The sequence below is a fragment of the Sporolactobacillus sp. BBK16-2 genome (assembly GCF_059878335.1).
The window spans coordinates 1,381,793-1,439,463 of record NZ_CM187611.1 but is presented as its reverse complement, the minus strand read 5'-3'; the positions used below and the strand labels follow the sequence as shown (position 1 = coordinate 1,439,463).

Genomic DNA, 57,671 nt, shown 5'->3' with positions numbered 1-57,671 from the left:
TCCGATATTACCCATGATATGTATCAGAAATTTATCATTGAACTTAAAACGAAACATAATCTCGCAAAAAGCACAATTAAAGGAGTTCACAGTTGTGGTCGGCTGATGTTTAAATTCGGGAAAAAATATCATTTTATTGAAGATAATCCAACACTCGATATTGATTTACCCGTGTTTGAGGTCACAGTGTCTGAAGTAATCGACATTGAAAACAGTTTTTTAGAATCTGACGAAGTAAGCATATTTTTGAATGCAGCAAAGGAATCTTGCCCCATTGAAGCGTACAATTTGTTTTTTCTTCTTATTTGGACAGGCATGCGAATTGGTGAAGCACTTGCATTAAAACGCAAAGATATTGATAAAAAAAACGGTCTTATTTCTATTACGCGAACACATGTAAATAGTTTAAATATAACAACACCACCAAAAACGAGGTCATCCATTCGTACCATAAGCATTGAACCTGAAGTGATTGAAGTAATTGAATTTCAAGAACATATGGTGGATAATTTAGGTAAACGATTTAAATTACTAGAAAATAATCAATTAATTTTCCCACGATTAACAAATCCGAGAATGGGTGAACGTTATCTTGAACATACATTCAGTCGTTATTTTGATTTGGCACTGACACGATCGGGAATTGATAAAAAGCTTACTCCGCATAAATTGCGACACACGCACATATCACTTCTTGCTGAAGCTGGCGTACCACTTGAAGATATAAAAGCACGGGTTGGTCATTATAGCGATAAAGTTACCGAGCAGATTTATTTACATGTGACTAAAAATAGACGCAAAGATATGTCCTCTAAATTTGGTGAATTGATGAGAAAACAGAAAAAAAATTAACCGCAGTGGTCAAAATGCGGTCAAATACCTGTTGAACATGCTAAATATCCTATTGTTAAGCCAAATATTTAACTTTTTATTAAATATCTTGGATTTTTCGGATCAATTTCAATTTTTTCTCGGATTTTACGTATATGTACGGCGACCGTGTTCTCTGCGTTATAGCTGGGTTCCTCCCAGACACGTTCATAAATTTCATGAATAGAGAAAACACGACCGGCGTGACGCATCAGTAAATCAACAATTCGGTACTCAATTGGCGTAAGGCGAACCGGTTCACCATTCACAGAAACGCGTTTCTCTGCCTGTTCGAGAACAAGCCCGTTCAAATCAATCACTTCATTTTTCTTCTCATATGTACCAAGTGTCACGTATCTTCGCAACTGTGATTTGACACGTGCAACGAGTTCAAGCGGATTGAAAGGTTTCGTCACGTAATCATCCGCGCCGACCTGCAGACCGAGTATTTTATCCATGTCCTCGCTTTTCGCGCTGATCATGATAATCGGGATGTTTTTCTGTTCACGAATCTTGAACGTGGTCTGAATTCCGTCCATACGCGGCATCATAACATCGAGTAAGATAAGATGCACCGTGTGACAACGCAGCACTTCGATCGCCTCAAGCCCATCCTCTGCTTTCAGCACATGAATCCCTTCATTTTTTAAGTAAATGCCGATAACATCACGAATTTCTTTATCATCGTCAACAACTAGCACATTATACGCTTCCATCATTTACTCTCCCCGCACGTCAGCTTACTGTACTTATTGTAAAGGGATGTTCTTAAAAAATACAATTGGAAAAAATGAAGGATTTCTTAAGATAGGTACACACAGAAAAAAAGTTCCATAGATATGCAGATGCCGCTATTGCTTATTGAACAGTATCGCAGGAGATGAACAGAATGAAACAATCCGAATTTATACACGAATTAGAGATTCAGCTTAAAGGTAACATCTCTGAGGAAGATTTGAGGGAAGTTCTGTCCGATTACGAAAGCTTTTTCATTTCAGGCAGAGAAGAAGGCAGAGCAGACGATGAGATTTCCGCAGAGCTTGGTTCTCCATCCTATCTTGCACAATTGCTCAGAGATGAGCAAAGTCAACAGGGACGAACAATTAATAAGAATATCGCCAATCCTGGCAAACGTCTATGTGCCTTTTTGATTGATGCAGTGATTGCAGTTCTCCCTGCCTTATTATTCTCTCTTTTGAGCAAAATAGCTGTCCCTGTTCTTTTCATGCTTATCTTTTCCTATGCAAGTCCTGCATGGGGTGTGTCCATATACGGTGGAACAGCTGCCTATTATCAAGAAACATCAACAACAGTTTTTGATGGACACAACGTAGTAACTGAGAATCGAACGATCGGAAAGCCTAGCGCACTAATGATTACATTTAACTACCTTTCAGTCGCTTTTTATCTTTTTTACGCACTGATCTGTACCTGGCTGCTGCATGGACAGACCTTGGGAAAGAAACTGATGCACATCCGTGTACGCACTGCAACCGCAGAACCAGCATCTAAATGGACCATTTTTTATCGCGAATTCCTAGGAAAAGTACTGATTAATTCCATTCCGCTTATCCCGCTTGCCTCATTGTTCACTCTATTATTCACGAAAGAACACAAGACGCTCCATGATATGCTGGCAGACACAATCGTCACGAACGAGTAAGGAGAGCAGTTATGGATACTCAGATGAAAAAAGGTATTCTAGAAATGTGCATTCTTTTTAAGCTGAAGGATGAACCACTTTATGGCTATGAATTGATGAAATCAGTGCGCCAGGTGTTCCCTGATGTTTATGAGGGCTCCGTCTACACCATTCTTCGGCGACTTAAGGCCACCGGATACACATGTGTCACGCAGAAAGAATCACCCTCCGGCCCGACGAGAAAATATTATGAGATTACCAATACGGGTCAAGGCTATCTTCGTCAAAGTATTGAAGAATGGAAGGTAGTTGTCCAAGGGGTATCACAATTAGGAATCAGACTATAATTTTTTGGATGAATAGTGACTGATCAATTTTTTTCGTATGAAATGACTGGATAGTGCGGCCAGCCCTAAATATACTAAATATCCAGAGATCCCTAGAGCAGCGCCGGAAGTGTTGAGGATCACATCATCAATATCCATTGCACGAGCCTGAAAAAAGAGGAGATCCGATAAGAATTGTAGTGCCTCAATCGATAGCGAATAAACGAACATAATGGGAAACGCGCGTTTAAACGTGATTCGTCTAAAATAGAGCAGAAAAAAACAGAGAGGAGTCAGAACGATAATATTTCCGATAATCTGATGTACCGCATAATAGGCAGAAGGAAAATTGGCAAACTGAGTTACGAGGGTACGAAAGGGGATCAAATTGACCATCATCGATAAATTACGCTCATAGTCAGCATCAAATAATCCGAACCATAGCTGATGTGCATCAATGCCCAGTAGCAGCCAAAACGCAATCCACGCGTATAGTTGAAAAGCCAAGAAAAACAGCGTTTGACTGATCCCGCGAATGATTATTTTCCTTGTAATGAGCAAAAAAATCAGCGTAAACATAATGAGATTAAACAAAGTGGCCAGATATTCAATGATCATATTAATGATCAAATCCCACAATCAAAAAGCCAATTAAATAGAACAAGAAAATTGCAACAGAAAAAAGACCGATCACCTTAATATTCTTCGTTTCAAAATAGTGTTTCATAAAAGATTCCTTTCCAGAATGATCATTGAAATGAGAGGCAAGTATATGTGGAGCGTAATGTTCTAAAAGCAGCCATTTAATCTTACCCATGTTCACTCCTTGGTCCAACCACTCAATTGATGTCCTTAGACTGATATAAGCCAATCCGATGCTTTTGCGACTCTCGACGTTTTTGTTGTTGAACGCTGTTTGAAACCGGATCTTTTGTCCATTTTCTGTAATCCTTCGCCTCTGTAATCGAATCCTTCTTTAATCGCATGAATTCTTTTTCATTGTAGACTTCGCGAATTTTCGCATCTTTATAATTTCTAAAGTCACTATCTTTAAAAGCAGTAAAAATCAGAAATCCATGTACATCAAGGGTATAACTATACGCATATTTGCTGTCCTGTTTAAAGTAAGCCTCATAATTATACCCGCCCATTTTCAGATCGGGAAATGCTCTGTATCTGGTGATGTCTGCTGTTGAAAGCCCCTGCTCTGCTAGATAATTCACGAAATAAGGATACGTTTTAGCAGCTGTCAATGGATAAACATAAAGCCAGTTAACATAGGGAAGCGCAGATAAAATCAGGACGATCATCCATTTCCAGCATTGCCTCCAAGATCGATAAAAGTAAATTGTTAGGCCGTTAATTAACAAAAAAAAGAGTGTAAAAATAATGGATGCAGCAAGCATGCTGTTAAAAAAGTCAATAAACGAATGTAGACCAATATAGTTGTTTAAGGCGAAGATATAAAAGGTAAGCATGAGAACCATAATGAGGATCCGTTTTAAATGTTTCACTAGGTACCTCCCGTTCTTTTTCTTTCATTGTAATCTATTTTTCACGATGAAAACCCGCACACTTGATGCGTGATCACGCATTTTTCCGTGCGTATCTGCACATTATCCGCATGTAACAAAAAAAGAACCTCCTCAAAGAAGGCTCTTTCTCGAAACTCTATGTTTCATCCGCTTATTTTATTTCTTTTGCGCGCGCCAATCTTCTGATGTAGGATCTGCGTACCAAAGTTTAAGCTGTTCAAGTTGTGCGCCGCTGATTTTGCCTTGTTCTTCCGCCAAATGAATCAGTGTTTCAAAATCAGTAAGTGTAGTTAATCGCACATTTTCTTTTTCAAAATTAATTGTCGCTTGCGGTAATTGATATGTAAAAATTGCGGCAACACCCAGTACTTCTGCTTCCACTGCTTCAACCGCGTGAACTGCAGTCAATACACTTCCGCCTGTTGAAATCAGATCGTCAATAACAACGACTTTCTGTCCCGGATTAATAATGCCTTCGATTTGTTTCTTACGGCCATGCGATTTAGCTGATGAACGAATATAAGCCATTGGCAGTCCCATCGCCTCAGCAATCAATGCCGCATGGGGGATACCCGCTGTCGCTGTTCCGGCGATGACTTCAGCATCCGGATAATCTTTTTTAATGAGCGCAACGAATGCGTTAATGACATCCTTGCGAACATCGGGATAGGCAAGTGTTAATCGATTATCGCAATAAACCGGAGATTTGATACCGGATGCCCATGTAAACGGATCGTCCGGACTCAAGACGACGGCGTTTATTTTTAAAAGATCTTGTGCAATTAGTTTGTTGTTTTCCATGTTTGATTCCTCCAGTCATCAAGTACCCGCTGATAAGCCTCTTCAGGATCAGCCGCGGCTGTAATGCTTCTGCCGACAACGATATAGTCGCTTCCAAGGTGACGTGCTTGTGCAGGAGACGCGACGCGCTTTTGATCTCCTGCATCATCATCGGTCAATCGAATTCCCGGCGTCACCGCAAGGAACTCGGACGATGTTTGATTTTTTATCTTTTGTGCTTCCCAAGCCGAGCAGACAACGCCGTCCATTCCGGAAGAATAAGCAAGCGAAGCATACTGAGTGATGACCTCATCAATCGGCCGTTTAATTAACAACTCATTTTCAAGCATTGTCTGATCAGTGCTCGTCAACTGTGTGACCGCAAGGCAGATCGGACGTTCGGATTGTGCACCTTCGCCAAGTCCTTCAGCAGCTGCGCGCATCATTTCCGCGCCACCTGCTGCATGGACATTAATCATATCTGCTCCAAGGCGAGCCAGCCCTTTCATTGCCCGATAAACCGTATGCGGGATGTCATGCAATTTCAAATCGAGAAAAACCGAATAGCCTTCTGATTTAAGTATACGAACGATATCCGCACCATTTTGAAGATAAAGTTCCATGCCTACCTTTACATAGCAGCCGGGACGATGGATTTTCTTGAGCATCTGCAGCATCTCATCATTTGATGCCACATCCAAGGCAACGATCACCTGTTTTTCTTCATTCATTTCTTCCAGCTCCTTCCAACGAGTTCATTTATATCCGAAACTCCCATTGCATTCAGTTTCTCGGTCAGCTCTTTAATAATTTTCGGGCAGACAAAAGGATCAACGAAATTAGCCGTCCCTACTGCAACTGCACTCGCTCCTGCCAGGAAGAATTCAATGACATCATCGGCGTTTTGAATACCGCCCATGCCGATGATTGGAATCGATACTTTTTTGCTGACTTCATAAATCATGCGTATGGCAACCGGTTTGATCGCCGGACCGCTTAGTCCGCCGGTTAGATTAGACAGAACCGGTTTTTGCGTTCTCAAATCGATGCGCATACCGAGCAGCGTATTGATCATCGACAGCCCGTCTGCTCCTGCCTCTTCAACTGCCTTCGCCATAGCGACAATATCGGTGACATTCGGCGAAAGTTTTACATAAACCGGCTTTTCCGAAACGGCTTTTACCTTTGCTGTCAATTCTGCAGCAACTTCGGGAACTGTGCCAAAAGCGATTCCGCCATGTTTTACATTCGGACATGAAATATTGAGCTCCAGTGCATTGACGACGGATTGCTTTGACATTTTTTCTGCAGTTAAGACATAATCATCCATCTCGCTGCCCGCAATATTGGCAATGACCGGAACCTTAATATCCTCAAATCGAGGTAATTCTTTTCGAATGATTTCGTTAACTCCCGGATTCTGCAAACCAATCGCATTCAGCATACCTCCCGGAGTTTCAGCAACACGCGGTGTCGGATTACCAAAGCGTGGCGCCAAAGTCGCCGCTTTAATCGTAACCGCGCCAAGTACCTCTAGATCATATAAGTTGCTGTATTCCGCGCCGAAAGCGAAGCATCCGGAGGCCGGCATAACCGGATTCTTTAAATCTAGCCCGGGCAATTGAACTTCTAGCATAATTCAACCTCCCTCGCTTTGAAAACAGGTCCATCGCAGCAAACACGTCGATAGCCTTTTGCATCATTCGGATCAGTTGTATGCGTAACACATGCCATGCATGCGCCGATGCCGCAACCCATACGCTGTTCCAATGAAACGAAAAGCGGTTTTTCAGTAATCGCTTGCTCAAGCGCTCTTAACATCGGAATCGGTCCGCATGCGTATGCAACATCAAAGTCAACTGAATCGAGCACATCGGTGACTCTGCCCTGCTTCCCGCTTGTCCCGTCTTCAGTCATCACAATCGTCTGTCCCATTTTATTAAATTCCGTTTGGTAAAAGACATCCTTTGCAGAGCGGAATCCAAGAACATGTGTGACTTGTACACCCCGTGCAATTAATGCCTGCGAAAGCCCATAAAGTGGAGGCACACCTACACCGCCGCCGATCATCAACGCTTTGCCGCCTGATGGCGTCGCGTCAACAGGGAAACCATGACCAAGCGGTCCAAGTACATCAACCTTTTCGCCAATCTTGGTCTCAGACAAGAGACCCGTTCCTAATCCACCGCTTCGATAAATCAACGTTATCGTATTTGTCGAAGAATCTGCCGAACTAATGCTGATCGGTCGTCGCAAAAGCGGCGCAATGGTCTGCGTACGACCTGCAACCCTTATGTGGACAAACTGTCCGGGCTCAGTAATTGCCTGAACCAGCTCACCTTCCAGCTTTAACTCGTAAACGCTGTCGGCGATTTCTTCATGCGCGAGCACCCGCATGTTTTCCTGCATCATTGAGCAACACCTGCTTTGTTGCCGCTCCCTTCCTTAACCGTCGAGTGATCATCCATCTGCGGCATGCATTCGGTTTGGAAAGCGAGTGATTCAAGAACGGTAAGGAGTGCCTCGGTCGTGTCAAGTGATGTGAGACAAACAACGCCGTTTTCAACCGATTCACGGCGAATACGGAATCCGTCTCGAGCGGGACGCTGACCTCTTGTCAATGTGTTGACAACGAATTGCGCACCGCCGTGGCGGATCACATCGAGAAGATTCGGTGATTCTCCTCCGATCTTGTTAACGGTTGTGACTGAAATATTACGTTCTGCAATCATTGCAGCTGTGCCTTCAGTAGCCAGTATATTGTAGCCGATATCATAGAACCGCTTAACTAGTGCAAGCGCCTCTTCCTTGTCTTTATCAGCAATGGTGAAGAGTACAGATCCATGTGCCGGAATCGTCATTCCGCTTGCCAGTAATCCCTTGTACAGTGCCTTCTCTACCGTGACATCCTGCCCCATGACTTCTCCGGTCGATTTCATTTCCGGTCCAAGTGTCACATCGACACGGCGTAGTTTGGCGAATGAGAATACCGGGACTTTGACATAGACGCCGCGCTCAGGTTCCGGATGAATACCGGTTTTATAACCAAGTTTTTCTAGTTTTTCGCCAAGAATGAGCTTTGTCGCAACTTTTGCCATCGGAACACCTGTGATTTTGCTCAAAAATGGAACAGTACGGCTTGCTCTTGGATTTACTTCAATCACATATACATGATTATTGTGAATGATAAATTGAATATTCATCATACCGACAACCTTGAGACCTCGAGCAATTTTGATTGCCGTGTTGACAACCTCTTGTTTTACTTCAGCATTTAAAGTCTGCGCCGGATAAACCGCAATGGAGTCTCCTGAATGTACGCCTGCACGTTCAATATGTTCCATGATACCTGGAATGTACACATTCTCCCCATCAGACAAGGCATCAAGTTCGATTTCCGTTCCAATCAGGTAACGGTCAACCAGCACAGGATGATCCGGATTAATCAGAACTGCATGATCCATATAGTGCTTGAGAGAAGCTTCATTATAAACAATCTCCATTGCGCGTCCGCCGAGTACATAGGAAGGACGAACAAGGACAGGATAGCCAAGTCGATTGGCAATCTTTACAGCTTCCTTCGTTGAGAAAGCTGTATCGCCTGCGGGATGATCAACATTGAGTTTAAGAAGCAGCTGTTCAAAGCGGTCACGATCTTCCGCTTGATCCATCGCATCCAGTGTTGTTCCAAGAATCTTGACACCATTTGCTGCAAGCCCTGATGCAAGATTAATTGCTGTTTGACCTCCGAACTGAACGACAACACCCTTTGGTTTCTCCAAGTCGATCACATGCATGACATCTTCAAGCGTCAATGGTTCAACATAGAGCTTATCCGAGATACTGAAATCCGTCGACACGGTTTCCGGGTTATTGTTAATCATGATTGCTTCGTAGCCCTGTTGCTTAATTGCCCATACAGCGTGCACGGTCGCGTAATCGAATTCAACACCTTGTCCAATTCTGATTGGACCAGAACCCAGTACGATGACGCTCTCACGTTCAGAGACCACAGATTCATTCTCATCCTCATAACTGCTGTAGTAGTAAGGCGTTTCCGAGGTGAATTCTCCTGCACAGGTATCAACCATTTTATAAACAGGCCGAATACCGATCTCTTTGCGCCACTCGGAGACAGCTTTTTCCGTTGTCTTCCAGCATTGCGCAATTTTCCAGTCACTAAAGCCATGCTTTTTCGCTCTAAGAAGAATAGTCTCGTTATTTGGTGATGCTGCAAGCTCTTCTTCAATCGCTACGATATTTGCGATTTTGTTCAAGAAGAAGCGGTCGATCTGCGTGCATGCCCAAATTTCTTCAATGTCAGCTCCGCGTCTCAATGTTTCAGCAATCAAGAATAATCGACGGTCATCTTTTTTCTTAATAATATTGAACAAATCGTCCATGCTCATATCTTCAGTTTCTTTAAGTTCTAAGTGCAAGGTACCATTCTCAAGTGAGCGAACTGCTTTTAAAATCGATTCCTCAAAATTACGGCCCATCGCCAAAACCTCACCGGTTGCTTTCATCTGCGTACCAAGCGTCCGTTTGGCATCATCGAATTTATCAAATGGCCAACGCGGGATTTTCGTTACAACATAATCCAGCGTCGGTTCGAAGCTGGCATATGTTGTACCCGTTACGGCGTTCTTAATTTCATCCAAATGATAACCGACAGCAATTTTTGCCGCTACTTTAGCAATCGGATACCCTGTTGCTTTCGAGGCAAGTGCCGATGATCGACTGACACGCGGATTAACTTCGATGATAAAATAACGATCACTATGCGGGTCCTGAGCAAGCTGCACATTGCAGCCGCCTTCAATCTTTAACGCACGCACAATCTTCAACGATACACTTCTAAGGTGCTGCAGATCACGATCACTTAATGTCTGACAAGGAGCAGTAACGATTGAGTCACCGGTGTGAATGCCAACCGGATCAATATTCTCCATGTGACAGACTGAGATTGCGCCGTCATTGGCATCACGCATCACTTCGAATTCAATTTCCTTGAAACCGGCAATACTCTTTTCAATCAATACTTGAGTTACTGGACTTAGCTTCAATCCATTTTCTGCTATCGTGTCCAGTTCTTCGTCCGTTGAGGCAATTCCTCCGCCTGTTCCGCCCAAAGTGAACGCTGGACGAATAATAACCGGCAAGCCCACTTTTTTAACAAAAGTACGCGCCTCTTCCAAACTGGTAACAATTTCGCTTGGAGGAACAGGCTCGCCAAGTTCAATCATCAAGTTACGGAATTTCTCACGGTCCTCGGCCTGTTCAATACTATCGAGGTTTGTTCCAAGAAATTGAACGTTCAACTCATCCAGTACACCTGATTGATGCAGCTGCACCGCAAGATTCAAGCCGGTTTGACCGCCTAATGTTGCAAGCAGGCCGTCCGGATGCTCTTTACGAATAATCTTGCTGACAAATTCAACGGTCAAAGGTTCAATATATACGCGATCTGCAATATCGGTATCCGTCATGATTGTTGCCGGATTGGAGTTGACAAGAACGACTTCATAGCCTTCTTCTCGCAAGGATTGGCAAGCCTGCGTGCCGGAATAATCAAATTCCGCTGCTTGACCAATGATAATCGGTCCTGAACCGATGACTAATACTTTCTTAATATCTGTGCGCTTAGGCAAGCTCTGCACCCTCTTTCTTGTTCGTTTCCATCATGCTGAGAAATTCATCAAAAAGATCCTGACTGTCATCCGGTCCCGGGGAAGCTTCCGGATGATACTGAACACTGAACGCCGGATACTTCGTGTGACGCAAACCTTCTATTGTTCCATCATTAATCGCTACATGAGTAATTTCCAGATCTGTACCGTTCAGTGATTCTTTTTCCACTGTGAAGCCATGATTTTGTGAAGTAATGACAAACTTTCCTGATCTTAGATTTTTCACTGGGTGATTAACGCCGCGGTGTCCAAAGCGCATTTTAACTGTATTAGCTCCCGAAGCAAGTGCGAATAGCTGATGACCAAGGCAAATGCCGAAAACAGGAACCTTCCCGAGAATTTTCCGAACTGCCTCTACCGCATCTGGCACTTCTTTAGGATCCCCAGGTCCGTTACTCAGCAAGACGCCGTCCGGGCGAAGTTTCAGAATATCGTCTGCCGTTGTTTGATAAGGAACGATGACAACATCAAAGTTTCTTTTAATACATTCACGAAGAATACCTTGTTTCGCACCAAAGTCGACCAGCACCACACGCGGTCCTGAACCCGGTGTGACATAAGCGGATTTCGTTGATACTCGGCTGATCTGATCGGTAGGAAGCGGCCATTGCTTGAGCTCTGCAGCAACCTTAGCCGGATCGGCATCAGCAGATACAATCTTTCCGCGCAATGTCCCGTATTCACGAATAATTTTGGTGAGCTTGCGTGTGTCAATTCCTTCGATCCCCGGAACATCGTATTCGTTCAGCCATTCACTGAGCGTTTTTTCTTTTTGCCAGTGAGAAGGTGTTTTTGCGACTTCCTTAACGATCAACCCTGAAATGCTGGGACGACCGGATTCATTATCTGAACGATTAATTCCATAGTTTCCAATTAGCGGATAAGTCATTGTGACAATTTGTCCACAATAAGACGGATCGGTAATCAATTCTTGGTAACCGGTCATTCCTGTATTAAAGACGACCTCACCCTTCATCTCGGAGCTGCTGCCGAATCCCTCACCGACAAATGCTGCTCCGTTTTCCAATATCAGCTGTCTTTTCAATTGATTGCCACTCCTTTATATCAAATGGGCACAATCCCATTTGTTTGCGAAAATTTAGTACATCACATTTTTTCAGCAACTGGTTCAACAAGCACCTTAGCTTCAGTACTGATTGCCCATTCCAATGCAGCCATCCGTGCAAAGACACCGTTTTTGATTTGTTTGAAGTACCGGGAACGTTCACTCTCAACCAGTTCATCGTCCAATTCCACGCCGCGATTAATTGGACCGGGGTGCATGATAATGCTTCCCTGTTTCATTCTCAGAGTGCGTTCCATAGTCAGTCCGTATCGTTCATGGTAGTCTTCTCTTGTCATTTTCATGGCTTGTTCATGACGTTCATGCTGAATGCGAAGCATGATTACGGCATCCGCCTCTTCAATCGCTTCATCGACTGTCACATACGTGCCCGGAAGTAATTCATTCTGCCATTCAGCCGGTCCGGAGAGCAGCACTCGGCATCCCATTCGATTCAATACTTCTGCATCCGATTTTGCAACTCTGCTGTAGCGCAAGTCGCCGATGATCGCAACGGTTAAACCTCGCAGCATCATAAATTCCTGTCGCAGAGTTAAAAGATCCAGCAAGGCTTGTGTGGGATGGTCTCCTGCCCCGTCTCCTGCATTAAGAATCGAGAGATCAATGTTACCAAGCGCCTTATAGTAGCCCAGCTCCTGGTGGCGAATAACGACTGCTTTTGCTCCAAGCGATTCCATCGTGCGTACCGTATCATAAAGGGTTTCACCTTTTAGTGCGCTTGATGTATTGCTGCTGAAATTAAGGACCTGATAGCCCAGCCTCTTTTCAGCTGTTTCAAAACTGAAGCGTGTGCGCGTGCTTGGTTCGTAAAACAGATTGGCAACCAAAGTATGATTCGGTGCAGCCCATCCCTCATCATTCATCTCATGTATTTGCTGCGCACGGTCCAAAATTGAATTGATCTCCGTTGTTGAAAGATCATTCAAACTAAGCAGATTAGCCATCTGAAAATCCCCCTCTAGTCTTTAATGTGCGCCTAATTGCGCTGCATAAACTTTTTGCAAACAAATTCTGATCCAATAAGCCCTTATAGGCATACAAAAAACCTCTTCATCAAAAATCTGACAAAGAGGTTTTGCAAAAAAAGCCGTATTGCGCTCAATCACTCTTTATCAGTCTCTCTGGACTGCCTTTAAAAGGTGTTCAACGTTCTGTTTCAAATTATTAACTTGTCGCTCGAATCGTTACTGTGTCCTTGCTGTCCACTTCGGTCAGCTGGACTGCAATTTCTTCTTCTTTAGAAGTAGGAACATTTTTTCCAATATAATCGGGACGAATCGGCAATTCACGATGACCGCGATCAATCAGTACCGCCAATTGAATGCGTTGAGGACGGCCAAGATCCATCAAAGCATCCATAGCCGCTCGTATGGTTCGACCCGTGTAAAGGACATCGTCGACCAAGATCACTGTCTTTGACTCAATCGACATCGGAAGAATGCTTCCAATCAGTTCCGGATCATTTGATTTCTTCTTTAAGTCGTCGCGATAGAGCGTAATGTCCAACTCACCGACGGCAACTTCCTTTTTTTCAATTTTTTTGATGCGTTCGCTTAGACGTTTGGCTAAATAAATACCCCTTGTCTTAATTCCGACAAGAACTACCGAATCCACACCTTCATTGCGTTCAATCACTTCGTGCGCAAGTCGAGTCAGTGCTCGTGCGATCGCCTTTTCGTCCAATATTTCTTTCTCTTCCAAAAGTTCATCACCCGCCGTCTGCGTGCGGTCATTCGCGAAATTGCTTTTAAATGTTTTCTTGCTGACGGCATAAAAAAAGTCTTGCCGTTTAGAGCAAGAGACCGCAGTGTTGCCAATAGTCATTGACAATCATCACCCTTCTTAGTCTCTCGGGACTAAAATTAAAAGGAAATCATTCAGTTCATTTAAGCTATTGCAAGTATGCCAAATGAGAGATGATTTGTCAATGCACAATGAGCATTTTGCTTTGTTTAATGAAAATATTTTTTTTACATATATCTGCCTGCTCGAAGATCTTCAAGTAGTTTCTTCATATCGCCAGGAAGCGGTGCTTGAAAAAGCATGAATTCATGTGTGACCGGATGGCTGAAACCAAGTTCTGCGGCATGAAGAGCTTGTCCTTCAATGGGCAGCGTTTTTCGTGGCCCATATTTAGGATCGCCGGCAAGTGGATGCCCAATGTAAGCCATGTGGACACGAATCTGGTGTGTGCGGCCCGTTTCAAGTCTGCATGCGACATACGTGTATTTTGCAAATCGCTCAAGTACTTTAAAATGGGTCACTGCATGCTTGCTGTTCTTATCTGTTACGGCCATTTTCTTTCGATCTTTATCAGCTCGGCCAATGGGCGCATCAATGGTTCCTTCATCATGCGGAAGGCTCCCATGAACAATTGCTAAATACATACGCTTTGTTGTCTTATCTTTTAACTGTGCAGCGAGCGACCGGTGTGCCTCATCCGTCTTCGCGACCATTAACAGCCCTGAGGTCTCCATATCAATGCGGTGTACAATTCCGGGACGCATCACGCCATTAATACCTGATAAATCATGACAGTGACTAAGCAGAGCGTTAACTAAAGTGCCGCTCATATGCCCCGGTGCCGGATGAACGACCATCCCTCTTGGTTTGTTAACAACAATTACCGAAGAATCCTCATAAACTATATCAAGTGGAATGTCTTCAGGCACAACATCAAGCGGTTCAGGTTCCGGCAAGTGTACAGAAACTTGGTCATCTGTCTTCATCCGATAACTCGTTTTGACTGCTTTGCCATTGACCACTATATGCCCATCCTTGATGAGCTGCTGAATTCTGCTCCTTGATTCGTTTGCAATCTCATCGCTCACCCAACTGTCAATCCTTTTGCCTTCATCCTTTCCTTCAACTGACCGCATGATATCAGGCATTAATGTTCCTTCTTCCCGTCGAGAAACAAGTAAATGATGAGCAGAACGACACCGATAAAAAGCGAGGAATCCGCAAGGTTAAAAACTGGAAAATTATAACGGACAATATAGACGTGAATAAAATCGACGACTTCACCGCGAAACAGCCGATCGATAAAATTTCCAAGCGTCCCGCCGATAATCAATCCCAGTGATGTACCTAAGATTGGCTGCTTTCTGCCCAATTTCTGCATGTAGTACACAACGACAGCCAAGACAACAATGGTGATAATGAAAAAGAAAACAAATTGTCCTTCCAAAATGCTCCATGCTGCTCCGTTATTACGAATTGACGTCAGGTAGAAAAAGCCGGGAACAATCGGCGTGCTTTGACCAATTGCCATATTATGTACGACAAGCCATTTTGAAAGCTGGTCGATGAGTAAAACAATGAATGCAAGTGCGTAATAAATCATGAATAAGTTCCTCCAAAACGCGTTGTTTTCTGCACCAATCGTGCAGAATTAAATTTTTCCTAGTTTACCCTAAATTTTAGCATAGATTGTTTAAAAGATATATGTACGCAGCAGAGACCCTTTGGTCTGCTGCTGCAATCTGAATTATCGCTCAGTCGGATTCAGATCCTCATCCTCATTCTTTGCCGACCAATCATCATAATGATGATTTTTCATAATTTGAATTTCATCGTCTCCGGAAAAACCATTAATATCTGTAGCCGCAAAAGCTTCCAGTTCTTCGACAAATCCAATACCTTCCTCGTCATCGCAATACGGCGCATCTTCAAAGACGCCTTCCTGATCATTGTATTGAGAGACGATGTCAAAGGCGTTCTGCTCATTATATCCGTCGCTCTCAAAATCAGTTGCTCCCTGTTTTTCTAAATCCATAATCACTGATTCTTCAACAGGACGCACTGATCTGTTGTGAACAACATCCGAATGGCTTGCCACCGTACGTGCTGTCGGTAAAGCGTTTAACCGTGCGCGGGGTATTTTCTCGCCGGTTTTCTCGTCGTATCCATATGTGCCATTGTGGATTTTCTCTAAAGCATGATTAATCTCTTCATATTCTTTTTGCTCCAGCTTGTGAAATGCCAGGTCCTTTTCCCGATCATAAAGCTGCGTCGCCGATTCAGCCGGGTGGTTGTCATAAGCAGACAGCTCTCCGGAAGCAATATCTGAAACTGAACCAAGTTCGGCAGCAGTCTCCATATCATGATTTAACTTCTGTTCCAGTTCCTGTTTTCGATCGAGCAATCTTTTTCTTATTTTTCTGTAACCCCACATCTATAAAAAATCCCCCTTTGCATCCGCGCACATTCCTTAGTGTGGGATAAAGGAGGATTTTTAGACCGCGTAATATTTACGTGGATTGGGAATGATTTTCTTAATGAACCATGAACACGATCATCAAAAGCCGAGCAGTGTTACTCAGTCAAGCGTTACGCCGGCATAATCATGGCGAACGGTTTCCGCACAATGGCTACATAAAGTCGGATGTTCTTTGTCTTCACCAACCGATGGCAAAATTGCCCAGCAGCGTTCACATTTTTCTCCTTCGGCAGCAGTCACAAGAACAGCAAGCCGCGTATAGTGATCCGCTGCTTCCGGAATCGTTTCATTTTCTACAACGGATACCTGTGAGACGATCAGAAGTTTGTCAAGGTCAGTAACATTTTTTAGGAACGCTGTTTCCGGTTTTACATAAAGCGTTACGGAAGCCTCCAGTGATTTTCCGATCAGCTTAGCATCGCGCGCTTTTTCCAGCGATTTGAGCACATCGTCGCGCACCGCCACCAGCGATGCCCATTTCTGTTCGAGTGCTTCTGCATCAGCAATTTTCTCCAGCTTCGGCATCTCGGTAAGCTGTACATAATGAGAAGCTTCATTCGCACCAGGAATGTGTTGCCAGATTTCTTCCGCAGTATGCGGAATGATCGGCGACAGTAATTTGGTAAGCGCTACAACCGTCTTATAAAGAACTGTTTGTGCTGAACGGCGAACTAACGAATCTTTAGGTTGAACGTAGAGCGCGTCTTTTGCGATATCCATATAAAATGCACTCAAATCAAGCGAACAATAATTCTGAAGAGCTTTGTACACATTCAAGAATTGATATTCCTCATAATTTTTCAGGCACGTTTCGGTAAAGTGATTCAGTTTTACAAGCATATATTGCTCAAGTTCCGGCATATCTTGTGTAGGAACTACTTTATCGACGGTAAAATCACTCAGGTTGCCAAGCATAAAACGAACGGTGTTGCGGATCTTGCGATAAACTTCTGCCACTTGACCAAGAATCTCATTTGATACTCTGGCATCGGCTTGATAATCAACCGAAGCTACCCAAAGACGAATAATATCCGCTCCATATTGCTGCATCACTTTCATTGGATCAATGACGTTTCCTACGGATTTGCTCATTTTCAGTCCTTTGCCATCAAGAGTGAACCCGTGGCTGAGCACTTGCTTGTAAGGTGCATGACCGGTAACAGCAACCGATGTAGCCAATGAAGAATTGAACCAGCCGCGATATTGATCGGATCCTTCAAGATACATGTCTGCAGGACGACGCAATCCTTCACGCGTTGTCAGGACACCTTGGTGCGATGAGCCGGAATCGAACCAAACATCCATGATGTCTGTCTCCTTCTTGAAGATGCCGTTCGGGCTGTGTTCCGATGTAAATCCTTCCGGCAGCAATTCCTTCGCATCCCATTGAAACCAAATGTTCGATCCATGTTCACGGAACAGATCGGCAATGTGCTGAGTGGTTTCATCAGTGATGATCGGTTCGCCGTCTTCGCCATAGAATACAGGGATCGGAACGCCCCAAGCGCGCTGTCGCGAGATACACCAGTCTTCACGGTCTTTGATCATATTCGTCATGCGTACATCGCCCCATGACGGAACCCAATGCACTTCGTGAATCGCTTTTAAAATATCGTCGCGAAAAGCCTTAATTGATGCAAACCATTGTTTTGTCGCTCTCCAGATGACCGGTTTTTTGGTTCGCCAATCATGTGGGTAGGAGTGAGTGAACGTGCCGACCTTGAGCAGTGCGCCGACTTCTTTTAACTTTTCAATGACAGGCTCATTTGCTTTCTCATAGAACATACCTTCAAATCCAGGTGCTTCTTCAGTCATGCAGCCGCGATCATCAACAGGACAAAGAATATCCAATCCATATTTTTTGCCGACATAAAAGTCATCAGCACCAAAACCTGGGGCAGTATGCACGCAGCCGGTACCTGCATCCAGGGTCACATGATCGCCGAGAATCATTAATGAAGGACGATCATAGAACGGATGGCGGCAAACGACATTTTCCAAATCCTTGCCGCTGACCGTGCGCAGCACTTGAGGATTTTCCCAGTCGAACGTCTTTGTCAGTGATTCAACTAAGTCAGCTGCAACGACATATTTATGATCCGCAACGTGAACGACACTGTACTCAAATTTTGGATTGACAGCAATAGCAAGGTTTGCCGGCATCGTCCATGGAGTTGTTGTCCAGATAATGACCTCTTCATCTGGATTCAGAACACCTTTTCCATCAGTTACATGAAAAGCAACATAAATGGAATAAGATTTGACATCCTTGTATTCAATTTCAGCTTCGGCAAGCGCGGATTCAGAGGAAGGAGACCAATAAACAGTTTTTTTATCTTTATAGATATAGCCCTTCTTTGCCATCTCACCAAAGACTTCGATCTGTTCTGCTTCATATTCTTTATGCAAGGTCAGATATGGATGATCCCAGTCTCCGCGAACACCCAGTCTTTTAAATTGCTTCTTTTGATGTTCTACCTGTCCAAGCGCATATTCTTTGCACTTTTCGCGAAGTTCAGCAACCGACATCTTTTTGCGGTCAATGCCCTTCTTGGCTAGCTGCTGTTCGATCGGCAATCCGTGCGTATCCCAGCCGGGAACGTAATAAGCTTTATAACCGGTCATTGACTTAAACCGAGTGATAATGTCTTTCAACACCTTATTTTCAGCATGTCCAATGTGGATATTGCCGTTTGCGTAAGGAGGCCCATCGTGCAGAATAAATGTTGGTTTCCCTTCGTTCACCTTTAAAGATTGTTCATAAATATGATCGTGATCCCACTGTTCCTGCATTTGTGGCTCTTTGGTCGGAAGACTGCCGCGCATTTTGAAATTTGTTTTCGGCATCAGTAGTGTCTTCTTGTATTCCATGTAGAACGCCTCCATCGTCTTTCTGTTTTTCTTTTTTACACCCTATATAAAAAGGCCCTTACATCCCAAAGGGACGGAAGGACCGCGGTACCACCCTAATAACAGACAAAGTCTGCCACTCATGATTATCTTAACGCGAATCAACGTCGGATCTTACTAACGCGGCAGTGCCGTGCGTTCAGAACCAAACTCAAGGGTGATTTTCTTCATTGCCGTCCGCGCTGGGCTCGCACCTTCTCCCGGCTCGCTTTGTGACCTTGCAATGAGTACTTTCCCTCTCATAGAAATAGCCAATAATATAATTGCCACGATATCTTAGGATTCTTGACCTCAACAATGTTTATGTAAGACAGTATATGCAATCAAATGCCTTGCGTCAAGCTTGTGACTGAATCATTCCGTCTTTTTGCGAATTTTCTTCGTTATCGTCGTCATTTCCCGCGGACATACTCTTCCAATCGTCGCTTTTAAGCAATTCAAGCTGTGCCTCAATCAGCATTTGGAAACGAGTCCGATATACATTCGCTTCTTTTTTCAATTCTTCAATATTCAAAGTGACTTTGCGCGATTTTTCCAGAGCTTCATTAATGATCCGATCTGCGTTTTTCTTTGCCTCCATCACAATCAGCTTAGCCTCTTTATTCGCGTTTTGCTTAACTTCCTCTGCCGTTTCCTGAGCTACAAGGATACTTTTGTTTAAAGTCGTTTCGATATTGGAGAAGTGGCTCAGTTTCTCATCCGAATTCTTAATTTTTTGCTCAAGATCCTTTTTTTCACGAATCAGAGCTTCATAATCCTTGATAATCTGATCAAGAAAATCGTTTACTTCATCTTCATCATATCCGCGAAATCCGCGTGAAAACGATTTATTATGAATATCCAAGGGTGTCAATGGCATCCTGGTCACCTCCAAGTCATTTTACAAACAATTCGTTTATTTAAGTTTACCATATTGTATACGAATTTTGTTCTTTTTTGTCAAGCCACCGCTTGATAATATTTTACTGCGGCCGAATCCCCGAAGTGACAAACAATCGCCTTCGCAAATTTCGAAGTCGCGTTTCTCTACGACTTCCCAATTAACTTTTGCAAGTCCTTTAGTAATGAGTTCCGAAGTCTTTGCTCTAGGCAAATGATAAATTTCAGACAAGACAGTGTCAAGTCGCCATGAAGACACTGTTCCATCAAAATTTTGCCATTCATCAACACTATGTAAAAGTGCTTGTCTTTTAATCGGTTCGCAGGAAACACTCATTTTTCCGACAGAAGTAAGATTGAGCATAAAATAGCTCTCCAACTCTTTTGCACAAATAAATTGAGCGTTCCCTTCTTTGACAAGCAAGTCACCGATTTTATCCCTCGAAACGCCCGTTCCAATTACCGAACCAAGCAATTGAGGATGGGTAATTAAGCCGAATTTTGATGGATAGCGAACTTCCAGATAGGCGAGTTGGAAGGGGTTGTCTTCTTCTTCAGCATACTGGGGAAGAATTAAAGCCCGAGCGCGCTCCGCATGATCATAGCCGCCGAAAAAAGAAAGACGAATGTCCTCCTGGTCTCCAATCACCGATTTCAAAATAATCTGTTGCCTTGGATCTAAAAAATCAGTTCGTTTAGGCACATATTGCTCTGCAACGCGATCTTTCAGATCTAAGAAATGATCAATCAGGCTGCGTTCTTCTGGTCTAAAATGCTCATATATGGACATGATGAACGCCTCATGCAAAAAGGTAGGCTAAGTAGTAAATGCCCCTAGTCGCAAGTCGTAAAACAAAAAATGCGATAATCGGTGAAAGATCGATGACGCCGCCAATCGGTGGAATTATTTTGCGAAAAGGCGACAAAAAGGGTTCGCAAACATTGGCAAACAGCCGACCAATGGATGAGTCCTGAACACTTGGAACCCATGACATTAAAATATATATAATTAATATCCAAGAATAAATATTAATGACTTGCGAGAGATAATAAGCTACTACCAATCCATTCACCTCAAATTTTAATTAGTCTTCTGGCCAATTACTGATCATACCTGATATATCCACTTGTTCTGGAGCGAAAAGAAAGGTGTTTTTTCCGATTTTTCGTATTTGAGCATTTAGTGCGAACGCAGTTCCTCCCATAAAGTCAAGAATTCTTTGACCATGTTCTTTACTTGTCCCTTGGAGGCTGCATATAATCGTTTGCTTATTTTTCAGATAGCCGACAATCTCTTCGACCTCTTCAAAACGCTTAGGCTCAACAAGAACGACCTTACTTTGCTGGTGAACATTTTGGATCGCAACAATTCTGCCGCTCTTTTCCATTCTGCGTTGTTGTTCTTGAACCGGTTTGTTTCCTTCCGATTCATGAGCTGCGGACATTTGGCTTTCTGAGCGTTCCACTGTCTCCTCAAGATCAAAGAATCGTTTAAATGTGCCTTTAAGACCCATGATTCCCTTCTCCTTTCATTCATTACCTACAAGTGACGTTCCGATTCTCACAAACGTTGCGCCTTCTTCAACAGCAATCTCATAGTCATGCGACATTCCCATAGAAAGCTCTGTGCAAGGAGCGTAGTCAATCTTGCGATCATGAATCCGGTCACGCAGAACACGCAGCCGATGAAAAACGTGACGTATCACATCAAGATCTTCCGTATTCGGCGCCATTGTCATAAGACCAATAACGCGGAGATGCTCATAGTTGGCTAACGCATCAATAAATGAATCAAGCTGATCTTCAGTAATACCATGCTTAGACTCCTCACCAGAGATATTCATTTCGACAAAACAATTTAATGTTCCTTCTTTTATTCTTTTATTTAATTCATTCGCTAATTTCAGACGGTCCAGAGCGTGAAAATAATCGATTTTTCCCACAACATCTTTTACTTTACGCGTCTGCAAGGTACCAATCAAATGCCAAGTTACCCGATCATCATGAATAAATTTCTGTTTTTCGAGCAGGCCTTCCTTTCTGTTTTCCGCAAGATTGAAGATCCCGTTGTCCACTGCCTCCTGAGCTCGTTCTGCCGAGACATATTTAGTGACAGCAATCACGGTAACGTCTTCTGCATTCCGTCCGGAACGCTCACAAGCGGCATGAATCGTCGATTTCACATGTTTAAAATTATCCGCAACGTTCACGATTAAATGTTCTCCTTTTTCTTCATTCCAATATAGCCCATCATTCGCCCTGTTTTTCCTTGGTCTCGACGAAAGGAATAAAATAAGTTAGGATGTGCATAAGTATTGTAACTGCTCATTTGAATCTGATCCGCAGGCACTCCGCTTGCAACAAGAATTGATCGATTTAGTGTTTTCAGATTAAGCAGATAGTGCCCTTCTCCCTTGTCAATTACAGAAGCTGACCACACAGAGCGATCCAGCTTTTGAACTCCATTCATCACGTTTTGATCGACCTCGTAATCTTCAACTCCGATTGAGGGACCAATGACAATGTGAATCTTGGATGGAGATAAGCCAAGTTCACGGCACATGCGTTCCGTCATGCAGGCTGCACCGCCGGCCACTGTTCCTCTCCAGCCTGCATGCATAATTCCAATTGCATCCGGTTGATACGTACGATAATAGATAGGTACACAGTCAGCAAAGCAAAGTGCAAGCAAAAGATTCGGCTCGGTCGTAAACAATCCGTCCACACCTTGAACAACTGAATCAATAGAAAATGCCCCTGCTCCTGCAGATTTCCCTGTAACCTTGGCAATTTTCGTACGGTGTACCTGCTCGGCGCAAACCCATTGTTCAAGTGGAAATCCAATTTTTTTCGCAACAAGTCCTCGATTTACGATGACATCTTCAGAATTATCGCCGACATGAAGACCTAAATTCATAGAAGAGAAGGCGCCTTGACTTATCCCCTCTGCCCTCAATGTGATCCCTGAATAAATTTCATGGGTTTCACTTGATTCTGTTCTCAGATTCAATAACGGACCGTCTCGAAATGAAAAAGGCTCATTCACCACATTTCTTCCTCTCATCGTCACTGTGACAGATCTTTTCTTTTTATTCTACCATAATCAACAAAAAAACTCTTCACTTCATGAATCCTCGCGTTTTATCGTCGAATCGTGATCATTGTAGAAACGAACAAGAATCACATCTGCTCCAATTCTGACAATGTTGCTCCAAGGCACAACAATATCTTCCTCTTTCCCAAAAAAGCCCATAATCTTTCCTGCCCCTGGAATGATCAGATTATCAATCTTTCCTGAAGATAAATTCACATCCAGATCACCGATATGTCCTAATCGTTTGCCGTTCTCGACATTAACAACTTCTTTTGTCTGAAAATCAGAAATTCTAGGCATACTCATTCCTCCCCTACTGTCCCTAATATATGGGCAAGCAGCGGTATTGAGAAGTCATTTTGACAGTTTCATTACCTAGGAAATAGTTGTTTCGGGTTTGGTCGTTTATTCATTATTAATTAACAAAAAAACACTTGCTTGAGCAAGTGTTAGGGTCCGATTTCTTGGTTCATTTCTTTAATTGCCATTTTTTCAAGTCTTGATACTTGCGCCTGTGAAATACCAATTTCTTCAGCAACCTCCATTTGCGTCTTGCCATAAAAAAAGCGCATCGCAACAATTCGCTTTTCCCGATCATGAAGTTTGTTCATTGCTTCTTTTAACGAGATGTTATCTACCCATTCCCTGTCTCTATGCTTATCATCACTGATTTGATCCATAATAAATATTGGATCACCGCCATCGCTATAGATCGGCTCAAATAAAGATACTGGATCCTGAATGGCATCCATTGCGAACACAACATCTTCTACAGGCAGATCAAGCATCTTTGCCAGTTCCGCCGTTGTCGGCTCTGTCGAGTGTTTTGCTATGTAACGCTCTTTTGCCTGTAGCGCTTTGTAGGCCATATCTCGTAGTGATCTTGAAACGCGAATAGGATTGTTATCTCTCAGATAGCGACGAATTTCACCAATGATCATGGGAACAGCGTATGTTGAAAAGCGGACATTCTGACCCAGATCAAAATTATCAATGGATTTCATTAATCCGATACAACCGACTTGAAATAAATCGTCCACGGATTCACCGCGATTATTGAAGCGTTGGATGACACTTAAGACAAGTCGGAGGTTCCCATTTACCAACTTTTCTCTAGCCTCATGTTTGCCTGATTGAAGCTCAGCGAAAAGCTTTCGCATCTCCACATTGGTCAATACCGGAAGTTTTGATGTGTCCACTCCGCAGATTTCCACTTTGTGCCGTGCCATAGAAGATGACCCCCCATTGTCGAAAACTTGCGATAGCTGGTCGAAAATTGCCGAACATCAAATATCATATTCAGCTACTTATTCAACCTCTGCTATATGGTCAAGTATCTCCGTAGGAACCCATTTTATGCACGGTAAAAAAAGTACAAATCAGAACCCTTGATGCTAAGCCATTTTGCTGAATTCTTTTTTTAACCGTTTGATTATTCGTTTCTCAAGCCGCGAAATATATGATTGCGAAATCCCCAATTCGTCGGCGACATCCTTCTGAGTTTTCTCTTTTCCTCCAGATAATCCGAAACGAAGCGTCATAATTTCCTTTTCACGATCGTTGAGCATCAACATCGCCTTTTTTAACAGAGTCCGTTCCACTTTACGTTCCATATTTTTCGTTGTGACATCATTTTCTGTACCAAGCACATCTGATAAAAGCAATTCATTGCCATCCCAGTCGACATTCAAAGGCTCATCAAGCGACACCTCGGAACGTGTTCGACTGTTTCTGCGCAAATACATGAGTATCTCATTTTCGATACAACGCGAAGCATATGTGGCGAGCTTAATCTTCTTTTCAGGATTGAAGGTATTTACAGCCTTTATTAGGCCGATTGTGCCAATGCTGATGAGATCTTCAATATTAATTCGCGTATTGTCAAATTTGCGTGCAATATAGACAACGAGTCGGAGATTCCGTTCGATAAGGGTTGCTCGCACTTGAGGATCTCCCGAGGGAAGTTTTTTCATTAATTCAGCTTCCTCTTCTTTTGACAATGGAGAAGGCAGCCCGTCGCTCCCGCCGATATAGTATATTTCATTAGGTTTAACACCTAGCTTTATTAGTACCCAATGCCAAAGTTTTAAAAAACTGATTTTCATCCTGAGTGACCTCCTTATTTTTGTACAAAGTCATGAAGCCGTATCAATCACATTTCCATGGAGCAGCATGTCCGGGTGCAAGATACTGTTGAAATCTCCGGATGAGCTTAGTGAATGGTCAACAAATGCAACGAGCGATTTCGTGCATTCCATTTTCTTTCCCTCAAACATAATGACGACTTGATCCGGCCGTACAGCTAGCGACAATTGATTTGATCCGTCGACAGCTCGATATGGAATCCATGCGATCCTATTTCGCCATTCTTCCGGTATGCTGTTTAATTCCGGTGGCACTAACTGCCGACTGTCCATTTGAAAAAGAACTTTTGGAATACGATCTCCGCAGGCACTTTTTTCAACAAACATCACTGGAGCGCGAGTCAACGGATCTACCAATTTATTGCCGCTGTCAATCATTGCTTTTGCATCAATACAGATATCGAAAAAGCGTAGTCTTACATCTGTAAGCGTTGTGCTGTTCCACTTTCTGACCACAGTCTGATCAATCCGCTTCTTTGAAAAAACCCATAGAATTGGGAACCCAATACATACAGTGATCCAACTGATCGGATCACCATAATTCGTTGTGTTTAAAAAGCGGTTGCTCGCATAAAATGAAGCGTCTTGAAAGAAATAGTGTACGGCGAACAATCCTCCACCGGTCGCAAAAGCCGAAAAATAAAAGGCAGCGAGATTCTGAAGAAAAATGGAAACTCGATGAAAGCCGAAGGCAACGAGAATGATTAAAGCAGAGTACAACAGTTTCCCAAGCGGTTGATCCACAATGAAGGCCGCAGGTGTAAAGAGTATCAGTACGACGGCCGAGGCAATGATGGCACCCGACCAAAGCCGCAGCCTGCTCGTCTGCCGTTTGAGCATGAGTGCGGTTAATTTCAGCAAACAAGCGTCAATGAATAAGTTAAGTGCCCAAACTGCATCCAGATAGACGACCAACGTCCCACCTTCTTCGCATGTTTAGGATTAGTATACGGGCAGTAGTATGGAAAGTCTGTCACACTGTGGGTGGAATTTTACTGTTATTTTGGCTGCTTTTGTCGCACCGTTGAACAATTAATTTTTGAACAAGATGAACGATTTACCGAAAAAAAATTATCACAAGAAACGCCTATGAAACGAATATAAAAATTATTTTGAGGAATATAAAAGTGGATACATCATTCTTATAACTTACACAAAAAAACTCGCAGTCAGGACATCAATCCTGAACAGCGAGTTTGTTTTCTATCATTTGGGAGAAAATAAACCGGAAACAACGATCAAATTCCAGTGTTACTCATTTTTTCTGCGGCGATTACGCAGAAAGGTCGGGATGTCAAGCGTCTCTTCATCGTCAACGATACTGCGTGAGCGATGTACCGGTTGCTGAACCGGGCTTGCCGTTTCATCCCGATGGTGCTCACGAAGTTTCGTTTGGTTCAAACCTTCCGTACTTTGCCTTCTGCGAAGGAAAAGATCTCCTTCAGTCTGTTGTTGAGCTTCTCCGGACTTTTCGCGTTCCTCAAAGCCGGTGGCGATTACTGTAACGACAATCTCATCATCAAGTTCTTCGCGAATAACTGAACCAAAAATCATGTTCACTTCTTCGTCTGCAGCCGTTGCAACAATATCCGCCGCTTCATTGACTTCATAAAGGCTTAAATTCGTGCCTCCGGTTATGTTCATCAGCACACCTTTGGCCCCATCAATTGATTTTTCAAGCAGTGGACTGGAAATTGCCTTTTTTGCTGCTTCGGCAGCTCGATTCTCGCCTGAAGCAACGCCGATTGCCATCAATGCCGAACCGCCTTCAGTCATAATTGTCTTTACATCGGCAAAATCAAGGTTAATCAGACCTGGAACCGAAATAAGATCCGAGATGCCTTGAACACCCTGACGAAGTACATTATCTGCTTCTCTAAAGGCATCAAGCATCGGTGTGTTCTTGTCTACAATTTCCAGAAGCCGATCATTAGGGATCACAATCAGTGTATCAACTTTTTCCTTTAGATTGCCGATACCGCTCTGGGCCTGCTTTGCACGCTTTCTGCCTTCAAATGTGAACGGACGGGTAACAACACCAACAGTGAGTGCCCCGACTTCTTTTGCAACTTCAGCAATGACAGGTGCAGCACCGGTACCTGTACCGCCACCCATGCCAGCAGTTACAAAAACCATATCCGCTCCCTGCAGCACTTCTTCCACTTGATCATGGCTTTCCTCAGCCGCTTTTTTGCCAACTTCAGGATTAGCACCTGCCCCTAGTCCTCGCGTCAGCTTTTCTCCAAGCTGAAGCTTAACGTCTGCCTTAGAAAGTTTAAGTGCTTGGGCATCCGTATTCGCGCAAATGAATTCAACGCCTTGAATCCCGCTTTCAATCATTCGGTTAACTGCGTTATTTCCACCGCCGCCAACCCCAATGACTTTTATTTTGGCTAGATGTTCCATCTCCGTATCGTGATCATACATTGTTCATTTCCTCCCATTTAATCATTCCGCTGCCCGATCAATCAAAGAACAGATTAAACCAATTTTTTACCTTGGTCGTGACGCCTTCATGCTCTTTTGGGGTCTGTTTTGATTTTTTCTGTTTGTGCTGTTTCTGTACAGCTTCATAACGCTCATGCTCAGGGGCAATAGCAGCTGCAATCTCTTTCCCCTGTATTTTGACGTTGTGGTAGGCAAATTGGATCAAACCGATGCAAGCTGTATATTTAGGCTCGCGCACGCCAATGTAATCAGGCGAGGCAATACGCACACTGGAATTTAAATGATGTGCTGCTAAATCTGCTACACCAGGCATCGCAGTGACTCCGCCGGTAAACACATAGCCACCGGGAAGATCGTAAATACCGATGCGCCGCAGTTCCTCGCGTATAATTTCAAATAGTTCTTCCATACGCGCTTGAATAATTTCAGCCAAATCTTCTTGATTCAGTGATTGCTTTTTGTCGCTTCCAATTTGCGATACGGTAAACGTATCTTCATCAGAAGCCGCACCTAAATAAGCTACGCCATGCTTTATTTTTGCATTTTCTGCTTCATCCATAGGGATTTTTTGGATAATGGATATATCCTTTGTAATATGATTTCCGCCGATAGGAAGTTCAAAAGTCGAAACCAATGTGCCTTGGTCAAATACTGCCACACTTGTGGAGCCGCCACCGATATCAATAAGCGCGACACCTAAATTTTTCTCGTCATTCGACAACGCGACAGAGCCCAATGCGAGCGGTTGGAGGCAAACATCCGAAATAGTTAATCCCGCACGTTCGACACATCGAAGAAGATTATGAAGCAAAGTCTTTGAGCCTGTGATCAGTGTTCCTTCCATTTCGAGACGAACACCGATCATTCCTCTCGGATCATGAATTTCATCAACGCCGTCAACAATGAACTGCTCAGGGATAACATCAATAATCTCTCGCTCCGGAGGTATTGACATCACTTGGGCAGCATCGATTACTCTTGCGATATCCTCATTCCCTATCTCATGAGATTCGCCGGAAACTGCAACAACACCATGACAGCTTCTGAGCTGGATATGATTTCCGGAAATGCCGACAATCACACTTTTAATGCCGATACCAACCATACGTTCAGCCTGTTCAACAGCATTGCCAATCGAGCGGACCGTCGCATCAATGTCGACGATCGCCCCTTTTTTTATCCCGTACGAAGACGCTTCACCAACACCAATAACATTTAAACGTTCCCCTGCCATCTCGCCGATCACGGTCTTTATACTGGACGTGCCGATATCCAGACTGACAAAAACATCCTCACTGTTCATTCTGTGGCACCCCCTTTTTCTTGAATATCTTTGATGATTTCTCTATTCAGGGATGATTGGATCGAGCAAGTAACATACGAATATCTGCAATTCATTTTTGGAGACATTATTTTCAACCCAATACTTTTTTCTGTTCCGGTTAAATAGAGTCAAACCTTAGTACTGTTTGTATTCTACAAAATGGAGCAATTCCCTTTTAAAATTTCAAAGCGTATTTAAATTGATCGTATTTCACAAATATATCGGCATTTATTCAGACAAAGTGAATAGATATATAGACCTATTCATTTGAAAGAGCCGAAAAAAGTTAATACTATTAAATACTTAACTATTTAATAGTCTACACCAACTTGAAGTACTAGAAAAGATTAATTTGCTTGTTTTGCGAAATGACTGAGGAGATTTTTCATGCTTTTATTTTTTGTTTGCATCCTGAGTCGTACCCTGATCTGAATCATCTGGAATAAAGTAGGTACCAACACTTAAATGGATGGTTCCGAGCTTCCCTTTTGGCAAATTAGCAGCGATCTCAGGATATAATTTAATGTTCTGCGCAAAGGTTTGTGTGCTGGCGATGACTTTGTTTCCGTCATTCATATATAAAACAAGATCGTCTCCGCTTCCTGATTTTCCTATGTAATGAATATCAGAAATATTATGTGCCATCTGTTTGGAAACCTTAGAAAGCCCTTCAGCGACTTTTTTAAGGGGACCAGATTTTGAAAATCCAAACAGAACAGGTGCATCGACAGGCAGTTTACCGCTTTGAAGTTTACTCAGCATCGCGCCATTTTGAAGAATGGGATAAAAGCTGCCGTCCTTTTGCAAATAGGCCTTGCGCGTGTACTCGGTAACTATGATCTTAACTTGATTTGGAAATTTCTTCTCGATCACAGCTGTTCTTACTGTTGGTAATTTTTCAATGCTTTGAGCAACAGCCTTCTTACGGATATCCCATATATGTGTTTTATTCGTGATGCCGCTCGCTTTTATGACTTTATCGCTGCTCACTATTTGCTCGCCTTCAACAGCAATTGAGTGTACTCGGCTTAGAGGAGATTGAAAATAAACGACAATAAGTATCAAGAAAAAAAATAGAGAAGCGTAAAAAGCAAAACGCCGATTCGCTTTCCGTTTTCGTTCCTTCTTTAATTGGGGCAGTCGATCCTCAAGCGCGACAACCTTCTTCTTGTCCATAGCATTCTCTCCTCCGCATACCTTGAACTGAAAATACAACCGGTATCCTGCGGGCATTTAATTTCTCACTTATCCGGCACCTTCTATTGTATTTTCTTTTGAAAAAAACAGCAAACCCTGTTTACTGAAAAACAGGGTTGCGATTAGACCATTGATGTGTGTAGACAGTCAGTTTATGTGGCTGCTGACATTTAACAAAATACCGATCGACACAAGCATTAGCGTCAGTGATGACCCACCGTAACTGAGGAACGGTAAGGTAATCCCTGTTACAGGAATCAGCCCGGTTACAACCGCGATGTTAATCATAATTTGAATTGCAATCATGCCGGTAATTCCTACAGCGAGCAGCGTTCCGAAAAGATCCGGTGCCTTTATGGCGATCAAAATGCCGCGCCAGAGCAAGAGACAAAAGAGCAGAAGTACAAAAGCTGCTCCAATAAACCCAAGTTCTTCGCAAACAATAGAAAAAATAAAATCGGTCTGCGGCTCCGGAAGATATTGATATTTTTGCCTGCTTTGTCCCAATCCGAATCCAAGCAGACCGCCTGGTCCAATCGCAAGCAAGGACTGCGTGATTTGAAAGCCGCCATTCTTAGGATCTTGCCACGGATTAAAAAATGCTGACAAGCGTTTCAAGCGATACGGAGCAGAAAGGATTAAACCTGCCAAACCAAGTATACCTACTGAGCCCATAAGAACAAAATGCTTGATGCGCGCCCCTGCAACAAAGATCATGAGCACGCAGGTAAGCACCAGCACCATCCCAGTTCCAAGATCAGGTTGTAGCATAATCAGCCCAAACGCTAAGATTACCGGCATGAGTGCCGGAATGAGTCCCTTGCGAAAGTTCGGCAGACGTGACTGATGCTCCGAAAGATAGTTCGAAAGAAATAAAATCAGTGCGACCTTGATAAATTCTGACGGCTGTATTGAAAATGCACCGACGCCGAGCCAGCTGCTCGCCCCGCCGCGAACGAGACCTACACCCGGAATTAAAACAATCACAAGCAGAAAATAGCAGCCAATCAAGCCTATTTTCGCCCATGCTCTCCAAAAGTGATAATCAATCTGCATGACAGCAAACATCAAGGCTGCCCCGATCGAAGCAAATAGCAACTGCCGTTTCAAAAAATACAGTGAATCGCCGAATTCGTTAGCCGCCTTTACAGCACTTGCACTATAAACCATCATCAACCCTATAGTGAGCAAAGCAAAAGTTATGATCAGCAGCACGAGATCAGGTGATTGACGATACTTGCGCATGAGCATCACTCCGTTCAGATCAGGGACACGGATTGCCGAAGCTCATCATCACCGGCCTGTCCCCTTATCTAAACTTATTCACTTCTGCGATAAAAATGTCACCGCGCTGCTCAAAAGATTTATATTGATCCCAGCTTGCACATGCTGGAGAAAGCAAAATAACATCGCCTGGTTTGGATAAAGCAAAGGCTTCCGGAACAGCAGCCTCGACATTCTCAACTTCCCTGATCACGGGAATTGACGCTTTTTCACAAGCATCAAGCAATTTCTTCTGCGTTTGACCGAAAAGAAGCACTGCTTTAATCGGTGCCTTCTTTAATTCAGGAATCAGCGCATCAAATGTGTTCCCGCGATCGAGTCCGCCTGCAAGAAGAACAATTTCTTTCCCTGGAAAAGCATGCAGTGCCTTGGTTGTTGCAATAATATTCGTTGCTTTAGAATCGTTGTAGACGGTTCGCCCCTGCACGACATCCACATATTCCAGACGATGACGAGCGCCTTTAAAAGAACGCAGCACGTCAGCCATATGCTGCTTCGGAACCCCATATACACCGGCAACAGCCACTGCCGCAAGTGCATTCATTAAATTGTGCTCGCCCGGCAGACCCATTTCATCCACCTTCATGATTGGCTCATTTTTAAAATAAATAACTGATTCAGAGACATAAGCCCCATCTTCCACCTTTGTTTTCAATGAAAAAGGAACTTTTCGTGCCTTTGATTTTTCAGCGATATAAGCGACGACGCGCTCACTGTCGGCATTATAAACGAGCGCATCCTCCGCAGTCTGATTGGTAGTAATACGCGCCTTTGCTTCAGCATAATTTTTAACCGTTCCATGATAATCCAAATGATGATCAAATATGTTCAGGACAACAGCTGTATGTGGGTGAAACTTTCTTGTTCCTAAAAGTTGAAAACTTGAAAGTTCCGCTACAATCACGTCTTCTTCGGTTGCTTTTTGAACAACTGAAGTCAGTGCCGTACCGATGTTTCCAGCGACAATGGGTTCATATTTCGACCCCTTCATCATCTCACCGATCAGCATCGTCGTTGTCGTTTTCCCGTTTGAACCTGTTATTCCAATAAACTGTGCATCGGATAATAGTCCTGCAATTTCCACTTCAGTCACAATGGGTATATTCAGTTCAATGGCTCTTTGAACCATAGGATTTGTATAGGGAATGCCTGGGTTTTTGATCATTAAGTCAATGCCGTCAAGAAGTTCGAGAGGATGTCCGCCTCCAACAACGTGGATTCCAGCAGATTTCAAGTCGCGTGCATGATCGTTTGCACTTAAATCACTGCGGTCATTAACCGTAATATCAGCGCCCATGCTTTTGGTCAGTTTTGCAGCTGCATAACCGCTCTTGCCCAAACCTAAGACAAGAATTTTTTTGTTCGTAAATTCATTCGATGTTTTCAACTGACAACCCCCACCTTCAGATAGATACCAATTACAGCGAGCATGAGCCCAACGACCCAAAATACGGTTACGACTTTCCACTCCGACCAACCTGACAGTTCAAAGTGATGATGAATCGGACTCATTTTAAATACTCTGTGTCCCGTCGTCTTAAAGGCAATTACTTGAATAATGACAGATAATGTTTCAATAGCAAAGACACCGCCAATAATGGCAAGCAAAATCTCCGTATTTGTTAAAATGGCCATGCCTGCAAGTGCACCGCCGATCGCAAGCGAGCCTGTATCACCCATGAACACGCGTGCCGGATGTGCATTAAAGATCAAGAAGCCTAGAAGTGCACCAAGCATAACTGTCGCAAATACAGCCACACCTAGGTTCATTGCAAACCAAGCGATCACCGCATAAGCACCAAAGGCTATAACGGACAGTCCGGAAAGGAGTCCGTCCATACCGTCAGTTAAGTTTGTTGCGTTAGGGACACCTATTAATAGAAAGATAACAAAAACCGGATAAAACCAGTGCAGATTGATCATATAGTTGGTCCCTGGGAAGGACAAATAAGTTGAGTAGTCATATCGCGTAACAATGAACCAAAAAATAAGCGAGATGACAATTTGCGCCGCCATTTTCTGCTTCGATGTCAGGCCCATGTTGCGTTTCATTGAGATTTTAATAAAATCATCAAGCAGCCCCACAAGGCCGAACCCCAATGTTACAAACAGCAACATGTAAGTATCTTGTGAGTTAACATGGTACTTTAAACCCATTACAAGAATACCTGCGAGTAATCCAATTAAAAAAATGACGCCGCCCATTGTCGGTGTCCCGCTTTTCTTTTGATGGCTCTTCGGCCCTTCTTCTCGGATATACTGCCCGAAATGAAATCTCCTTAAAAGCGGAATGAAAAAAGGTGCAAAAACAAGTGTCACTAGAAAAGATATAGCCAATCCAAATAATAAGGTCAATGTCATGAATCCTTTCGCTCCTTTTAATGCGCGCTGCCCATTACCTAAACACAAGAAATTGTTCTATGATGATGTTAATATTTCGCCTAGTCTTGCCCATCGGCAAGTTTTCTTTATCAGGTCATCAAATTAAATGATTCGATTTTTAAGCGTGCAAACCTGCTGATAACTCTTCAAGCTTAAGAAGCCTTGATGCCTTGAACAGCATCACCGTTTTGTCATCAAGCAACGATTCAAGGTAAGTTTGCGCCGCTGCTTTTGTTTCAAATGATTGCACATCTATTGCCTGATCTCCGCCAATTTCACGCAAACCGTCCGCAATCCAAGCTCCTTTTTCACCGATCGTCACAACATGGGTCAATGGAGCTGTCAAAAACTTAGCAATACTTTTGTGCTGATTTTCCTCATTTTTTCCAAGCTCATACATATCGCCAAGCACCGCCACTCTGCGTCTGAAACCGGGCAGTTTCTTCAGTGTTTCAAGAGAAGCTTTCATTGAGGACGGGCTGGCATTATAACAATCTTCAATTAGAGTCGACCCATTCAGCCCATCAACTTTTTGAAAACGTAGTTTTGTCAAATGTAGATGTTCTAATCCATTGCGGATGGTCTCAATATCTGCTCCCAAAATTCTGGCAGCAGCAAAGCTGAGAACTGCATTTTTCACATTATGTCTGCCAAGCACCGGGATTTTAAAGCAATCCTTCTGCCTATTCAGTGAAAAACGGCTTCCATTCACAGATTCAGAAATGTCCGTAATACACCAATTATTTTGAACGTCAAAACCGCAACGCACAATCTGATAAGCATATGTCTGAATGTTTGCAAGAAGCGGTTCGTCGCCGTCCAATATCAGAGTGCCTCGTTTTTTTAACCCATTGACAATTTCGAGTTTTGCTTTCGCAATTCCTTCTCTGCTTCCTAAATACTCAATATGTGATTCACCGATGTTGGTGATGATTGCAATATCCGGTTTTGCCATTTGACTTAGAAAGGTCAATTCACCAAAATGGTTCATTCCCATTTCAAGCACGAGAACTTGCGTATCTTCGGACATCGATAATATGGTCAGCGGAACACCGATATGATTATTTAAATTCCCCTGCGTTTTCACTGTTCTGAACATCTGAGAAAGAATGCTGTAGATCATATCTTTTGTTGTCGTTTTCCCATTCGATCCAGTGACAGCAATGATTTTCGGCCGAACTTGATTCAAATAACTTTTTGCCATACTTTGCAAAGAAGTTAATGTATCGCGAACAAAAAAAACAGGGAAATTTGCCGGCAATGCATCAGGCAGCGGTTCTCTCTCCATCCAAAGTGCAGCAACTGCCCCATTCGCTATTGCCTGACTTAAAAATTGGTGACCATTGAAGTTTGCACCTACCAAAGGAACAAAAAGGCCGCTTTCATTTGATTTGCGGCTGTCGGTCATGATGTTCAGTCGATCAATGTGTCCGGCATCACCGATTGACTGAATCGCCTGGCCTCTGACAATATCTACTCCAATACTCATCGATTACTCTCTCCTAATGTCATGCGAACACTTGATGTTCGATTATTTAATAGTATTACGTTCAAGAATTGCTGAGCGCGCTTCTTCACGATCGTCAAAATGATGTTTTGTCGTACCGATAATCTGATAATCTTCATGACCTTTACCTGCAATGAGTACGATGTCGCCGCTTTCGGCATGTTGCATCGCAAACTGTATTGCTTTGCGTCTGTCAATAATCTTCTTATAAGAACGTCCTTTCACACCGTTTTCCATTTCATCAAGTATAGCATCAGGGTCCTCAGTGCGCGGATTGTCTGACGTCAAAATGGCTAGATCGCTCTTGTCTACAGCAATTTTAGCCATGATCGGACGCTTTCCTCGCTCACGGTCTCCCCCACACCCAACAATGGCGATTACACGTTTTTTTGCGAATTCCCTGATTGTATCAAGAGCATTTTCCAGACTGTCCGGTGTGTGTGAATAGTCCACAATTACAGTGAATTTCTGACCGGCATCAACAGGTTCGAAGCGTCCGGAGACACCTTTTATTTGTTCGACTGTGTGAATCATTTCCATTATGTCGAGTCCGCTAACGGAACAAGCGGCCAGAGCCGCCAGGACGTTGTACACACTGAATTTACCGATTAATTTCATCGATACCGGATAAGACTTTCCTGCGGTCTCCAAAATAAAATCCGTGCCTGATGGTTTTATCTGAATCGATGTCGCACGGAAATCGGCGGCCTTATTAATACCATATGAAATGACATGGACAGCCGTCATATGTCTGTATACATCAGATACCGGATCGTCTACATTCAAGACCGCGGCTTTTTTTTGACCGCCGTAGCTGTTGCCAAGTTGTGAAAAGAGCAGGCTTTTTGCATACATGTAGTCCTTCATTGTTCCATGAAGGTCCAAATGGTCTTCTGTTAAATTGGTAAAAATACCGATGTTAAAATCACAACCGTGAACCCTTCCATCATAGAGTGCGTTCGATGACGTTTCCATGACAGCGGAGACAGCCCCTTGAGCTTTCATTTTAGCTAAATTTTTATGGACAAGGTGAACCTCAGGCGTTGTATTCTGTACCGGAATAAATTCATTTTTATAACGCATCCCCATCGTACCGATCAGACCGGTATTCATTCCCGCTGCCTCTTGAATTGATTGCACGAGATACGTGATCGTTGTCTTTCCATTTGTTCCTGTAACACCGATCATGTGCAGATGGTGACTCGGATGTCCGTAATAGTGATCAGCAACCATTGCCAAAGCTCTATGTGTATCACTCACATAAATTACAGGAATCGAAACATCAATACGATCCTGAGCAATGATGGCAGCTGCACCGCTTTTTTCTGCCTGGGCTGCAAAATGATGTCCATCGACATGATGACCCTTGATGCAAAAAAACAAGGATCCAGGCTTAACAAGCCGTGAATCGATAATGAGATCATTAATTTCTGGATTTCCCATTCCTTCTTGCTGAAAAAAAGCAAGCGCCGTCAGGCAATCCGCAAGTTTCATTGATTGACACGTCCCTCAACTTTATCTGAATCACATACATAACCCGCTGGTCTCTTCAAACATCAGATACCTGAGCGAGGCAAGGGGCAATCAAATATTTCCTGATCATCCCTCAGGACTTATGTATGCCCAAGAACCAGCTTAAAAACACAGCGGCTCCCTTGCGTCCATTGCTTATTTTAATCGTCTGCTTTCTTTTTGTCACCTAAGTATATCATTATTGTTGAACCTTGTTTGACCTTAACCCCAGCTTTCGGAGACTGCATGGTAACAACATCGCCGCTTCCTTCAGTCTTCAGCTTCAGATCAATTAAAGTGTTTCGTAAGTCATTTTTATCCATTCCTTTTAAATCCGGAATAGTAATCATCGGCTGGTCCGGCCAGCGAGCCTCTTTCTCTAATCCACCCGTTTGTTTTTTGACACCCATTGCGCTCAAACTGTCGCTGATAATACGTCCGGCAATCGGTGCGGAAACTGTACCGCCGAACTGGACTGTACCTTTAGGATTGTCAACCGCGACGTAAACGACGATTTTCGGATTATTGGCCGGTGCAAATCCCATAAACGATACAATGTAGTTATTACTCATATAGCGCCCCGTCTTTGGATCGACCTTCTGTGCCGTTCCGGTTTTCCCACCAATCCGATAGCCCTGAACATAGGCATTGCGTCCTGTACCTTGCGCCACGACACTTTCTAGAGTACTCCGAACTTCTTTTGATGTTGCTTCTGAAATAACACGCCTTTTCATCACAGGTTCGATCCGATTGATCGTTTTGCCCGTATCCGTATCAATCCATGCCTTTGCCAGTTGCGGTTGATAGAGATAACCGCCATTGACCGCTGCAGAAACTGCAGTGATTTGCTGAATCGGGGTTACCGATACACCTTGACCAAATGCCGTTGTAGCTGCTTCCAGCGGACCGATTTTATTTTTATTAAATAAGATACCTTTCGCTTCACCTTGAAGATCAATGCCCGTCTTCTCCCCGAAACCAAATTTATCAATATAGGAAAATAATTTATCCTTGCCGATCCGTTCCCCAAGTGCTACAAAACCAGGGTTGCATGAATTCTGCACGACTTGCAGAAATGTTTCAGATCCATGGCCTCCTCTTTTCCAGCAATGAAGCTTCGATCCGGCAACTTCGATCGCTCCTGAATCATAGAAATGATCCTTATTCAAATCAACCGCCTTTTCTTGAAGAGCAGCTGCAAGTGTGATGACCTTAAAGGTTGATCCTGGTTCATAGGTCTTCCAGATCGGCAAATTATGATTATACACTTCTGGTGAAACTTTTTTATAATTTTCAGGGTTAAAATCAGGTTTCGTTGACATGCCAAGAATTGCACCCGTGTTCGGGTCCATTGCAATCGCCATGGCGCTGTCAGGATTATAGGTAGCTACCGCATTATTTAATTCACGTTCAATAATTGACTGCACCCGAGAATCAATGGTCAGCTTCAGGCTTGAGCCACTGGTTGGCGGAACATATTTATCTTTCAGATCCGACATTCGATTGCCGTTCACATCAGAAAAGAAGTCAACATGGCCGTTTTTCCCTTTCAGTCCATCATTATAATATGACTCAAGTCCCGTCAACCCTTGATTATCAATACCTGCAAACCCAAGCACGTGAGACAAATAATTGCCTTTTGGATAATCACGCTTAAAATCTTCAGCGACAAATACACCGGGAAGGCCCAACGCTTTAACTTGTGCTGCCTTCTCATTCGAAATTTTTCTTCCTTCAGGTGTTATGCGCACGATTGATTCCACTTTCGAAATTTTTTCGTAAGCTTTTTTTTCGCTCATATTCAGAACAGATGCCAGTTTTTCCGCTGTCAACTTTTTATTTTTCACTTGTCGCGGTACGACAAGAACAGACGGGCTGCTCACATTTGTCGCCAGAACTTTTCCTCGGCTATCCAAAATACGGCCTCGTTCGGCCTCATAAGGAATCTCTCTGCTCCAAGATTTCAGTGCATAATTCATCAGCCATTTATTATGAAAAACTTGCAGATATGCCAGTCTGCCAATAAAAATCGCAAAGATTATGAGCCCTGCGGACAGGAAAAACAACAACCGCCTTCTAACGGTAACTTTCGACACACGCACGTTTAGCCCCTCCCATCGTTCCTTGTCCTACCCATATGAAGGGACAAGGCATAATAGAACGAGCTATTCGCGTATTATGGATTTTTTGTGTCAGGCGATGAATTACCTGTATTTGAATTTGTTTTTTCGGTTTTTTCTGCCTGCATGGTGATGATTAAATCACTGCCTGATTTAATCACTGCACCAGCCGCGATGCTTTGTCCTGTAACAAATCCTTCACCTTTAGCACTGAGTTTTAGATTCTCCATATCTGCCAGTTTCATCGTATCGGCAAGCGTCCAACCGGTAAGATCGGGCATTGTTTTTTGACCTTCTCCGGATAAAATGACCTTATTACCAGAGTAAAGCCGTTCCCCCGCATAAGGCAGCTGTTTTTGAATCGTTCCAGAACCTATCGAGATCGGAACAATTCCTTGACCTTTTAATTTTTCAACGGTTTCATTCATATCAGTACCTGTATAATCTCCAAACTTTTGTGATGGCAGCTGTAATTTTTCCTTAGATTCGCTTGCTTTTTTGTCAACTTGAAGATATTGGAGTGCACTTGTCATGACCGGACGCACGATATCGACCACAGGTTCCGCGCCAAGATCGGTAGCTTTGAGATGCGGCTGTTTGACTGCCACATACACAATTAATTTAGGATCTTTTTGCGGAGCCATCCCCAAAAATGAGTACACATAATTGTTTTTACCAACCATATATTGACCGTTTAGGGATATCTGTGCGGTTCCCGTTTTTCCAATCACATCATAACCTGGGAGGTCATAGGCAAGACCTGTTGCACTGTATCCGTTTACCACTTTTTTTTCAGTAACTACTTTACGCATGAGCGCACGCGTCTGTTCAGCAGCAGATGCAGAAATGGGATTGCCTGCCACAACAGGCTGATGCTTCAGAATCGTTTTTTTTGTTGCCGGGTTAACAATTTTATCAACGATATAAGGGCGCATCATCTTTCCATCATTTCCGATGGCCGTAGCCGCCTGAACAATTTGCATTGCCGTAAAGGCGGAGGCCTGACCGAATGAAGCTTCTAATTTATCAATCTTCCATTGCCAGTTGACAACACTTGAACGCTCTCCCGGAAGATCTATTCCCGTCTTATCCATTAACCCGAACTTTTTTAAATAATTTTTGAATCTGTCTACTCCTAGATACTTATCCGTGAGTACCGACATGCCAACATTTGAAGACAGTTCAAAGCCTTGGTCAAACGTAATCGTTCCCCAGCCCTGCCGTCTCCAATCATGAATTGTACCTCCGCTGGTTTTATAATCCCCGGATTGATAGGTGTCAGATCCCTTGTAAACACCTGCATCTATAGCAGACGCAACGGTAAATACTTTCATCACCGAACCTGGTTCATAGGGTTCAGAAATACTGGTATTGCTGAAATTCTTGATATCACGTTTATTGGGATTAAATGTCGGATATGAGGATATGGCAAGTATTTTCCCAGTTTTTGGATCGGCAGCGATCCCGATCATACTTTCCGGCGAATAGTCTTCATTCACTCTGGACATCGCTTGATCAAGCACCGTTTGAATTCGTGTGTTCAGCGTCAAATAGACATCTTTTCCCGGAGATGCCTTTTTAATCTTTTGTTTTTCATCCGGAATGGGTACTCCGGACAAACTGCGATAGTAGCGCACCGATCCGTCTTTTTCAGTGAGATACTTATCTAAAGACTGCTCGACACCAAATACTCCCTTTTGCTGATTGTTTTCTTGGTTTGTTTGTGTAAAACCTAAGGTATAAGCGGCACTCGACTGTTCAGGATAATAGCGTTTCGATTCGGTAAGATACCCGATTCCCGGTAAGTTTAGGCGATCAATCTGCTTCTTTTTAGCATAGCTCAGCATTTTGCCCTTCGAACCGAACTCCACTTGGTAAACGTTCCGATTGAGTTCCTTAAGGATATCAGACTCCTTCATTTCCAAAATAGGTGCTAAAGCGGCTGCAGTCTTTTTTTTGTCTTTCACATGATTATCACTTTTAGGACTAATGATTGCATAAAGTGTATAAGCGGGAACATCTTCCGCAAGAATCCGTCCGTTGTCAGAGTAGATCGTACCGCGCTTCTCATCGACAGTTTTATATTGAGACCATTGCTTTTCTCCAACTTTTAATAATTGATGATTATCAATTTCTTTACCTTGAGCAATAAACACGAAACGGCCGATAATGACAAAAAAAGCCAGCATAAAAAGACCGCCGACTATACCCGCCCAAAAACTTATTAATCTTCGTTTGCGTTGAAACATGGGAACAAACCACCTTAAGGAAGTACCTTTATATTTTGAATATCTAGTTTTAGGCCCAATTCCTTTTCTGCAAAACGGACAATTCGTTCAGGAGAACTTAAACGATCAGTCTCCGCCTTTAATTGCTGTGTCACTTTCGATTGGTCGTTTATCTTCGATTGTAGCGATGCAACATCCTGCGAGGCCATATAAAGCTTTGCTTGATTAGCAACAATACAGAGTGCCAGCAAAAAGGTGACCACACCTGCCATAATCCAAAGACCCTTCTCGCCTTTAGTTATCCGTCGCGTAATAACAATTTGTTCTTGCTGAGTTGTGTGCTCCACATACTCTTCTCTCTGTACCTTAAATGCTTGCTGACTCTGATTCATTGCTTCTCATCCTCCTTAATTTCCCTGACTTTTTCTGCAATCCTGAGTTTTGCTGATCGGGATCGATTATTTGCCGTTACTTCTTCTTCTGAAGGAACAACCGGTTTCCTACCTATTTTCTTTAGCACCGGTAAAAATGCTTCCGGTACGACTGGAAGCCCTGGAGGAAGTTCCGGCGGCTCGCTGTATTTTTTGAAAAACTGCTTGCACAGCTTATCTTCAAGTGATTGAAAAGTGATCACTGCGATCCGTCCGCCAATCGCCAACACACGAAGCGATTGCATTAATGCTTCGTCAAAGCTTCCAAGCTCGTCATTCACAGCAACACGAAGGGCTTGAAAAACTCGTTTTGCAGGATGCCCGCCTTTTCTTCTTGCAGGTGCCGGTATGGCATCCTTGATGATTTCTACCAGTTCATCCGTCGTTTCAATCGGCTTATTTTCGCGGTACTTCTCGATTTTTCTAGCGATCTGCCTTGAAAAACGCTCCTCACCATACATAAAAAAGATTCGTGCCAGACGATCAGTCGGCCATTCATTCACAATGGCGGCAGCTGTAAGTTGCTGCTGCTGGTCCATTCTCATGTCGAGCGGACCATTATGCTGATAGCTGAATCCTCGATCTGCATGATCGAATTGTGGAGAGGATACGCCTAGATCAAATAGTATTCCGTTTACCTGGAACACGCCGCGTTGCAGCAGTTCTTGTTCTAGATGCCTGAAATTTGATTTTATAAACGTTATTTTTCCAGAATATGCTTTCAATCGTTCTGATGCAGCGCTCAGCGCTTCATCATCTTGATCAAATGCATAGAGATGGCCTTTTTCCAACTGTGCAGCAATGACCTCGCTATGTCCGCCACCGCCGAGCGTACAGTCCACATAAATGCCATCAGGACTTAGATCAAGTCCTTTTATCGCTTCTTTCTTTAAAACCGTAACATGTTCAAACACTGACACCGACTCCTGTCACACAGAACAATTCATTTGGCACCGGGTTTACAGGTCCAAATCAAGCAAGCTCTCTGAGATGTCATTAAATGATTCTTCAGATTGTGCAAAATAACGTGTCCACATTTCCTGATCCCAAATTTCAAGTCGAGTGGAAACGCCGATGACCACACAATCCTTCATCAATTTCGCATAGTCTCGAAGACCGTTACTAATTGATACCCGCCCCTGCTTGTCCAATGCACATTCACTGGCTCCCGAAAAAAAGAACCGAGTAAATGCTCGAGCATCCTTTTTCGTAAAAGGAAGCGCCTTTAGTTTTTCTTCTATTCTGTGCCATTCGCTCATGGGATAAACAAAAAGGCATTGATCAAGGCCGCGAGTAATAACAAATGTGTCGCCAAGTTCATCGCGAAACTTCGAGGGAATGATGAGACGCCCTTTTATGTCTATGCTGTGATTAAATTCTCCCATAAACATCAGAGACGCCTCCTCTTTTGTTTTACTTTACCACAATCCCCCACTTTCCACCACATCATTTTCTAAATTCGCTCTTTTTAGTCCCCATCCCTTCTTAAATTTAGAAAAAATAATAACAGCACTCAATTTCACATCTATGGCTTAAAAAAAAGCGCCCAAATTGGGCGCTTTTCATACTTTTAATGTTCATTCATTCAATGCAGGTATTTCTTTTCTTGCTTCATCAACGGCTTTCAGCACATGAAGCAGTGACTCATAATTGCGTTTTACATTAGAATAATCTTTTTGCAGTTTTTGATAGGCTTCATCCAATAACTGATTCTCGATTTTCAAGTTTCTCAGCTGCTCATTCACCTGTTCCGAGTTATCCAAGGCGGCAGATTGCGTCTTTAATTGATTAAGGAAACAAATCACTTGATCAATATCCGTTTCAGCAGCCCTTTTACCTAGTGTTCGTGTATTCGGAACAGTTGCATGCTGTTCCGTTCCTGAATCGTCTGTTAAAATCAGTGTTTTTTTCTTTTCTTTCCTATTCTTTTTTCGTATTTCTTTTGCTTCTTTCAATGCCTGCTCATAAATTTTTCTGATTGCGGAATTCCATCGAAATCCACATGCCGCCGATGTGCGCGAGAGCAATCGGCCTGCCTCCGCAAAACCGGCCAGTTGCGTGCTCCCTTCTTTAATGTGCCGAAGAACAATTTCCGCGAGTTTCCCGTCTTCTGCATGTGTCCACGCATCTTGTCTTATGGATGGCATCTTCTTCCCTCTTTTCTCTCAAATCTGATTGGAACACAGTCCTTGTTTTAAACTTTATGCCGATGATAGGATCGATAGAATAAAACGCAAGGATTTCTCAACCATTTTGAGAGAAAAAATGCAAAAAAAAGAGAAGCTGCAAGCTCCTCTAAAAAAATGTTCAATTATTTCTCAACGACTTCTTCACCTTTGTATGAGCCACATGATGGGCACACCCGGTGAGCTAATTTATATTCACCACAGTTATCACATTTTACCATGCCTGGAACGGCAAGTTTGAAATGTGTACGCCGCTTATTTTTGCGAGTAGTTGACGTTCTTCTTTTCGGTACTGCCACGTTTGACACCTCCTCGGACAATAATTAATCGTCAAAAAACTTTTTCAGTTTTTCTAACCTTGGATCAATCTGCTGCTTCGACGTTTCCTCATTTACAAGTGTCCAGCCTTTTCCTGAGAGACGACTTGAATCACGAGCTTTTTCACTGACGACGCGCATTGGTTTCTCAACCAAAATCGCTTCAACAAGATAAGGGATCAAGTCAATTTGCTCATTCTCTACTTGATGAACGAATTCTCCCTCATCCTCATTTTCAGTTCCCGCCGACAGCAAAAATGTCTCTGCGGTATTGATCTGAAAGGGATAATCGACATCTTCCAAAGTAACGGCACATGGCAACACCATCTTGCCCGCCATCCGTAAATGAAAAGTCAGCGATCGTTTAGAAAATTCCACGACACCCTTAACATCAACAGGTAATATGCTTCGTATTTCAGGATCCGCGCGAAACAATTCCAGAGGTAATACAACTTCTTCGTGAAAACTCAGTCCCTCTTCCCTAAATTGCATCAGTTCAGGCACTGACCATGATAAAGACATACTGAACCACCTCTAGACAACAAATGTTATTATAAGCCCCGCATAACGGAATGTCAATCCGCTGCGCGGCCATTAAGTAAAGATTATCACATCAAGTGAATCGTTGGCAATTTCTCTTTCTAACGAAGAATATGATAAAATAAGGCCATTCATGATTTCAAAAGAAAAAGGAGTAGTCGTCATGATTATTGCCGGAATTATCGCTGAATATAACCCTTTTCATAACGGACATTTCTATCAGCTTGAAACATTGCAAAAGACAGTGCACCCTGATGTAGTCGTTGTCGTTATGAGTGGCGATTTTCTCCAACGCGGTGAACCGGCTATCGTATCAAAATGGACAAGAGCGCGGATGGCACTCGAAGCAGGTATTGACTTAGTAGTTGAGCTTCCCTATGTTTTTGCAGTTGGTAAAGCAGATGTATTTGCTCGTGGCGCTGTCACTATTCTTGATCGTCTTGGGGTCAACAGACTCTTCTTCAGCAGTGAATGCGGAAGAATCGAGCCCTTTTTCAACAGCCTCTCATTAATTAGCAATCATAAAACGGCTTATGAAGCACAATTAGCCGAATCAATGGCAAAAGGGATCAGCTATCCGAATGCTCACGCAGCTGCTTACCGTTTCATTGCTCAAGGTTATGGAAAAGAACTCGTTGATTTATCGCTACCAAATAACAGTCTCGGCTTTCAATATATCAAAGCACTCCAACAGCGCAACAGCACTATGAAACCAATAACGATCAAGCGCAAACAGGCAGAGCATAATGATCAAACCTTTGACGACGACGCAGTGATTGCTAGTGCCTCAAGCATCCGCCTGCACCTCATGACTGGGGGGCATGCCGATTCGATCTACACTAAACTGCCCGTGCACGTGGCGGAAGCCTTAATTGATGCCAAAAAGAAAAACGGCTATGCAAATTGGGAGCGCTTTTACCCTTTTTTAAAATACAAGCTTCTTTCCTTCAGCGGGAATCGACTGAAACTGATCTATGAAATGGAAGAGGGGATCGAGCATCGACTGCTTGAATGTATCCGGACAGCATCGACTTTCCATGAATTCATTTCGGCAGTAAAAACAAAACGGTATACATGGGCGAGACTGCAGCGCCTTGCCGTACATATTCTGACGGATACTTTGAAAGAAGAGGCCAAACCTCTTGCTCTTAACAGTGATCCGGATTCAACTCGTTTGCTGGGGATGAATGGCAGAGGCCAGGCCTATTTAGCTGATATTCGAAAAAGAGCATCCATTGATATTATTTCGAAAGTAAGAAATCATCGCTCGCTCATGCTTAACATCGACCTTAAAACCGCCCAAATCTATGATTATTTAATAAATATAGATCATAAACAAATGAAGTATACAGAAACGAGTCATCCACCCATTCGATATGATGAAATAAATAGACGATTTTTGAATGAGTAACTTTTCTCATTCAAAAATCGTCCTTTAGTTAGTGCACCTTCATCGTTTTAAATAGTTCACTGCGTCCTCAAATGATTTAACAGGTACAATTTTCATATTTGTGCCAATTTCCTTGGCCGTCTTTTTTGCTGTTTGATATTCATGATCAGCAACAGGAGCAAAAAAGATGTCCGCACCTGATTTGCTGGCACCAACCACCTTATCGGAAATTCCTCCGATCGGTCCAACATCTCCATTCATTTCAATTGTTCCTGTACCAGCAATGTCCCTGCCCTTTGCTAAGTTCTGCTTATCCAGCTGATCATAAATTTCAAGTGTCATCATGAGCCCTGCCGACGGTCCGCCTATATTCTTAATTGAAAACTTCACTTTTGGTTCAACATCCACCTTAACATGGTTGTCCTGATAAATGCCGATGCCCCACCCTCTTCCTGAACTTGTATAAGCTTTAGGAAAACGAGCAGCTTGAACAGTCACTTGTTTCACTTTGTTCTTTCGAACAAGTGTCAAAACAAATCGGTCCCCAATTTTTTTTTGTTTAATCAAACGATTCATATCTTCAGTAGTTGCGATCTTATGATTGTCCATCCCAATAATTAAATCACCTGTGTTCAATATTTTGCTGTTGGGCATTGATTTCATTACACCAAGTATTAAAACGCCCTCTTCCAAAAGCGTCGGTTTCTTGCCCGCAGCTTTATAAGCGACATACGCAGCCGATTGCTGCGCACTGCTCATATAGTTTTCCTGACGGAGGTTGTAATCCTGCTCATCTTCATTAGGCATTTTCACCTGATTTTCTTTTACCAAGGTTGTATATTTATTGCCGTCAAATTTCGCCCAGAGATACTGATAGACATTTGCCTGACCTAGATATATGTACACAAGTCTATAGTTTCCATCAATTTTTTTTGCACCTTTAACCTTGATCATTCCTGACATCGATTCAGCTTTGCCAGGACGCTGCACGTAATAGGGTGTTCGGTAAAAGTTCAATCCAATTAATAAGATCGCAATGATAATCACCAACCATTGAGTGACTTTTTTTCGCAAGTTTATCGCCCCCTACAATTGAAAAACACAACACTTCTGATTATATGTCATTGATGCTTATTTATTTCGAATTCCTGTTGGTCTATCTGTCGTCGCAGTACCGTATAGTAAAAGTAATGGACAAGTACTTCCAATTGGCTGAAAAATTGTAGGTGAGATATATTAATGAAACATTCAAAGAGCTTAACTTATCTGCTGGCTTCCGGCTCACTCGCAGTTGCATATCTCATGGTACGTTATCCTGATATTGCCGTCAAAGGCTCAATTACAGGAATGCAGATTTGGTGGGATAAAGTGTTCCCCGCTCTCTTTCCATTCTTTGTTCTTACAGAACTTATGATTGGCTTTGGGATTGTCACGTTTGCCGGTATCCTTATGGAACCATTGATGCGTCCGCTTTTCCGGCTGCCTGGCGTAGGAGGCTTCGTCTTTATGATGGGGATTGTCTCTGGCTTTCCCGCCGGTGCACGTATTACAGCAGATCTCTATAGAGAAAAAAAGATTACGAAAGCAGAAGCTGAGCGGTTAGCCGGATTCACGAACTTCAGCAATCCGCTCTTTCTCTTTAGCGTAACCGCAGTTGGATTTTTTCATCAGGCATCATTAGGCATTGTTTTTGCACTTGCTCACTACATCGGCAATATATGTGTCGGATTGACATTTCGATTTCTTGGTAAAAAAACGAATAAAGCGAGGTCCACCCCTTCGCGCTTCCTATTCATTCATGCTCTGAACAGTATGCATCAAGAGCGTATTTCACGTGATCAACCGTTTGGAAAAAAATTAGGCGACGCAGTCATCTCTTCAGTTTCCACGCTGCTGGCGATCGGTGGTTTTATCACTTTGTTTTCCATGCTTTACCAATTACTTGCTCAAATTGGCTTTGTAGATTTCTTAGGCTTTGGACTGAGTGCATGTTTCAAATTCATCGGCTTTTCACCTGAGCTTGGTTCCGCCGTGATTCCAGGGCTGTTCGAGCTGACGATCGGAGATAACAAGGTCGGTGAATTAGTTATTGTCCCTCTTATTGAACGTGTTATTGTAGTGAGTGGCCTGCTCGGGTTTTGTGGCCTTTCTATACAAGCACAAGCGGTCAGTGTTCTCTCACAGGCAGGACTAAGTTCACGACTCTTTTTAATCGGCCGGCTGCTTCAAATGATGTTCTCATCGATAGCAGCTTTTTTTCTCTTTCATATCTTTCAAATGGGCAACCGATCAGCCGCACAGACCGCATTTGCTATGGGTGAACCTTTCGAGACACTGACACATCAAACCGCTGAATTTGGGCCAATGATCACATTTTCCATTCTGATCGTTTTTATTTTCATTCTACTAAGACGCTTCAACACACATACTCATCCATTAAACAGATGATTTTTTCCCGAATTTCTTAACCAGGGCATCTTCAACAGAAACAGGCACAAGTTCATGCACTGAACCGCCATACATGGCGGCTTCTTTAACCATACTCGAACTCAAGAAAGAGTAATGATTGCTTGTCATCATAAAGCATGTCTCAATTTTTGGATTGAGACTTTTGTTAATTGCGGCAATCTGTAACTCATATTCAAAATCAGAAATTGCTCTCAATCCTCTTAGTACAATACTTACCTTTTTCCTTTGTACATAATCAACGAGCAGCCCTTCGAATGAATCAACGGTCACTGAATCGAGATGAGCGGTAGCCTTTTTCAACAGATCAACACGTTCTTCAACAGTAAAGAGTGGATTCTTAGACGAATTATTCAGAACTGCAATGATAATCTTATCAAACACTGATAATCCCCGCTGAAGAATATCTAAATGACCGTAAGTTACAGGATCAAAACTGCCCGGATATACTGCAATACGTTCACTCAACTGAATCACTTCCCTGTTCAGGTTGGAAATAATAAATAGATACTGCTGTCTGTCCTTGATAGGTTCGGTATTTCTCTCGAATCAGCCTGCCATCGAGAACGTCAGGAAGTTTCACGTTTTCCTCATGCTCAACAACAATTATGGCACGATCTGACAGCATGTTTTTCTGCAGCAATGTTTCCATATCTTTTTGAATATGCTGTCTCGCATAAGGCGGATCAAGAAAAACAAGATCAAAGTGTTGTCCATTTTCGCTCAATTTATCAAGTGCTCGTGTTGCTTCAAGCTGCAAGATCTGTGTACACTCTTCATAGCCACACAGACGTGTATTATCTCGAATGATTTGGCAGGCTGCACTTGCGCGATCAACAAATACGGCTTTATCAATGCCTCGGCTGAGCGACTCAATGCCCAGTCCACCGCTCCCTCCGTACAGATCAAGAACCGATCCTCCATCAAAAAAAGGACCAATCATATTAAAAATGGTTTCTTTAACCTTATCCGTTGTAGGTCTTGTCATTCTTCCATTGACAGCTTTTAATTTTCGTCCCCTATTTTCTCCTGAGATGACTCTCAATAAACGTCCCTCCTTACATGAAGAGGTACTCCATAGTCATAGATGATGTTAACCTTTACGTCGATGGATCATATTGATAAATATCCTTGTAAGGGCATGCCTCATTTATATTCTAAAGAGTCGAAATAGCCGACTAGGCTCTGAATCATTGTGAATACTACATCTAGCAATAAAAGTTATGAAAGATGTATAGCATTCAAGCAACTCGTACATAATAGTTGCTGGCAACATCGTTTGAGATGTTGGCCCAACCGCGGATACTTACGTTTCCCCATAAGTTTTCCGCCGGTTTCTCCTCTCCCATTGTCTTGCATCCTCTGATGCGTAAAGACAGCCCGCAGTTTGTCTGCGGGTTTTTTTTTACACAAATAAAGAAGTTGTTATTTAGGGAGTTCGTGTCAGCAGTCCAGTAAAATGTGTCCTGCAGGCCGCAGGACGATGGATCATCCGTGGTCAGATTTTCTAAACATATCTAAAGTTATAGTGTCACCTGATTAATTAAACACTTCATCTTTTTCTTCAAATTTTGATTTGCCTTTTTCATAAGTTGTTCGAACATGCTGCAATTGAGAAACATCCACTGTTTTAATAAACTTCATTTTCTGCAGCTGGCTGATCGTTGCTGCACTCTGTTCATGATCACAATAAAGAATCGCATATTTCATTCGTTTTGATATATAGTGCACATATCCATAGCGTCTGAGTACTCTCAAATATTTTGTATTATAAAGCCAAACAATAATACTGTCTCTTTTTTGTATGTCCACCGGAACACACCACCCCTTTTGTTTCCGTTCTATTTTTCTCTAGGCTGCCTTAAGCTGCATAAACGTGCAACATCTCAATCTCTATCTACACTGACTCATATCATCGCAGATATCAGATAGGTCTATGGAAAACGTCATGTTTATACTTAGAAGTCTGCAAACATCCTGCGGACAAACACATAGCAACTATTTAATTATGTAAAAGGATCTTCCGCGAGGCATGATAACGTTCAGTACACATGCGGAAGTCACTAAATGATGCATATTCACCAATCGACAAGTTTTCTTTACACAAATTTTCAAGAAAATAATTTAAAGGTATTTAGTGTAAGAGCAACCACGCCTCTGTCTTTGCACTTTGTGCTTGCCAATCAACGAGTTTTCTTTACCGTGTGTGGCAGCCGCATTTTCCTCCAGATCCGCAACCTGTGCCACATGAGCGATCAAAGAACGGATCGCCGGTGGGTACTTTTATCGATGATGAAACTGAACGCGCGAGGATTGTACTTAACTCACCCAACAGTTCGTTCAATTGGTTTTCCTTTTTCTTATAATCGGCAATAAGCGGATGGACATCCAAATCTCGTTTGCACTCCATCATTTCTTTTATAACCGACTTATAATCAGGGTGATATCTTCCAAAACGCTGAACTTCATCGTACTTGTCTCTGACCATTAAGAAATTTTTAATTAATTGCTGCGATTGTTCGTCGCATTCTAAATTGTTCTTACTTTCCTGATACAATGCGTAGCAATCCGAATGGAGCACCATTGAAGCAAGTTCTTCAGCGTGGTCCAGCAGAGAAGCATTTTCTAACGTTCCAATCACTTTGCCACCCCCAGTTCTATTAAAATATACAACAAATAGAGCTAAAGCGCCATTATTCTAGATTTTATTTCGTTCTCTTAATCCTTAGATTTCTGTGCACTCATGGCCTGAGCCATTGAAACAAGCATTGACATCATACTTGCCCGCTGATTAAACCGATCCAGACGCTGACTGAATGTACGACCATAGAATTGATTTGCCGCCGGTTTGAGCTGGCTCAACTCCCAAGGAGCCCGGCTTAATTTCCGATACCATTCCGGATGCATTCGCACAAATAATTTTTCTTCAGGCCGGCTATCCAAGTATTCTTGAATTTCAGTTCTCATCTCAAATCAATCCTTTCAAAAGAAAAATGGATTTTGACCGGGCGAATTTTCAGATGATTGAGTTGACGTTTGTCCTGCAGAATCCTGACCACTTCCATTATTCTGCTTTTCCTGTTCATTCGTTTGTTGAAATTGACCGATAAACGACTGAATTCCAGTCAAAGCGCCGCTGATTGTGTCAAGGCGTTCCTGCCATTGTTTCGTGTCAATAGTGTCAACCACTTTTAGCATTTTATTAAGCGAAAAGGATGAACTCTTTTTTTTCTCCGGAGCTTCCTCAGTTTCTTCCCTGTTCATGCCGTATTTTTCCCACACATCGTTTTTTTCACCGAAGATTACCCAGTCATCAAAAACGTTGCTCCACTTTATACCGTTTTCGTGAACATATTCAACGATTTCCGGATGACTGCGTAAAAAGCTTTTAAATTTTTTAATTGCCGCATTTGTTCTTTCTTCTGCCAAAGGGCACACCTCCCCAAAGGTTTTCCTAAGATTATCTTAAGCAACAGTGGATCTAGGTGTGCATCATGATTAAAAAAACAGGTTTCATTCAGGGAATAAGTGGCCTGACGAAATCCTGTGTGTAATAATTTTTATAAGAGCCAACGCCGAGTTCCGTAAAATCGTTATTTAATAAATTCTTGCGATGATCAATGCTGTTTAGCCATCCAAGGCTTACTGCAATGGCATCCGGATATTTGGCCGCTATATTTTCACCGGCTGTCTGGAAATTAATATTCTCACGCTCTAATCGTGCTTTAAGGTCTCCTGACCATTTGGATCCATGCGAAAAATAATTTTTAGTTTTCATTTCTTTACTATGCTTATAGGCAGCTTGATATGCCGCTTCGTTCCATTGCAGTATTTTTTTCTTGAATCTCATTCGAAGTACATTGCTGACATCAAAGATCTCCTGATCCTCGCCTTGATTCACGGCTGCCCATTGGTCTTCGGTAAGCGTTGGTGTTTCGGGCAAATTTCCTTGATAGGTCATTGAATACGGATGCTGCACAGCCAAAACATCGGTGTTCATGTAACGAACACCAATTAGACGATCAGAAAGATGGTCAAAATTTAACTGAACCCATATTTTTCCGAATTTCATTAACGGGCGCACCATCATGTCCTCTTCATTTAATTCAAAATCAATCTTTGTTCCCTTATAAGTTAAAGAGACTTCGTCCGCAATCGGCACCTTTTCATATATTTTCTGTGATTCGTCACCGATTGTAAACGGATTGGTCTTCAATTTTTTTCCCAGTGCGTATATCGTGGTAACGCGATTTGTCGAATTATCGATGCCTATTTGCAAGTAGTTTTCACTTGCTCTTCCGTAAACAAACCAGCGATAACCAAATTTACTGGGATCAACGCGTTCAGGTTTTCCTAATGTACGCACTATTTGTTTTTCCGTTTTACCCATCAAAGTGTGTATACCGCTCTCCGGAACTTTAAAGTCTTTATTAGCAGTCAATGACATCTGGCGATTCTTGTTCGATGGAGAGGTTGTACTATCTGAGGGGAGACTTACCAAACTAATTAAAAATGTGCCTGCAAATACAATCACCGCAATGGCGAAAATGATAACATTTGTTTTTCTCATCATCTTCTCCCCCTCTAAATCTCAAAAACTTTCTTCCATTATAACAAGCCTGGTATTGAACGGACAGATAGTTCATCTGTTACACTGTTTTTCTTTGTTGATTCTGTTAATTGTTGTTCGGTTCATTGGCAAGCAGAACCACCCATATTTTTCCTGCTCGTCCTGTCGCAAAACCAGTCCCGATCCTTCTGCCAGTACTTACTGATTTGATCGAATCAGACTGTCTCGAATTTCGCCATAGTGTTCTTATCGATTCATCGGGATTGCCAGATTGTAGCATTAAAATTTGAGCTGTGTTTTCATCGTATCCAAGTGAACCAAGCATCGTTCTTGCATCCTCTGTACTTTTTGCATGACCAGACGCTATTCGTCTCGCTTCTAGTCTTGCAATTCGGAACAAATTCCAGTCCGCCGTAAGGGCTTGATGCACTTTTTTTTGTTGTTTAATGATCGTAAATAGTTCCCTCTCCTGCTGATTAACTGGAGAAATTTGCCGATCAACTTGACCATACGTCTCTTTTTTTGCTGATGCAGGATGCCAGGTTCCAATGTAGAGAGCTAAAACAGCAATGAAACCTATTGAAAGAATAATAATTATTGAACGATGTTCTTTGAACAAGACTGGTAGTTTCATCGAATCGAATTCCTCCTTGAACTTCCAGTCCCATCCTTTCCAAAAATTCACGCTCCTAAACATTCGAATCATCCGACCGCTTTGTATGATACATTTACTATAATTATCTAAAAAGGTTCCTTATTTATATTTATTTTGTTTCTTCGATTTGCGTGGTTAGTTGCTTTGCCATATAAAAACCGTCTTTTAATTTTCCGTTCCTCATAAATGCTGATTTTCGAATCCCTTCTACTCTGTATCCTGTTGTACCAAACAAAAGCAGAGCTGCTCGATTATCAAAACCGACACATGCCTCGATTCTAAGCAGCTCGTGATCCATGGACCATTCTTCGAGATCTTTAAGTATCTTTTTGCCAAATCCTCTGCCTTGCCATTGTTCTCGTAAGGCGACGCTGCAAGAAGCAAGATGTGCCATCTCACTGGCTGCGTGGCCTTGAATCGCAGCAAAGCCAATATCAGTTCGTTCGTGTTGTGCTATAAAATAGGCAGCTCGTCTCTGAGATGCTGTGCTTAATAATTCTGTAAATCCTTGAGTGCTCAATTTTCCAATTTCAAAACCTAGCTCTTTCCTCACTCCGTGTATGTCACAATATAATCTAAAAAGCCGTTCCGCATCTTGTTCGTGCGCCTCCGTTAAAATCAGCACCGCTGAACCCCCTTCAAGAAACAATCACCTAAATGTATGGTTAGTCCCTGATGTGTATGCGAAAAAACTCAATTAATAGCTCATCATCAGACAAAAAAATGAAGAAACTTTCATCTCTATTTATCAAGCGAACAATCCTTTAAGCAGGCAAAAAGATGTGAAAAAGGCCGGAAGAATAGTCCTCCGACCTTCAGGTTTGATTTTATTAAAAAAAGGTTGAAACGATCATGATGAGAAATAAGAGTGTCATATAATTCAAGGAATAAACGAACATGAGCCGTGCCCACTTCACGGTATTTTTTGCCATCAATCCATAAATAGCGAGTCCAAGCCATGTAAAACCTAATAGCAGTGCGCTAACAACGTACACAGGGCCAAGAGAGTAAAGAAGCAAAGAGGTTGGTACCAGTGCTGCTACATAAAAAATCATTTGTCTTTTTGTAATCTCGAAACCAGCGACAACCGGCAGCATCGGGATACCTGCACGACGATACTCCTCAACACGTTTGATTGCAAGAGCCAAAAAATGCGGCGGCTGCCATAAAAACAAAACAAGAAATAAAATCCATGGTATTGGCGATTGAAGTGAAGGATCCACTGCCGCCCAACCAATAATCGGCGGTACAGCACCGGCAACACTGCCCACAACCGTATTCATAGAATGGCTTCTTTTCAACCACATCGTATAGACAAGTACATAGACAAGAAGCCCTAATAATCCAAATGCCGCTGCAGTTACCGATGCAGCAAACAGGGCTAATAGGCCGATAACTGAGAGTGACAAGCCCATGATCAAAACAGTTCTGCCACTCATCTTCCCCGTTGCGGACGGTCGTTCATGTGTCCGTTCCATTAGAGGATCAATGTCTCGATCAATAAAATTATTTAATGAGCAACCCCCGGCGATGACAAGTGCAGTACCCATTAAAACAAAAACTACAGATCCTGTCCATGTCCCAATACTTTCTCCATTAAAAAATAAAGCAAGCCATACACCAGTAAATGCAGTCATCAAATTGGAATTTACAATGCCTATTTTTACAGTAGTAAGTACATCATGAACAAATTTTCTCCATGGAGTCACATCAATTGATTCTAATGCCTGTTCATCCGATCCGATTATTCTCATTAAACAGCCTTCTTTCTCTATTGTTACAACCATGAACCGTTTATCAAAAGGGTGGTATTGCATTTAACTGTTGTTCTTAGAGGCATAGTATAGTGCCAATTTAATCAAAGCTCTGACGTTGACGTACATGACAAAACATGAACTGCCAGCAGAGCCTTTCAGAAGTACTTTGAAGCAACAATTCTGTTCAATTAACATTATATACGATCAAATAGCTTTTGTCTTTTGTTTTACTCAATGATAATTATCACATTGTCAATACCATATGGCTTGCAAATGTGTATATTGTTTGTCTATTCATGGATCTTTCCGAACAAATTGAGCGAATCATTCTAGAATCCTTCCGCATTCTGCTAGAATAGGAATGCAGAGCTTAGCATAAAAACAGCGATGCTTAAATTTGAAATCGGGTGATACATATGAAAGATCGTTTATTAATAATTTTAAGTATTGCAGGATGCCTTTCGGTTCTAATTGTGGTCCTCATGGGTGCCCTTGTAACCAATACGGGTTCTGAATACGGGTGCGGGAATAACTGGCCGTTGTGCAACGGTCAAGTTATTCCTGATGCACATGCTCACCAAACTTGGATTGAGTTCAGTCACCGTGCAGTTTCAGGCGTCGCATCCATTCTTGTTCTCATTCAAGCAATCTGGCTATGGTTTCGCTTTAAGCACGTCTGGAGCGGACGTTTTCTCGTCATCGCCTCGGTCTTCTTCATTTTTTTACAAGCATTTCTTGGAATGGCCGCCGTCGTATGGGGACAATCATCAGTCGTGCTTGCCCTTCACTTCGGTATATCACTTCTTTCGTTTGCAAGTATGCTGCTCCTTACTTGTCTTGTTTTCGAGAGTATCGAACCTGATCGTCATCTGTTTAGACTCACCTTGAGTAGACCAATGAAATGGAATTTTATTTTCCTTGGCATTTACTCTTATGTGTTGATCTATTCCGGTGCCTTTGTTCGCCATACGGAATCAAGTCTCGGCTGTACAGACTTTCCTCTATGTAATGGGCATGTGCTTCCTGAGCCGCTAATCAGCAAAGCCGGTGTTCAGTATTTGCACCGGGTTCTCGCACTAATTCTGCTGATTTGGCTGATTTGGAACCTGGTTGTGTCACTCAAGAAATATAAGAATGAATTGTTGCTGTCCAATTTACTCTTTATCTCTTTGATCTTTGTCGCGCTGCAAGCAGTATCGGGAATTTTCATCATAACCACAAAAATGAATTTGTTGTTTCTGCTCCTTCACGCACTATTTGTCACTGGTTACTTTGGAGTGATGACCATACTTGTTCTTTTTGGATGGAGACCAAGAACGCACAGAGAATCCGTTCAGTAAATCATTCATTAGTAAAAAGAAGAACCCAAGCATTGATCCGCTTGGGTTCTTCTTTTTGTCTGTCATTTATTAAAATGGATTAATTTAATTCAATCATTAAGTCGCCTGTTTCGATTACATCGTTCTCGTTGACATACACCTTTTTGATCGTTCCGTCAATTGGCGACTGAACGGTTGTCTCCATCTTCATCGCTTCTGTAACAAGCAGGTGATCGCCTTTCTTTACGCGTTCGCCTGAGGAGACCAGCACTTTAACAACCGTCCCCGGCATTGATGCACCGATCTGATTTGGGTTGTCTTTTTCAGCTTTTGCGTGTGCTACTTCGGATGCTTGGACATTTATATCTTTTATAGACAGTTCGCGTGGCTGACCGTTTAATTCATAATACAACGTCCGTGTGCCATCCTTTTGCGGGTGACCAATTGAAATCAACTTTACAACGAGCATTTTTCCTTCTTCAATGGTAACAGAAACTTCTTCTCCAAGACGGAGTCCATAAAAGAATGTTGGCGATCCCAAGACAGTAGTTTGCCCATAAGTATCGCAGAAATGCAGATAATCCGTATAAACTTTTGGATAGAGCGCCGCAGATAAAACTTCATGAAATTTGAACTTGCGTTCAAATTTTTCTTCCAATCGTGCTTGGATATCTGCAAAATTAATCGGTTCAAGATGTTTGCCTGGGCGATCCGTCAGGGGTTGCTTGCCCTTAAGAATAATACGCTGCAATTCTCTTGGGAATCCCTGGTAGGGCTGACCCAATTCACCACTAAAAAAGTTTACTACAGAATCAGGGAAATCTAGCGTTTGCCCCTTTTCATAAATACTGTCTTCATTCAA

General features: G+C 42.8%; 60 protein-coding genes and 1 other annotated feature (2 of these 61 running past the window's edge). Of the genes, 6 read left to right on the top strand and 54 right to left on the bottom strand.

The features are described from left to right. Window positions 1–852, top strand: the 3' portion of a protein-coding gene (locus AC6F33_RS07155) for a site-specific integrase (protein WP_500778013.1). The gene continues 327 nt to the left of window position 1, outside the view; 852 of the gene's 1,179 nt are visible here — the last part of the coding sequence; its start codon lies beyond the left edge, outside the window; the stop codon is at window positions 850–852. Between the two features lie 68 nt (window positions 853–920). Here AC6F33_RS07155 and AC6F33_RS07150 read toward each other — a convergent pair whose 3' ends face one another. Continuing rightward, window positions 921–1,586: a response regulator transcription factor gene (locus AC6F33_RS07150; RefSeq protein WP_500778140.1), complete on the bottom strand. Its 666-nt coding sequence runs from the start codon at window positions 1,584–1,586 to the stop codon at window positions 921–923. Window positions 1,587–1,759: 173 nt separating this feature from the next. Here AC6F33_RS07150 and AC6F33_RS07145 point away from each other — a divergent pair, with 173 nt between their 5' ends. Together AC6F33_RS07145 and AC6F33_RS07140 are read left to right on the top strand one after the other, a co-directional pair. Continuing rightward, a complete protein-coding gene (locus AC6F33_RS07145; RefSeq protein ID WP_500778012.1) occupies window positions 1,760–2,533 on the top strand; it encodes an RDD family protein in 774 nt (257 codons plus the stop codon). Window positions 2,534–2,544: 11 nt separating this feature from the next. Continuing rightward, window positions 2,545–2,859, top strand: a complete 315-nt coding sequence (locus AC6F33_RS07140; protein ID WP_255746186.1) for a PadR family transcriptional regulator — start codon at window positions 2,545–2,547, stop codon at window positions 2,857–2,859. Here AC6F33_RS07140 and AC6F33_RS07135 read toward each other — a convergent pair. From AC6F33_RS07135 to AC6F33_RS06935, 41 genes are all read right to left on the bottom strand, one after another. Then, a complete protein-coding gene (locus AC6F33_RS07135; RefSeq protein WP_255746185.1) occupies window positions 2,854–3,456 on the bottom strand; it encodes a VanZ family protein in 603 nt (200 codons plus the stop codon). The two genes, AC6F33_RS07140 and AC6F33_RS07135, sit on opposite strands and share 6 nt — an antisense overlap. Window position 3,457: 1 nt before the next feature. Further along, the gene (locus AC6F33_RS07130; RefSeq protein WP_255746183.1) at window positions 3,458–3,655 is read right to left on the bottom strand and encodes a hypothetical protein; all 198 of its coding nucleotides are present in this window, start codon (window positions 3,653–3,655) and stop codon (window positions 3,458–3,460) included. 22 nt (window positions 3,656–3,677) lie between these two features. Further along, the gene (locus tag AC6F33_RS07125) at window positions 3,678–4,352 is read right to left on the bottom strand and encodes a DUF3139 domain-containing protein (protein ID WP_500778011.1); all 675 of its coding nucleotides are present in this window, start codon (window positions 4,350–4,352) and stop codon (window positions 3,678–3,680) included. 177 nt (window positions 4,353–4,529) lie between these two features. Then, window positions 4,530–5,174, bottom strand: a complete 645-nt coding sequence (gene pyrE, locus AC6F33_RS07120; RefSeq protein ID WP_500778010.1) for an orotate phosphoribosyltransferase — start codon at window positions 5,172–5,174, stop codon at window positions 4,530–4,532. Further along, on the bottom strand, window positions 5,156–5,884 hold the full coding sequence (gene pyrF / locus AC6F33_RS07115) for an orotidine-5'-phosphate decarboxylase (protein WP_255746180.1): 729 nt from the start codon (window positions 5,882–5,884) through the stop codon (window positions 5,156–5,158). The genes pyrE and pyrF overlap by 19 nt, the downstream gene beginning before the upstream one ends. Next, entirely contained in the window at window positions 5,881–6,789 is a 909-nt protein-coding gene (locus tag AC6F33_RS07110) for a dihydroorotate dehydrogenase (protein WP_255746179.1), read from the bottom strand. Before AC6F33_RS07110 ends, pyrF begins: the two co-directional genes overlap by 4 nt. After that, the gene (locus AC6F33_RS07105) at window positions 6,783–7,565 is read right to left on the bottom strand and encodes a dihydroorotate dehydrogenase electron transfer subunit (RefSeq protein WP_255746178.1); all 783 of its coding nucleotides are present in this window, start codon (window positions 7,563–7,565) and stop codon (window positions 6,783–6,785) included. Before AC6F33_RS07105 ends, AC6F33_RS07110 begins: the two co-directional genes overlap by 7 nt. Next, the gene (gene carB, locus AC6F33_RS07100) at window positions 7,562–10,804 is read right to left on the bottom strand and encodes a carbamoyl-phosphate synthase large subunit (protein WP_480947468.1); all 3,243 of its coding nucleotides are present in this window, start codon (window positions 10,802–10,804) and stop codon (window positions 7,562–7,564) included. Before carB ends, AC6F33_RS07105 begins: the two co-directional genes overlap by 4 nt. Continuing rightward, window positions 10,797–11,888 (bottom strand): carbamoyl phosphate synthase small subunit, encoded by a 1,092-nt coding sequence (locus AC6F33_RS07095; RefSeq protein ID WP_255746174.1) that lies wholly within the window; start codon window positions 11,886–11,888, stop codon window positions 10,797–10,799. The genes carB and AC6F33_RS07095 overlap by 8 nt, the downstream gene beginning before the upstream one ends. 62 nt (window positions 11,889–11,950) lie before the next feature. Beyond that, window positions 11,951–12,871 carry an aspartate carbamoyltransferase catalytic subunit gene (locus AC6F33_RS07090; protein WP_255746172.1) on the bottom strand — a complete coding sequence of 307 codons (921 nt, stop codon included), beginning with the start codon at window positions 12,869–12,871 and terminating at the stop codon, window positions 11,951–11,953. 220 nt (window positions 12,872–13,091) lie between these two features. Next, the gene (gene pyrR, locus AC6F33_RS07085) at window positions 13,092–13,628 is read right to left on the bottom strand and encodes a bifunctional pyr operon transcriptional regulator/uracil phosphoribosyltransferase PyrR (protein ID WP_255746620.1); all 537 of its coding nucleotides are present in this window, start codon (window positions 13,626–13,628) and stop codon (window positions 13,092–13,094) included. Between the two features lie 269 nt (window positions 13,629–13,897). Next, on the bottom strand, window positions 13,898–14,818 hold the full coding sequence (locus AC6F33_RS07080) for an RluA family pseudouridine synthase (RefSeq protein WP_255746170.1): 921 nt from the start codon (window positions 14,816–14,818) through the stop codon (window positions 13,898–13,900). Further along, window positions 14,818–15,273, bottom strand: a complete 456-nt coding sequence (lspA, locus tag AC6F33_RS07075) for a signal peptidase II (protein ID WP_255746168.1) — start codon at window positions 15,271–15,273, stop codon at window positions 14,818–14,820. The genes AC6F33_RS07080 and lspA overlap by 1 nt, the downstream gene beginning before the upstream one ends. 144 nt (window positions 15,274–15,417) lie before the next feature. Beyond that, window positions 15,418–16,104: a TraR/DksA C4-type zinc finger protein gene (locus AC6F33_RS07070; protein ID WP_255746166.1), complete on the bottom strand. Its 687-nt coding sequence runs from the start codon at window positions 16,102–16,104 to the stop codon at window positions 15,418–15,420. 144 nt (window positions 16,105–16,248) lie between these two features. Beyond that, on the bottom strand, window positions 16,249–19,020 hold the full coding sequence (ileS, locus tag AC6F33_RS07065; RefSeq protein WP_255746164.1) for an isoleucine--tRNA ligase: 2,772 nt from the start codon (window positions 19,018–19,020) through the stop codon (window positions 16,249–16,251). 66 nt (window positions 19,021–19,086) lie between these two features. Then, window positions 19,087–19,311, bottom strand: a binding site (T-box leader). An 85-nt stretch (window positions 19,312–19,396) separates the two neighbouring features. After that, window positions 19,397–19,918: a DivIVA domain-containing protein gene (locus tag AC6F33_RS07060; protein WP_255746162.1), complete on the bottom strand. Its 522-nt coding sequence runs from the start codon at window positions 19,916–19,918 to the stop codon at window positions 19,397–19,399. A gap of 36 nt (window positions 19,919–19,954) precedes the next feature. Further along, window positions 19,955–20,728 carry a YlmH family RNA-binding protein gene (locus tag AC6F33_RS07055; RefSeq protein ID WP_255746161.1) on the bottom strand — a complete coding sequence of 258 codons (774 nt, stop codon included), beginning with the start codon at window positions 20,726–20,728 and terminating at the stop codon, window positions 19,955–19,957. A 10-nt stretch (window positions 20,729–20,738) separates the two neighbouring features. Continuing rightward, on the bottom strand, window positions 20,739–21,002 hold the full coding sequence (locus AC6F33_RS07050) for a YggT family protein (protein ID WP_304654742.1): 264 nt from the start codon (window positions 21,000–21,002) through the stop codon (window positions 20,739–20,741). A 21-nt stretch (window positions 21,003–21,023) separates the two neighbouring features. Further along, window positions 21,024–21,452, bottom strand: coding sequence for a cell division protein SepF (locus AC6F33_RS07045; RefSeq protein ID WP_255746158.1), 429 nt, complete (start codon window positions 21,450–21,452; stop codon window positions 21,024–21,026). A 15-nt stretch (window positions 21,453–21,467) separates the two neighbouring features. Continuing rightward, window positions 21,468–22,148, bottom strand: a complete 681-nt coding sequence (locus AC6F33_RS07040) for a YggS family pyridoxal phosphate-dependent enzyme (protein ID WP_255746156.1) — start codon at window positions 22,146–22,148, stop codon at window positions 21,468–21,470. Between the two features lie 2 nt (window positions 22,149–22,150). Further along, on the bottom strand, window positions 22,151–22,984 hold the full coding sequence (pgeF, locus tag AC6F33_RS07035) for a peptidoglycan editing factor PgeF (protein WP_255746154.1): 834 nt from the start codon (window positions 22,982–22,984) through the stop codon (window positions 22,151–22,153). Window positions 22,985–23,062: 78 nt separating this feature from the next. Next, on the bottom strand, window positions 23,063–23,332 hold the full coding sequence (locus AC6F33_RS07030) for a YlmC/YmxH family sporulation protein (protein WP_255746153.1): 270 nt from the start codon (window positions 23,330–23,332) through the stop codon (window positions 23,063–23,065). A 149-nt stretch (window positions 23,333–23,481) separates the two neighbouring features. Continuing rightward, window positions 23,482–24,261, bottom strand: a complete 780-nt coding sequence (sigG, locus tag AC6F33_RS07025; protein WP_255746152.1) for an RNA polymerase sporulation sigma factor SigG — start codon at window positions 24,259–24,261, stop codon at window positions 23,482–23,484. 165 nt (window positions 24,262–24,426) lie between these two features. Continuing rightward, window positions 24,427–25,137 carry an RNA polymerase sporulation sigma factor SigE gene (sigE, locus tag AC6F33_RS07020; RefSeq protein WP_255746151.1) on the bottom strand — a complete coding sequence of 237 codons (711 nt, stop codon included), beginning with the start codon at window positions 25,135–25,137 and terminating at the stop codon, window positions 24,427–24,429. A 30-nt stretch (window positions 25,138–25,167) separates the two neighbouring features. Further along, window positions 25,168–26,091, bottom strand: coding sequence for a sigma-E processing peptidase SpoIIGA (gene spoIIGA / locus AC6F33_RS07015; RefSeq protein WP_255746150.1), 924 nt, complete (start codon window positions 26,089–26,091; stop codon window positions 25,168–25,170). Window positions 26,092–26,427: 336 nt separating this feature from the next. Then, complete coding sequence (ftsZ, locus tag AC6F33_RS07010; RefSeq protein ID WP_255746149.1) at window positions 26,428–27,603, bottom strand: cell division protein FtsZ; 1,176 nt, start codon at window positions 27,601–27,603, stop codon at window positions 26,428–26,430. A gap of 37 nt (window positions 27,604–27,640) precedes the next feature. After that, window positions 27,641–28,927, bottom strand: a complete 1,287-nt coding sequence (gene ftsA / locus AC6F33_RS07005) for a cell division protein FtsA (RefSeq protein WP_255746148.1) — start codon at window positions 28,925–28,927, stop codon at window positions 27,641–27,643. Between the two features lie 414 nt (window positions 28,928–29,341). Next, window positions 29,342–30,124, bottom strand: a complete 783-nt coding sequence (locus tag AC6F33_RS07000; protein ID WP_255746147.1) for a cell division protein FtsQ/DivIB — start codon at window positions 30,122–30,124, stop codon at window positions 29,342–29,344. 168 nt (window positions 30,125–30,292) lie between these two features. Next, window positions 30,293–31,390, bottom strand: coding sequence for a stage V sporulation protein E (gene spoVE, locus AC6F33_RS06995; protein WP_500778009.1), 1,098 nt, complete (start codon window positions 31,388–31,390; stop codon window positions 30,293–30,295). Between the two features lie 64 nt (window positions 31,391–31,454). After that, complete coding sequence (gene murD, locus AC6F33_RS06990) at window positions 31,455–32,816, bottom strand: UDP-N-acetylmuramoyl-L-alanine--D-glutamate ligase (RefSeq protein WP_255746145.1); 1,362 nt, start codon at window positions 32,814–32,816, stop codon at window positions 31,455–31,457. Further along, a complete protein-coding gene (gene mraY, locus AC6F33_RS06985) occupies window positions 32,813–33,790 on the bottom strand; it encodes a phospho-N-acetylmuramoyl-pentapeptide-transferase (RefSeq protein WP_480947473.1) in 978 nt (325 codons plus the stop codon). The genes murD and mraY overlap by 4 nt, the downstream gene beginning before the upstream one ends. A 139-nt stretch (window positions 33,791–33,929) precedes the next feature. Further along, complete coding sequence (locus AC6F33_RS06980; RefSeq protein WP_255746143.1) at window positions 33,930–35,300, bottom strand: UDP-N-acetylmuramoyl-tripeptide--D-alanyl-D-alanine ligase; 1,371 nt, start codon at window positions 35,298–35,300, stop codon at window positions 33,930–33,932. A gap of 42 nt (window positions 35,301–35,342) precedes the next feature. Next, complete coding sequence (locus AC6F33_RS06975) at window positions 35,343–36,812, bottom strand: UDP-N-acetylmuramoyl-L-alanyl-D-glutamate--2,6-diaminopimelate ligase (RefSeq protein ID WP_255746142.1); 1,470 nt, start codon at window positions 36,810–36,812, stop codon at window positions 35,343–35,345. 179 nt (window positions 36,813–36,991) lie between these two features. Then, a complete protein-coding gene (locus tag AC6F33_RS06970; protein ID WP_255746141.1) occupies window positions 36,992–38,932 on the bottom strand; it encodes a stage V sporulation protein D in 1,941 nt (646 codons plus the stop codon). A gap of 74 nt (window positions 38,933–39,006) precedes the next feature. Beyond that, window positions 39,007–41,199 (bottom strand): penicillin-binding transpeptidase domain-containing protein, encoded by a 2,193-nt coding sequence (locus AC6F33_RS06965; RefSeq protein ID WP_255746140.1) that lies wholly within the window; start codon window positions 41,197–41,199, stop codon window positions 39,007–39,009. Window positions 41,200–41,213: 14 nt separating this feature from the next. Then, on the bottom strand, window positions 41,214–41,570 hold the full coding sequence (gene ftsL / locus AC6F33_RS06960) for a cell division protein FtsL (RefSeq protein ID WP_255746139.1): 357 nt from the start codon (window positions 41,568–41,570) through the stop codon (window positions 41,214–41,216). Then, window positions 41,567–42,523: a 16S rRNA (cytosine(1402)-N(4))-methyltransferase RsmH gene (gene rsmH / locus AC6F33_RS06955; RefSeq protein WP_255746138.1), complete on the bottom strand. Its 957-nt coding sequence runs from the start codon at window positions 42,521–42,523 to the stop codon at window positions 41,567–41,569. The genes ftsL and rsmH overlap by 4 nt, the downstream gene beginning before the upstream one ends. A 45-nt stretch (window positions 42,524–42,568) precedes the next feature. Beyond that, on the bottom strand, window positions 42,569–43,000 hold the full coding sequence (gene mraZ / locus AC6F33_RS06950; RefSeq protein ID WP_255746137.1) for a division/cell wall cluster transcriptional repressor MraZ: 432 nt from the start codon (window positions 42,998–43,000) through the stop codon (window positions 42,569–42,571). A gap of 186 nt (window positions 43,001–43,186) precedes the next feature. Next, window positions 43,187–43,756: a hypothetical protein gene (locus AC6F33_RS06945; RefSeq protein WP_255746136.1), complete on the bottom strand. Its 570-nt coding sequence runs from the start codon at window positions 43,754–43,756 to the stop codon at window positions 43,187–43,189. 164 nt (window positions 43,757–43,920) lie between these two features. Then, the gene (gene rpmF / locus AC6F33_RS06940) at window positions 43,921–44,094 is read right to left on the bottom strand and encodes a 50S ribosomal protein L32 (RefSeq protein WP_010026240.1); all 174 of its coding nucleotides are present in this window, start codon (window positions 44,092–44,094) and stop codon (window positions 43,921–43,923) included. A gap of 24 nt (window positions 44,095–44,118) precedes the next feature. Continuing rightward, on the bottom strand, window positions 44,119–44,634 hold the full coding sequence (locus tag AC6F33_RS06935; protein WP_500778008.1) for a YceD family protein: 516 nt from the start codon (window positions 44,632–44,634) through the stop codon (window positions 44,119–44,121). Window positions 44,635–44,785: 151 nt separating this feature from the next. Between AC6F33_RS06935 and AC6F33_RS06930 the strand changes: the two genes are divergently transcribed. Further along, window positions 44,786–46,063, top strand: coding sequence for a nucleotidyltransferase (locus AC6F33_RS06930; RefSeq protein WP_500778007.1), 1,278 nt, complete (start codon window positions 44,786–44,788; stop codon window positions 46,061–46,063). Between the two features lie 39 nt (window positions 46,064–46,102). On the opposite strand, the gene AC6F33_RS06925 is transcribed toward AC6F33_RS06930, so the two are convergent. Then, window positions 46,103–47,116: a SepM family pheromone-processing serine protease gene (locus tag AC6F33_RS06925; protein ID WP_500778006.1), complete on the bottom strand. Its 1,014-nt coding sequence runs from the start codon at window positions 47,114–47,116 to the stop codon at window positions 46,103–46,105. 165 nt (window positions 47,117–47,281) lie between these two features. Between AC6F33_RS06925 and spoVV the strand changes: the two genes are divergently transcribed. After that, entirely contained in the window at window positions 47,282–48,490 is a 1,209-nt protein-coding gene (spoVV, locus tag AC6F33_RS06920) for a dipicolinic acid transporter SpoVV (RefSeq protein WP_255746132.1), read from the top strand. On the opposite strand, the gene coaD is transcribed toward spoVV, so the two are convergent. The 10 genes from coaD to cyoE all read right to left on the bottom strand — a co-directional run bounded on the left by coaD (window position 48,479) and on the right by cyoE (window position 55,487). Beyond that, complete coding sequence (gene coaD, locus AC6F33_RS06915; RefSeq protein ID WP_255746131.1) at window positions 48,479–48,976, bottom strand: pantetheine-phosphate adenylyltransferase; 498 nt, start codon at window positions 48,974–48,976, stop codon at window positions 48,479–48,481. The two genes, spoVV and coaD, sit on opposite strands and share 12 nt — an antisense overlap. After that, window positions 48,969–49,553 carry a 16S rRNA (guanine(966)-N(2))-methyltransferase RsmD gene (gene rsmD, locus AC6F33_RS06910; RefSeq protein WP_255746130.1) on the bottom strand — a complete coding sequence of 195 codons (585 nt, stop codon included), beginning with the start codon at window positions 49,551–49,553 and terminating at the stop codon, window positions 48,969–48,971. Before rsmD ends, coaD begins: the two co-directional genes overlap by 8 nt. A gap of 494 nt (window positions 49,554–50,047) precedes the next feature. Continuing rightward, a complete protein-coding gene (locus AC6F33_RS06905) occupies window positions 50,048–50,320 on the bottom strand; it encodes a YlbG family protein (protein WP_255746129.1) in 273 nt (90 codons plus the stop codon). A gap of 385 nt (window positions 50,321–50,705) precedes the next feature. Next, entirely contained in the window at window positions 50,706–51,149 is a 444-nt protein-coding gene (locus AC6F33_RS06900) for a YlbF/YmcA family competence regulator (protein WP_255746126.1), read from the bottom strand. A 77-nt stretch (window positions 51,150–51,226) separates the two neighbouring features. Next, on the bottom strand, window positions 51,227–51,475 hold the full coding sequence (locus tag AC6F33_RS06895) for a YlbE-like family protein (protein WP_255746125.1): 249 nt from the start codon (window positions 51,473–51,475) through the stop codon (window positions 51,227–51,229). A 15-nt stretch (window positions 51,476–51,490) separates the two neighbouring features. After that, window positions 51,491–51,946: a spore coat protein YlbD gene (gene ylbD, locus AC6F33_RS06890; RefSeq protein WP_370645905.1), complete on the bottom strand. Its 456-nt coding sequence runs from the start codon at window positions 51,944–51,946 to the stop codon at window positions 51,491–51,493. Between the two features lie 79 nt (window positions 51,947–52,025). Further along, window positions 52,026–53,081, bottom strand: coding sequence for a CAP domain-containing protein (locus tag AC6F33_RS06885; protein ID WP_500778005.1), 1,056 nt, complete (start codon window positions 53,079–53,081; stop codon window positions 52,026–52,028). A gap of 103 nt (window positions 53,082–53,184) precedes the next feature. Beyond that, window positions 53,185–53,712, bottom strand: a complete 528-nt coding sequence (locus AC6F33_RS06880; protein ID WP_500778004.1) for a hypothetical protein — start codon at window positions 53,710–53,712, stop codon at window positions 53,185–53,187. Between the two features lie 130 nt (window positions 53,713–53,842). Next, window positions 53,843–54,358 (bottom strand): GNAT family N-acetyltransferase, encoded by a 516-nt coding sequence (locus tag AC6F33_RS06875; protein WP_500778003.1) that lies wholly within the window; start codon window positions 54,356–54,358, stop codon window positions 53,843–53,845. A gap of 205 nt (window positions 54,359–54,563) precedes the next feature. Next, window positions 54,564–55,487 carry a heme o synthase gene (gene cyoE / locus AC6F33_RS06870; RefSeq protein WP_500778002.1) on the bottom strand — a complete coding sequence of 308 codons (924 nt, stop codon included), beginning with the start codon at window positions 55,485–55,487 and terminating at the stop codon, window positions 54,564–54,566. Between the two features lie 419 nt (window positions 55,488–55,906). On the opposite strand from cyoE, the gene AC6F33_RS06865 reads away from it, so the two are divergent. Continuing rightward, a complete protein-coding gene (locus tag AC6F33_RS06865; protein WP_500778001.1) occupies window positions 55,907–56,830 on the top strand; it encodes a COX15/CtaA family protein in 924 nt (307 codons plus the stop codon). Between the two features lie 79 nt (window positions 56,831–56,909). Here the strand turns inward: AC6F33_RS06865 and AC6F33_RS06860 are convergent, their stop codons facing one another. Then, window positions 56,910–57,671: the 3' end of a pyruvate carboxylase gene (locus tag AC6F33_RS06860; protein WP_500778000.1), read on the bottom strand. Its footprint extends 2,682 nt past the window's final position; only the last 762 of its 3,444 coding nucleotides appear in the window; its start codon lies off the right edge, out of view; its stop codon occupies window positions 56,910–56,912.

Bases quoted from the DNA above. Each gene is read 5' to 3' on its own strand.
- AC6F33_RS06865 (WP_500778001.1), top strand. From the start codon at position 55,907: ATGAAAGATCGTTTATTAATAATTTTAAGTATTGCAGGATGCCTTTCG.
- spoVE (WP_500778009.1), bottom strand. From the start codon at position 31,390: ATGCGCAAGTATCGTCAATCACCTGATCTCGTGCTGCTGATCATAACT.
- AC6F33_RS06965 (WP_255746140.1), bottom strand. From the start codon at position 41,199: ATGTTTCAACGCAAACGAAGATTAATAAGTTTTTGGGCGGGTATAGTC.
- AC6F33_RS07070 (WP_255746166.1), bottom strand. From the start codon at position 16,104: ATGTGGGGTTACAGAAAAATAAGAAAAAGATTGCTCGATCGAAAACAG.
- AC6F33_RS07130 (WP_255746183.1), bottom strand. From the start codon at position 3,655: ATGGGTAAGATTAAATGGCTGCTTTTAGAACATTACGCTCCACATATA.
- AC6F33_RS06980 (WP_255746143.1), bottom strand. From the start codon at position 35,300: ATGAGTATTGGAGTAGATATTGTCAGAGGCCAGGCGATTCAGTCAATC.
- AC6F33_RS07080 (WP_255746170.1), bottom strand. From the start codon at position 14,818: ATGCCTGATATCATGCGGTCAGTTGAAGGAAAGGATGAAGGCAAAAGG.
- AC6F33_RS06935 (WP_500778008.1), bottom strand. From the start codon at position 44,634: ATGTCTTTATCATGGTCAGTGCCTGAACTGATGCAATTTAGGGAAGAG.
- AC6F33_RS06880 (WP_500778004.1), bottom strand. From the start codon at position 53,712: ATGAAACTACCAGTCTTGTTCAAAGAACATCGTTCAATAATTATTATT.
- lspA (WP_255746168.1), bottom strand. From the start codon at position 15,273: ATGATTTATTACGCACTTGCATTCATTGTTTTACTCATCGACCAGCTT.
- AC6F33_RS07000 (WP_255746147.1), bottom strand. From the start codon at position 30,124: ATGGACAAGAAGAAGGTTGTCGCGCTTGAGGATCGACTGCCCCAATTA.
- AC6F33_RS07060 (WP_255746162.1), bottom strand. From the start codon at position 19,918: ATGCCATTGACACCCTTGGATATTCATAATAAATCGTTTTCACGCGGA.
- AC6F33_RS07030 (WP_255746153.1), bottom strand. From the start codon at position 23,332: ATGCCTAGAATTTCTGATTTTCAGACAAAAGAAGTTGTTAATGTCGAG.
- ftsL (WP_255746139.1), bottom strand. From the start codon at position 41,570: ATGAATCAGAGTCAGCAAGCATTTAAGGTACAGAGAGAAGAGTATGTG.
- sigG (WP_255746152.1), bottom strand. From the start codon at position 24,261: ATGGCACGGCACAAAGTGGAAATCTGCGGAGTGGACACATCAAAACTT.
- pyrF (WP_255746180.1), bottom strand. From the start codon at position 5,884: ATGAATGAAGAAAAACAGGTGATCGTTGCCTTGGATGTGGCATCAAAT.
- mraY (WP_480947473.1), bottom strand. From the start codon at position 33,790: ATGACATTGACCTTATTATTTGGATTGGCTATATCTTTTCTAGTGACA.
- pyrE (WP_500778010.1), bottom strand. From the start codon at position 5,174: ATGGAAAACAACAAACTAATTGCACAAGATCTTTTAAAAATAAACGCC.
- AC6F33_RS06975 (WP_255746142.1), bottom strand. From the start codon at position 36,812: ATGAAACTTGCGGATTGCCTGACGGCGCTTGCTTTTTTTCAGCAAGAA.
- AC6F33_RS07110 (WP_255746179.1), bottom strand. From the start codon at position 6,789: ATGCTAGAAGTTCAATTGCCCGGGCTAGATTTAAAGAATCCGGTTATG.
- ftsA (WP_255746148.1), bottom strand. From the start codon at position 28,927: ATGAACAGTGAGGATGTTTTTGTCAGTCTGGATATCGGCACGTCCAGT.
- cyoE (WP_500778002.1), bottom strand. From the start codon at position 55,487: ATGAGAATAATCGGATCGGATGAACAGGCATTAGAATCAATTGATGTG.
- AC6F33_RS06895 (WP_255746125.1), bottom strand. From the start codon at position 51,475: ATGAGAACTGAAATTCAAGAATACTTGGATAGCCGGCCTGAAGAAAAA.
- AC6F33_RS06885 (WP_500778005.1), bottom strand. From the start codon at position 53,081: ATGATGAGAAAAACAAATGTTATCATTTTCGCCATTGCGGTGATTGTA.
- AC6F33_RS07150 (WP_500778140.1), bottom strand. From the start codon at position 1,586: ATGGAAGCGTATAATGTGCTAGTTGTTGACGATGATAAAGAAATTCGT.
- AC6F33_RS06930 (WP_500778007.1), top strand. From the start codon at position 44,786: ATGATTTCAAAAGAAAAAGGAGTAGTCGTCATGATTATTGCCGGAATT.
- AC6F33_RS07105 (WP_255746178.1), bottom strand. From the start codon at position 7,565: ATGATGCAGGAAAACATGCGGGTGCTCGCGCATGAAGAAATCGCCGAC.
- AC6F33_RS07135 (WP_255746185.1), bottom strand. From the start codon at position 3,456: ATGATCATTGAATATCTGGCCACTTTGTTTAATCTCATTATGTTTACG.
- spoVV (WP_255746132.1), top strand. From the start codon at position 47,282: ATGAAACATTCAAAGAGCTTAACTTATCTGCTGGCTTCCGGCTCACTC.
- AC6F33_RS07045 (WP_255746158.1), bottom strand. From the start codon at position 21,452: ATGGGTCTTAAAGGCACATTTAAACGATTCTTTGATCTTGAGGAGACA.
- AC6F33_RS07140 (WP_255746186.1), top strand. From the start codon at position 2,545: ATGGATACTCAGATGAAAAAAGGTATTCTAGAAATGTGCATTCTTTTT.
- AC6F33_RS07090 (WP_255746172.1), bottom strand. From the start codon at position 12,871: ATGGCTAATCTGCTTAGTTTGAATGATCTTTCAACAACGGAGATCAAT.
- AC6F33_RS07145 (WP_500778012.1), top strand. From the start codon at position 1,760: ATGAAACAATCCGAATTTATACACGAATTAGAGATTCAGCTTAAAGGT.
- AC6F33_RS07055 (WP_255746161.1), bottom strand. From the start codon at position 20,728: ATGTCCATATATGAGCATTTTAGACCAGAAGAACGCAGCCTGATTGAT.
- mraZ (WP_255746137.1), bottom strand. From the start codon at position 43,000: ATGTTTATGGGAGAATTTAATCACAGCATAGACATAAAAGGGCGTCTC.
- ileS (WP_255746164.1), bottom strand. From the start codon at position 19,020: ATGGAATACAAGAAGACACTACTGATGCCGAAAACAAATTTCAAAATG.
- AC6F33_RS06945 (WP_255746136.1), bottom strand. From the start codon at position 43,756: ATGCCATCCATAAGACAAGATGCGTGGACACATGCAGAAGACGGGAAA.
- ftsZ (WP_255746149.1), bottom strand. From the start codon at position 27,603: ATGTATGATCACGATACGGAGATGGAACATCTAGCCAAAATAAAAGTC.
- sigE (WP_255746151.1), bottom strand. From the start codon at position 25,137: ATGAAAATCAGTTTTTTAAAACTTTGGCATTGGGTACTAATAAAGCTA.